This is a genomic window from Deinococcus planocerae (genome assembly GCF_002869765.1).
GTDB classification, from domain to species: Bacteria; Deinococcota; Deinococci; order Deinococcales; family Deinococcaceae; genus Deinococcus; species Deinococcus planocerae.
In genome coordinates, this window is the sequence record NZ_PNOR01000029.1 from 1 (window position 1) to 55382 (window position 55382).

The following is a 55382-nucleotide window of genomic DNA, read 5'->3' on the forward strand; positions in this document are numbered from 1 at the left end:
AGGAGGGGGGCCTGCGCGGGTGGCGGGCCCCTCCTCCGTTCGGTGGCCTCACCCCGGTGTGAGGCTGCGGGCTCCCCGGCCCAAGCGCGGAGGCGCGCCCCCTCCTCACGGGCCCCTTTGCAGCCCCTCGGCGGTGAGCACGCCCGCCCCCCGCTGCGACTGCGCCACCGCCAGTTGCCGGGCGGTCAGGTTGGCCTGCGCGTCCGCCAGCGCGAGGCCCGCCGCGGCGTTGCGGGCCGCGAGGTACGCCTGCACCGCGTTCACGGTGGCACTCAGCCGGGCGGCGCGCAGGTCGGCCCCGGCCCGCGCCAGCCCCCGCTCCGCGCCCCGCACGGCCTCCAGCGCCGGGGACCACGGCAGCACGCTCGCCGAGACCTGCGCCGTCACGGTGGTATTCAGCGTCAGATCACCCGAGGAGAGGGGAACTTTCACCGCGCTCGCGTCCGCGCCGACGGTGACGTTGAGCCCCGCGCGCGCCCGGGCGCTCTCCAGGGCGAGTTCGGCGGCCCGGTATTGCAGGTCCGCGCTGCGCCACCCCGGGCTCTGGCGCAGCCGGGCGAGGGTCTCTGGCAGGGTCAGCGGCGCGGCCACGCTCTGAACGGCGGGCGCCGGGGGGGAGGCGGGGGGGGGCGGCGCCGGCTGCGCGAGCGCACCCCCAAGGGCGAGGGACGCGAGCAGCAGCCAGAGGCGAGGAGTCAGGAGGGGCGGGGAACGCATGCAAACCTCGGAGGACGGGAAAGGGGGAGGGTTAGTGAGTGCGAACTTGCTTACCGTGGCCGGGAACCGTACGGACCCCATACGCCGAGGAGCAGGCTAGGGTTCCAGGCCGGGCCACAGCACGTCGAAGAGGCCGCGCACGAAGCGCCCGGCGTCGAGCGGCTCGCGGGCTGGGTCGGGGGTCATGTGCTCGCGGTGCACGTAGTGGGTCAGGGTGCCCATCAGGGTGAGGGCGGTGACGTCGGCGTCCACCGGGCGCACCCGCCCGAGCGCCACCTCGGCGCGCAGGTAGGCGGCCACGGCGTCGGCGTCGTGGCGGATGGGATTGCCGAGGCGTTCGAGCATGGGGTTGTGCGCCGGAGCGTGCCCGCGCGAGAAGATCAGCATCAACCCCGGCAGGATGCGCCCCGCCGTCTCGATGAAGCCCAGCGCCGCCCGCTCCAGGTTGCGCCGCACGTCGCCGACCCCCACGAGCCCGGCGAGTTCCTCGCGCCACGCCGCGTAGTTCCGCAGTCCCACGACCTCCTCGAAGATGTCCTCCTTGGAGGCGAAGCGCTTGAACAGGGTGCCCTCGGAGACCCCGGCGCGCCGGGCGATCTCGGCGGTCGTGGCCGAGAAGCCCTGCTCCAAAAACACCTCGCGGGCCGCCTCCACGATTCGCTCGTCGGTGATCACGCGGGGGCGGGGCATAAGTGAGTATCTACTTCCTTACGGGCGCGCAGGTCTGTGGTGCGGGTCACACCCCGCCGTCAGCGCACGGGCTGGGCGGGCCGCGTCACCCGGACCCGGACCTGCGCGCCCTCGGGGTACACCGCGCCGCCCGCGTCGTGGACGAGGAGTTCCTGGCCCCCCAGCCGCACGGTGTAGGTCACGTCGTGGCCCTTGTACTCGCGGGCGAGGATGGTGACGGGCGTGCCGCTTTCTCCCTCGGGCGCGAAGGCGAGGTGTTCGGGCCGCACGCTGACGAGCACGGGGCCGTGCGCCTCCTCGGTGAGCGCGAGGGTCCCCAGGGCGGTGCGGGCGCTGGGGCCGCTCGCCGTGCCGCTCAGCAGGTTGCTGCGGCCCAGGAAGTTCGCCACGAAGGCGGTCTGCGGGCGCGCGTAGACCTCGTGGGGGGGCCCGACCTGCTCGACCTGCCCGGCCCGCATGACCAGGAGGCGGTCACTGAAGGCCAGCGCCTCTTCCTGGTCGTGGGTGACGAGGACGGCGGTGGCGCCGCTGCGGCGCAGAATCGCGCGCACCTCCTGGCGGGTCGAGTGCCGCAGCCCGGTGTCGAGGTTCGAGAAGGGCTCGTCGAGCAGCAGCAGGGCGGGCCGGGGCGCGAGCGCGCGGGCGAGCGCGACCCGCTGCTGTTGCCCGCCCGAGAGCTGGTGCGGCAGCCGCGCCTCGAAGACGGTCAGCCCCACGAGGGCGAGCGTCTCGCGGGCGCGGGCCAGCCGCTGCGCGCGGGGCAGCCCGTGCAGGCCGAACAAGACGTTGCCGAGCACCGTCAGGTGCGGAAAGAGGGCGTAGTCCTGAAAGACCAGCCCCACCCCCCGGCGTTCGGGCGGCACGAAGGGGGAGGTCACGTCGCGCCCCATGATCCGCACGCGGCCCCCCTCGGGCGCCTCCAGCCCCGCGACGAGCCGCAGGGTGGTCGTCTTGCCGCACCCGCTGGGGCCCAGCAGCGTGACGAGTTCGCCGGCCTCCACGCGCAGGTTCAGGCCGCCCAGCACGGGGGGCAGCCCCGGCGCGTAGCGTTTCGTGAGGTCTTGCAGTTCGAGGACCGTGGCCCGCTCGGTCTTCCCGGCACCCGTCGGCGGCGGGGTCGTCGCGGCGAGCGTCATCTCTCCCTCCTCAGGATCAGGCCCGTCAGCAGGGCCCCGCCCGCGGCGAGGGCGAGCGCGTAGGGCGCGGCGGCGGCGTACTGCGCCTCCTCGGTGGCGGTCCACACGCCCCGCGCCAGCGTGTCGAAGCCGGTCGGCGCGAGCAGCAGGGTCAGGGGCAATTCCTTGAGCACGCTCAGGAACACGAGGGCCGCGCTCGTCAGCAGCCCGGGGCGCATGATCGGCAGCGTGACCCGCCACAGGGTCCGCCCGGGCCGGGCGCCGAGCACGCGGGCGGCCTCCTCCAGCCGGGGGGTCGCGCGGGTCAGCGCCGTGCGGATCGGCCCGACCGCCTCGGCGGCGAAGTGCAGGCTGTACGCCACGATCAGGAGGGTGAAGGTCTGGTACAGGGGAGGCACGGCCCGCAGCACGAAGAACACCAGGGCCAGCGCGAACGCGAGGGGCGGCGTGGCGTAGCCCAGGTAGGCCACCCGCTCGGTGAGGCGCGCGGCCCGGCCCCGGTAGCGGCTCCCGATGTACGCGAGCGGAAACGCGAGGGCGGTCGTCGTGACGGCGGCGACCCCGGCGGCGCTCAGGGTGCTGCGGGCCGCGTTCCAGAGCCCCGCCAGCGCGTCCGGGTTTTGTTCCAGCCGCAGCCAGTACAGCATGGTGCCCAGCGGCACGACGAGCGCCGCCCCGCCGAGCGCCAGGACGAGGGCCCAGGCCAGGGGCGCCCAGCCGCGCAGGGGAATCCGGGCGGGCGGGCGCGTCCCCCCCGGCGACACCCGCGCGAGGAACACGCCGCGCATCAGCCTGGATTCCAGCCACAGGGTCAGCGCCGTGACCGCGAGGAGCATCAGGGCCAGCCACGCGGAGTACACCCGGTCGTAGGCGGCGGTGTACTGCCCGTAGATCGCCGCGCTGAAGGTGGGGTAGCGCATCAGGCTGACCACGCCGAAGTCACCCAGCACGTGCAGCGTGACGAGCAGCCCGCCCGCGAGCCACGCCGGGCGCAGGTGCGGCAACGTCACGAGGCGAAACGTCTGCCCGGGCGTGCGGCCCAGCAGCCGGGAGGCGTCCTCCAGCGCGGGGTCTTGCGAGCGCAGCGCCGCGTGCAGGTTCAGGAAAAGGTACGGAAAGGTGAAGAGGGTCAGCACGCCGAGCGCCCCCCAGAAGCCGCTCGGGCCGGGCCAGCTCAGGCCCGTCAGCGCGTCGACGGCGCCGCCCGGCCCGCTCGCGGCGATCAGGGTATAGGCCCCCACGTACCCCGGAATGGCGAGGGGCAGCACCCCCAGCAGGGTCGGCACCCAGCGGGGCCGGAAGGTCGTCCGCGCCGCGAGGTAGGCGAGCGGCAGCGCCAGCGCCGTGCCCGCGGAGAGGACCCCCAGCGCGAGGAGCAGCGTGTTCCCCAGCAGCTCCAGGTTGCGCACCCGGAAGACGATCTCGCGCAGTTCCTCCCCCTGCGCTCCGAAGGCCCGCAGCACGAGGTAAGCGAGCGGCAGCAACACGCCCAGCCCGGCGAGCAGCGCGGGCAGCGTCAGGGCCAGGGGAGGGCGGCGGGGGGTCGTCATGAGGGGAAGGGGCGGCCCGGCGGGCGGCAGGGCCCACGCAGGCTGAGCCAAACTAGCAAAGCCGTTGGGTCAGGGGTGGAGGCGGGAGTCCCGGTCCCGCACCGCCGCGAAGAAGGCTTTCTTTCCTGCTTTCCTGCGGAAGGGAGCCCCTTGCGGTCGGGCGGCGACCACCCCCTACAGCAGCCCCGCGTCGCGCAGCAGCTTCTGCGCCCGCTCGATGTTCTTCGGCAGCGCGGCGGGATCTAAGCGGGGGCTGCGCTTGGTCACGTCGCTGTAGGGCAGCATGGTGGTGGGCTGGAGAATGTTGCCGATCACCGGGTACTCGAAGTTCACGCTCAGGAAAAACGTCTGGGCGTCCTTGCCGGCGAGCGCGTTCAGGAAGCGGGCCGCGGCGGCCTGGTTCCGGCTCGTCTTCAGGATGCCCGCGCCCGTCGCGTTCCCCAGGTTGCCGATGTCGCCCTGCCGGAAGAAGTAGGTCTCGATGGGATAGTTCAGCCGCGCCACGCGCTGGATGTAGTAGTGGTTCGTGAGCGCCACGTCGATCTCACCCGCGCGCATCGCCTCCAGCATCCCTACGTTGCTCGTCTTGTAGTCCTTGGGTTCCAGCGCCTTCATGCCTTCGATCCACCCCCGGGTCGCCGCCTCGCCGTGCCGGGCGATCATCCCCGCCAGAAAGTCCTGGAAGGAGGGGTACGCGACCGTCCACCCGATGCGGCCCTTGAGACTGGTCATCTTCGGCAGGTCCAGCACGCTGGCGGGCAACTGCTCGGGCTTGATCTTGTCCTTGTTGTACGCCAGCACCCGGAAGCGCACCGTCGTGGGCAGCCACGAGCGGTCGTCGGGCACGTAGTCGGCAGACACCTTGCGCGTCAGCGCCGGGCCGAGCCGCGTGAAGCTGCCCTCCGAGGCCAGTTCGCCGAGCGCTCCCACGCTGTTGCCCCAGTACACGTCGGCGGGGCTGCGGCTCCCCTCCTCGCGGATCGCCGCGACGAGCTGGCTGTCCGTGCCGTAGCGGACGTTCACCCGAATCCCGGTCGCGCGCTCGAACTGCTGCACGATGGGGTCCACGAAGGTCTTTGCCCGGCCCGAGTAGACCGTCAGGGTCTGATTCGTCTGAGCGAGCGTCGTGCCCCCCAGCAGGAGAGCGGAAGTGGCAAGCAGAAAGCGTGACATGGCTGGAATCCTAAGTAGGTTGATCGGGATTGTCAACTCAGATGTGGGGGACGGCGGGTGATGGGGTGTGCCTTCTGTCCGCGCCCACCCGCACGGCCCCGCTCAGCGCCGTTCGAGCGCCAGCTCCACCAGGCGGGTCACGAGTTCGCTGTAGGTCAGGCCCGCCGCCTCGAAGAGTTTGGGGTACATGCTCGTGGTCGTGAAGCCGGGGATGGTGTTGACCTCGTTGAGAAACAGCTCGCCCGTCTCCTCGACGTAGAAGAAGTCCACCCGCGCGAGCCCGGCACAGTCGAGGGCCCGGAAGGCACTCAGGGCGAGGGACCGGACCCGCTCGGCGACCTCTGCGGGCAACGGCGCCGGGATGTGCATGGTCGCGCGCCCCTCGGTGTACTTCGTCACGTAGTCGTAGAACTCGGCGCTAAAGTGCAGCTCGCCCACCGGGCTGGCGACCGGCGCGTCGTTGCCGAGGATGCCGACCTCCACCTCCCGCGGTTTGTGGGCGGTCATCGCCTCCAGGATCACCCGGCGGTCGAGGCCGAAGGCGAGGTCGAGGGCGGCCTGAAGCTCCTCGGCGCGGGTGACCTTGGAGATGCCCACGCTCGACCCCAGGTTGGCGGGCTTCACGAAGAGGGGGAAGCCGAGGTCATGGGCGCGGGCCTCCACCTCGGCGGGGTGCTCCTGCCACTCGCGGCGCACGGCGAGCCGCCACGCGACCTGCGGGATGCTCACCGAGGCGAGCACCTGCTTGGTCATCACCTTGTCCATGCTCACCGCCGAGCCCAGCACCCCCGACCCCACGAAGGGGATTCCGGCGAGCGTCAGCAGGCCCTGGATGGTGCCGTCCTCGCCCATCGGGCCGTGGAGGAGGGGAAACACGGCGTCGTAGCCCTCGGCGCTCGCGGCGCGGTGCAGCACAAGGTCGCCGCCGCCTTGGGCGCGGCCCGTCTCCAGCGCCCGCGCGGTCTCGGTGGGCGGGAGCCAGCGGCCCTGGGGACTGATCACCACCGGGGTCACGTCGAACTGGTCGCGGGGCAGCGCCGCGAGGACGCTGCGGGCACTCATCAGGCTCACTTCATGCTCGCCGGACTGGCCGCCCGCCAGCAGCAGGATGCGTCGTTTCACGCGCGGTAGTATGGCACTCCCCATACTCAAGCGCCTCAGACTGAGTACAGAACGCCGAGAAAAGCGTGTGTGGCACGGGGGAGGCCTCTTTGGAAATTCTCACATCCGCCGCTCAGCCTACGCTATGATGCTCACCGTCCATCCACACAGGTGCCTCTCCTCACATCCCAGGCTGTGATGCGGCAGGCACCGAATTCTCGGGAGGCTCAATGAAGAAATTCGCTCTGCTCAGCACCCTCTTGCTCGTCGGCTCGGCTTTTGCCGCCGCGCCCCGTGACACGCTGGTCGTCCAGCAGGCCGCCGACATTCCCACGCTCGACCCGGGCGTGACGTACGACACGGCCTCGGGCGCCATCGTGGAGAACATGTACGAGACGCTGCTGACCTACCGGGGCAACAGCGTGCGTGACCTGGAGCCGCTGCTCGCCACGAGGGTGCCGACGGCCACCAACGGGGGCCGGACGTACACCTTCGACCTGCGCCGTAACGTCAAGTTCCACACCGGCAACACGATGACCTGCCGTGACGCCGAGTACTCCTTCGAGCGCAACCTGGTCACCAACAGCGCCGAGAGCGGCAACTGGTTTATCTCCGAGTCGCTGCTGGGCACCGGCAGCAACGCGAACGACGACAAGACGATCACCTGGGCGCGGATCGACCGGGCGGTCGAGTGCAACAACGCAGGCCAGCTCGTCTTCACGCTGCCGAAGGTGGACCCGGCGTTTCTCGCCAAGCTCGCCTACACCGGGCAGAGCATCGTGGACAGCAAGCACGCGATTGCCATCGGCGAGTGGAAGGGTACCGAGGCCGACTGGAAGAGCTTCGTCGGCAAGGACCTGACCGACTCGGCCCTGAACAAGCAGCCCAGCGGCACGGGCGCGTACCGCTTGGTGCGCCGTGACGCCAACGCCACGCTGCTTCAGGCGTTCGACGGCTACTGGGGCAAGAAGCCCGCGATCCGCAACGTGATCATTCAGAAGGTGCCCGAGATCGCCGCGCGCCAGCAGGCCTTCCTCCGCGGCGACGCCGACCTGATCGAGGGCGGCGGGCGCAGCGTGGACGAGCAGCAGATCAAGGGCAAGCCGGGCGTGGTGTGGCTCGACAACCTGCCCAACACCGTGGGAACCGCGATCTTCATGAACCAGCGGATTCAGGACCCCGGCCTGCTGGGCAGCGGCAAGCTCGACGGGCGCGGCATCCCCGCGAACTTCTTCAGCGACGTGAACGTGCGCCGGGCCTTCAGCCACGCCTTCAACTACCAGCAGTACATCCGCGACGTGCAGCAGGGCAAGGGCAAGCAGCGCACCATGCTGCTGCCGGACTCCTTCCCGGGCTACGATCCCGAGGTCAAGACCTACACCTTCGACGCCGCGAAGGCCCGCCAGTACTTCCAGCGCGCGTGGGGCGGCAACGTGTGGAAGAACGGCTTCACCCTGACCGCGAACTACCGCGCGGGCAGCGTGCCGGCGCAGACCGCGATGGAGATCCTGAAGCGGAACATCGAGTCCCTGAACCCCAAGTTCAAGGTCAACGTTCAGCAAAAGCAGTGGAGCGAGATGCTGGCCGACTCCAAGAACGGCAAGGAGGCCATGATCGTGCTGGGCTGGGCGCCTGACTACGCCGACCCGGACAACTTCATCCACACCTTCTACCACTCCAGCGGCTACTACGCGCCCCGCAGCAACTTCAAGGACGCCTCGGTGGACAAGTGGATCGACCAGGCCCGCGCGACCGTGAACACCGCCCAGCGCAACCGCCTGTACAGCCTCGTGGGCAACCGCGCCTACGAGCAGGCGCCGTACATCCTCGTCCCGGCGGGCGTGAACTACACTTTCCACCGCAACAACCTCCAGGGCGTGAGCGCGGCCACGTATAACCCGATGACGAGCTTCGAGGACACCGGGACTCTCTGGAAGGACCTCAGCAAGCGCTGACCCGCATTCCCGGCGGGCGGGACGGCCAGGTGCGGCTGTCCCCCCGCTTCGGCGTTTATCCCTCGCCCCACCGTAGAGGACCCTATGCTCAACTTCATCGTCAGGCGGCTGATTCAGGTTCCGCTGGTGATGCTCGTGCTCTCGCTCTTCATCGTCGGGCTGACCCAGCTCCTGACCCCCGAGCAGCGCGCCGCCGGGTTTATCCGCAGCGATCAGCAGGCCGCCCGACTGGAACAGATCATCGAGGAACGCGGCCTGCGCGATCCCTTCGTCGTGCAGTACGGCAACTGGCTCGGCAGCACCCTGCGCGGTGACCTGGGCTTCTCGCGCGCCAGCGGCCAGGACGTGCTCCAGACGATCCGCGAGCGGCTGCCGAACACCGTGGAACTCACGCTGCTCACCGCGCTGCCGATCCTGCTGCTCGGCGTGTGGCTGGGCACACTGAGCGCACTACACAAAGACAAGCTGATTGATCAGGTCCTGCGTGTCCTGACTATCCTAGGCTACAGTCTGCCCAGCTTCGTCTTAGGGATCGTGCTACTCGCCGTATTCTACGGCTACTTGGGCTGGCTACCGGGAGCCGGACAGGTCAGCATCGTCAACCAATTCGCCCTCGGGGACCTGCGACGCTATACCGGGCTGCTCAGTCTCGACGCGGCGCTCAATGGGCGTTGGGACATCGCCTGGGATGTGCTACAGCACTTGATCCTGCCCGCAGCAACCCTGACGGTTATTAATGCTGCGACCATCGTGAAGGTGATGCGCAACAACATGCTGGAGGCGCTGACGAGCGACTACGTGCGCACGGCACGGGCCAAGGGGCTCTCCAGCCGGGTGGTGAATAACAAGCACGCCCGACGTAACGCACTGCTTACCATCGTGACGCTGGGGGGCTTCCTGATCATCAACCTGCTCAGCGGGTCGCTGATCACCGAGTTCATCTTCGGGTACCCTGGGGTGGGCCTGTGGATGGTGGAGGCCGGGCTGCGGCTCGACATTCCCGCCGTGCTGGGCTTCGGGTTGCTGTCGGCGCTGATCGTGGTCATCGTGAGCACGGTCGTGGACATCCTGTATGGGGTCGTGGACCCCCGCGTGAGGTTCGACTGATGACGGTGACTGCCCCCCTTCCCACCCGCGAGCGCAGCCGCTGGAACCTCTTCTGGACGAGCCCCGCCATGCGCAAGCTGCGGCGCAACAAGCTCGCCGTCTCGGGACTGATCATCACGCTGCTCTTCGGCCTGGTCGCGCTGTTCGCGCCCCTGATCGCCAAGCCGAGCGGCAACTGCCTGCGCGACCTAAACATCGCTTCCCCCAACGAGGTGTACAACCCGCTGGGCGGCGCCTTCTGGCGGGCCACCCTCGCGCCGCCCGAGAGCTGCTACGCCATCGAGCGCCTGAGCTTTGCCTCGACCCCGACGCCACCCAGCCAGGAGGCCTTCTTCGGGACCTCCAACGGCTACAACATCTTCTACGGCCTAGTCTGGGGCACGCGCACGACCTTCAAGATGTCTTTCATCATCGTGGGCATCACGCTGCTCGCGGGAGTGATCATTGGAGCGCTCAGCGGATTTTACGGAGGTTGGGCAGACAACATGATCCAGCGCTTCATCGACGTGCTGTTCGCCCTACCGCCCCTGATCCTGACGGTCGTGCTGCTGACGATCCTGCGAGCCCAAAATCCTGGCGGCAATCCTACTGGGCCGATTATTTTGGCCTTCTGTATTGCAGGCTGGGCTCCATACGCCCGCGTGGTACGCGGCGACGTGCTCAGAACCCGGCAGCTCGAATACGTGGACGCGGCCCGCTCGCTGGGGGCGCGCGACTGGCGGCTGGTGCTCAAGCACGTCGTGCCCAACAGCCTCGCCAGCGTCCTCACCCTCGCGGTGCTCGACCTCGCCACCATTCCGCTCAGCGTGGCGGCCCTCTCCTTCCTGGGTCTAGGCTTCGAGAGTGGGTACGCCGAGTGGGGCCAGCTCGTGGAGTTTGCGCGGCCCTGGCTCAAGCCCGATTACTGGTACGTGCTGGTCTTCCCGGCTCTGTTCATCGTGACCTTCAGCCTCTCATTCAACCTCTTCGGTGATGGCCTGCGCGACGCGCTCGACCCCAAGAGCCGCTGATTCTGCTAGTAGAGAATGTGTTATGGACGTATTCTGGCCTTTAAGCGTTACTTTGACGAAAATATATTTGGTTCCTGTTGTTCGGCGGTTGATTACCCTGTTTACAAGAGAGCAAGCGTGAGGTAGGATTGCCCTGTCCAACCAGAGGATGGTCTAATTGTCTTAATTGACAACTAGGGGTCCTCAATTATTGGTGGACTTTGGAGGAAAGTGTGAACAAGCAACAAGTTAAGGGCAGCAAGAAGAAGGTTAAGCTTTCAGTCGTGAAGGCTGAAGCCGTTCGTCTCACCATGATGGATGGCGATCCTACTGGTGGAATCAGGTCCTAGGCGCAATATTCTTGCATGCCGATCTCAGACAGATCGGCATTTTTAATGCCAACAATGGACAAATATAAAGACGTTACCATCAAACCGTGGCCGCAATACAATGTAGAGGGGGGAATATATTTCCAAAGGGAAGGGGGGGCGGGATTTGAGCTACCGATCAATTTTGGTTGGCAGCGTGACATTGTTGACAAATTAACAAAAGGGGAGGTTATAGAATTCAGCTTCTTATCTTCTGAACAACTTAATTTTTTGGATGAACTAGATCGTCTAGGCCTACTAAGGAACAGGAGCGAGGATTACGCATCAATACCGGATCGTTATAAAAGCAATATAGCATTTTTCGAAGCGTTTTCAAATTTAGAGTCTCCTGCTTCAACATTTCACGAAACACTGAAGACCAAAAAAGTTGTCCTCCTTGGGGTCGGTGGGATAGGATCCACTGTTGCAATGCAGCTATGTGGATTAGGCATAGGTAGCATTACGTTAGTGGATAAGGATGACGTTGAGCTTAAGAACCTGTCGCGTCAGTTCCTTTACAGAGAGGCCGATGTAGGTCTTAGCAAATTGGAGGTCGCTTCTAGAGAGCTAAAAAATATAGATGGAACTATCATAGTTAATACCGTCGAATGTTATGTAGAAGATGTAAGTACATTGCGTTCGATAATAACAGGGGCGGACTTAGTTATATCAGTCATTGATTCTCCCGACAATATATTAAATATTGTCAACGAGGCTTGCATCTTTGAACGAATTGATTTTATAGCAGGTGGCACTAGAATTACAAGCGGGGTGTATATGAGTGTTCAGCCGGGAGTAACAGCATGTTTTGAATGCTCCCGGAGAGGACTGAGCTTCCCAAAACCGAGTATCGATTTCCCGGTTGCAAATCGGGTTATAGCTCCGGCGACAGGTATGCTGGGAAGCCTAATTGTGTGGGAGGCGCTAAAATATTTATTGAATATATCTCCTCCCGCTACAGCGGGTCGCCTGACCGAAGTGTATTTTTTGACCGGAGAAATAAAAATAACTGATTCCTGGATTATCCATGACGACTGTCCGATTTGTAAAGAAGCCCAGGAGCAAATTGAGAAGACCTATCCGGCTGATGAGCGTAGGGTTGAAATAATTTCTCACGTCGTGTTCGAAGAAATGGGAGAATATTTCGTCGGCTCTCCTGTGGCTGATAATCACATTATACTCAACGAGACAGGACTGATTCTACTTGATGTCCTCAAATCTGGAAAAACTTTTTCGCAAGCCGAACTAACAATTCTCAGGAAGACTGGGGAATATGTGGATGTCGAGGATTTTGTTGAAAAGTTAAGGGACGCAGGTTTTCTTGAGCAGAAACAAATTCAAACGTCACAACGATTATACAATGCTATACCGAAAAAACTTGCATTGTTTTTGTTTAAGTCAAGAATTTGGTGGCTTTATGCTCTTTCGGCTCTCGCTTGCCTCTATATCTGGTGGCGACTTCCATTTTTACTACCGGATGCACAAGATTTAACTGGGTGGAGACAAACGGAGTGGCTTATCCTAGCCAGTTTCATAATGAGTCGCGTGCAAATAACGGTTCATGAGCTTGCACACTTCGTCGCCGCACGGGCCGTTAGTGTACCTGGTCGTTTTCGCATTTCTCGCCGTTTATTTTTTGTAGTCTACGAGACTGATGTAAGTAGCATATGGCTAGTGCCGAAACGTGATAGATATGCCACCTTTATGGCTGGTATAGCAGTAGATTTCGTAGTACTTTTGATTGCACTACTTATCAGATACATGCACTTTGAAGGACATCTGTCTAAATCTCTAGATTCTCTTGCTTCTTTGTACATTCTAATCCTTGTAAATGGGCTTGTATTTCAGGCACTAGTCTTCCTAAGAACCGATCTCTACGCGGTTCTAGTTAATTTTTTCAATTGCAGAAATTTATATCAGACTAACATACTGAGCATAACATTATTCTGCAAAAAAATGTTTAAAATACGCCCCACAATAGAAGAATTGAGGAGGTCAGCGAACTTCCATAGTCAAGATTTGAAAGCGCTTAGATTTTTTACACCTATATACATACTAGGAATAGTCTTATTTATTTGGTTTAATACTAAAGTTACACTTCCCGCAACCTTTGTTTTCGCAGAACGCGCTTTTAGAGATATAGGTCTCGCATTATCGGGCGAAAACGCGAGCTTGATAACTATTGTTTCTAATCTGATTATTGTCTCACAGCTCGCAATTCAAATTATTATATTTTCTTTCGTGACCATCAGATCAATCTTAAGGTTTTTTGTAGCAAGAAAAGCTTCAGGATTAGAAGTGACATCGGTTCACAATACAAACAGCCGGTAATTCAAGTGGCTCCTTTTATTTTACTCAAATTTTCTATATTTAGGCCTAGTCTTCAAAAACGCATTTGTCTTCTTGAATTTTTTCAATTATCGGTATAACTCCGTAAGGCAACCCACGCCATACAAGAACGAAGGCAAGGGCCGACACCAGCCACAGCGCGGCGAGGGCGGTGGGCTGACTGAAGAAGACGCAGCCGAGCAGGAAGGGGACGGCGGGGGCAGTCCCGGCCTGCATGGCGGCGGTCAGGGTCACCTGGGGTCCCGGCCCCGTGGAATCGCGGGCGGCGAGCCGGGCGAGGTGCAGGCCGGCGGCGGCGAGCACGGCGGCGAGGAGAACGAGGGCGGTGACCCAACCCGCGGAGAGCGGCGCGGGCCGGGTGAGGAGGTAGAGCCCCCCCAGCGGCAACCCCGGCACGGCGATGACCAGGAAGGCGGCGACGAACGCCCGGCGGGCCGCGCGGGTGAGGTCGGCGGGCGTCCCGGTGCGCAGGTCGCGGGCGAGGGCCTCAAACATCGGCGGGGACGGGGCTCAGGGCCCCAACGGTGGCGGGGACGCCGCCCACTTCCACCCGGTCACCGGGAGCGAGTTCCTTGCGCAGCCGGGCGAGGCTCAGGCCGTCCGCGTGCGCGCCCGCCTGCCCGACGACCTTGCCCTCGCGGGCGACCTCGGCGTGGTCGGGGAGGTGTTGCCCCTCCAGCCGCCCCAGGTGATAGCGGGCGTTGCCGCGCGCCTCCAGCCGCGCCATGATCTCCTGCCCGACGTAGCAACCCTTGCGGTAGCTCATGACGGGGAGGGGACCGCCCACGTCGAGCCCCACCTCCTGCGGCAGGGTCCCGATGAAGCCGTCGCGCACCACGTCGGGGATGCCCGCCCGCACGCGCGCCGCCTCCAGCACGGCCAGCGGCGTCTCCCCCGCCTCGAGCGCCGCCCGCACCGCGTCCTCATGCCGGGCGAGGAAGTGCAGGTCCACCCCCGGCGTGCCCGTGCGGTTCACCCGCCCGCCGAGCACGGTCCCGCCCCCCAGCTCGAAGCTCTGCGCGTCCGGTCCCTCGGAATTCCAGCCGGGCACAGCCTGAGCCCAGACGTGAACGGTGCGCAATTCGTCGGTCACGTCCTGGATCTCGACCTGATCGAAGATGATGTAACGCCGCAGCCGGGCCGTCAGCCCCTCCGCCTGCCCGGCGTCGAGGTGGAGGTACACGTCTCCTTCGCGCCTGTAGGCCCGCGCGAAGAACTCGATCTGGCCGCGCACGTTCAGAAAGCAGCAGGCGACCGTGCCGGGCGCCCGGACCCCGCGCAGGTCGTTCGTCATCTGCCCCTGCACGAAGTCCACCCGGTCGGCGCCGGTCAGCCGCAGCGCGCTCGAAGGAAGGGGGGTCCACATGGGGGCAGGGTACGGGAAAAGGGGGGGGCGGTTCGTGGCACGCCGCACGCGGGAGGGGCCGGGACCCGCGCCCCGCCCCGTCCGTCAACTCACCAGCGCCCGCCCCCGCCGCTGCCGCTCCTGTTGCGCCTCGCGGGTGAGGTGCCAGCGGGCGAGGTCGGCCACGCCCTCGCGGATGATCGCCTCGGCGTGGGGAAGGGCCTCGCGGCGGCTTTGCAGGTTGCGGCTCACGATGGCGGTGAGGTCGTCGAGGTTGTAGAGGTGGGCGCCCGGCACGGCGGCGATGTCGGGGTCGAGGATGCGCGGCACGCTGATGTCGATCAGGAACAGGGGGCGCTCCGGGCGGCCTTGCAGCGCGGCGCGCGCCCCCTCGCCGTGCAGGACGTAATGGGGGGCCGCGCTCGACGCGATCACGACGTCGGCTTCCGGCAGGACCTCGTGGAGGTACTGGGCGGCGCAGACGCGGCCCCCCACCCGCTCGGCGAGCTGCCGGGCGCGGGCCTCGGTGCGGTTGACCACGATCACGTCGCGCACCCCCGCCGCGCGCAGGTGGGTCAGCGTCAGCTCGGCGGTCTCGCCCGCCCCGATGATCAGGGCGGTGCGGCTCGTGAGGTCGCCCAGCGCCGCCTGCGCCAGCTCGACGGCGGCGCTCGACACGCTGACCACCTTGTCGCTCAGGCCGGTTTCCGAGCGCACCCGCTTCCCGGCGGCGAGGGCCCCCTGGACGACCTTGTTGAGGAGCTTGGCGCCGGGGGTACGCTCCTGCATCGCCTGCCACGCCCGTTTGACCTGCCCCTGAATCTGCGTCTCGCCGATCACGAGGCTGTCGAGGCCCGAGGCGACCCGGTACAGGTGGGTAACGGCGGCGTCCCCGCGGTACACGTACAGGGACTCGCCCAGACCGTCCCCCCAGGCGTCCGCGAAGGCGCGCACGGGGTCGCCGCGCAGCCCGGCGAGGTAGACCTCGGTGCGGTTGCAGGTGGCGAGGAGCATGACCTCGGAGGCGTGGCGGGAAAGGGTGCTCAGGATGGCGGCCTCGTCGCCTGCGCGCACGGCGGCCCGCTCACGCACCTCGACAGGGGCGGTCTGGTGGTTGAGCCCCACCACCGCGAAGTCGAGGGGGGCGGGATGCGACGCTTTCGGCTGGGCGAGGAAGGCGCGGGCGGTCGGGCAGGCGAGCGTCACACGGCTCCCCCGGCACTCAGGCCGAACGCCGAGCGGATGTCGGCGCGCAGGGCGTCGAGCGCCCCCTCGCGGGCGGCCCCGGGCAACCGGACGGCCTCCTCGCGCCGCGCGGCCCAGGCGTCCACCGTCCCCGGCTCGGGGAGGAGGGCGGCGATGCGCTCGCGCAGGGCCTGCGCCAGCATGGGCAGCTCGCGCCCGGTGCTCACCGCCACCTGCACGCCGCCGCGCTCCACGGCGGCGGGAAAGCGCAGGGTGCCCCTCGTGGCGTCGCCCGCGTGGTTGACGAGCGCCCCCGCGGCGCGGGCCCCGGCGGTCACGGCGTCGTTCACGGCCTCGCTGTCCGTGGCGGCCACGACCACGCGCTGCCCATTCAGGTCGGCGGGAAGGTAGGGACGGCGCTCGGCGCGCACGGGCAGCGCCGCGAAGTCGGGGTGGAGGTCGGGTGCGACGACCGTGACGCGCAGCCCGGCGCCTAGCAGGGTCCGCGCGCGGCGCAGGGCGACGGCCCCGCCCCCCACCACCAGGGCCGGTTCACCGCGCAAATCGAGGAGGGCCGCCAAACTCACGAGGCGCAGCATAGCGCCTGGGCCCAGGGGCGCACGTCCCCGACCGAACGGTAAGAAATGCGGCGTGGACGGGATTTCCGTCCGTTTGGAGCCTCAGTCCGCCCCGCGTGTCCCGACCGCCGGACCCCCGCTGACCGCCCGCTCGGCGGCGTCGGCCAGGGCCTCCAGGGTGGGGGCCTCGGCGACGGTGACGCGGGTGAACCCGGCGCGGCGCGCGGCGTCGGCGGTCTGCGGGCCCATCGCGGCGACGGCGAAGTCGGTTCCGGCGAGGGCGGCGAGATGCCGGGCCGCGCTTCCCGAGGCGAGCGTCACCACGTCGGCGGCCCTCAGGCGGTTCATCGCGTGCTCGCCGGGCCGGGCGGGTTCGGTGCGGTAGAGTTCCGCGCGCTCGTAGCGCAGGCCGCGCGCCTCCAATCCACGCTCCAGGTCGTCCTCCGCGACCTGGCTCGTGAGGTGCAGGGTGACCTCGCCGGGCTGACCGGGCAGCTCGGCACCCAGGTGCAGGGCGCCGGGGGTGGAGGGCAAGAAGTCGGCGCGCACCCCGCGCTCCGCCAATGAGCGGGCGGTGCTGGGGCCCACCGCCGCCACCCGCACGCCCGCGAGGTGCCGGGCGTCGAGCCCCAGGCGGTCCAGGTGGGTGAAGAGAGCCATTGCCCCCTGGTTGCTCGTGAGCAGCAGCCAGCTCACCCCCGTCAGGTCGCGCAATCGGGCGTGCAGCTCGGCCTCGCGGGCGGTCTCCGCGAAGCGGATCAGGGGCACCTCCAGCACCGAGGCGCCGCGGGCGCGCAGGAGGTCCGACAGGGCGCTCGCCCCGTCGCGGGTGCGGGTCACGGCGACGCTGCGGCCCGCGAGGGGTCCCCCGAAGCCCGGCCCCACGTCGAACCAGCGCAGATGGTCCCGCAGCCGGGCGACCTCGCCGACCACGGTGACGGCGGGGGCCTCCAGCCCGGCCTCCCTGACCGCCCGCGAGATGGTCGCCAGCGTGCCCGTCGCCACCCGCTGCTGGGGCGTGGTGCCCCACTGGACGGTGGCGGCGGGGGTCTGCGGGTCACGCCCGGCGGCGATCAGGTCGGCGCTGATCTCGCCCAGGTTGCGCACCCCCATCAAGAGCACGAGCGTGTCCACCCCGGAGAGCCGCTCGTAGTGGGCGCCTCCCTCCTTCGTGTTGCCGGTGAGGACGGCGAAAGAGCGGGCCGCCTCGCGGTGGGTGACCGGAATGCCCGCGTAGGCGGGCGCGGCGATGGCGCTCGTCACGCCGGGGACGACCTCGAAGGCGATGCCCGCGAGGACACACGCCTCGGCCTCCTCGCCGCCGCGCCCGAAGACGAACACGTCCCCGCCCTTGAGCCGGGCGACCCGCCTGCCGCCCCCCTCCAGCGCCTTTTCCACGATCAGGGCGTTGATCTGCTCCTGGCCGATGTACTCGGAAAAGCCCTTCTTGCCCACGTAGATCGTCTCGGCCTCCGGGCAGTGCCGCAGCAACTCGGGGTTGGCGAGGTAGTCGAAGAGCACCACGTCCGCCCGCCGCAGGGCCTCCACCCCGCGCACGGTGATCAGCCCCGGATCGCCCGGCCCCGCCCCGATCAGGGACACGAACGCGCGGGAGCCGGGAGCAGGAGCAGCGGAATCGGTCATGCCGACAGGCTAGCGGCCCGGGGGAGGGACAAATGCGGCGGGGAACAAAAAACCCGCCCTCTCGGGCGGTGATAGGAAAAAGATAGCGTGGGATGCAGAGGCTGTCAACTTATGCAGCCGGGTTCTGGCTGTCTACCCGTCCAGCGACGGCAACAGGGTGGACGTGACGCGCAGCGGCAGGGTGGGGGCGAACCACACGCGGCCCGTGCCGCGGTAGACCTGCACGAAGCCCTCGCCGGTCCGCCCGCTGCCGAGCAGGCCCCTCGCACTCTTCTCGACGCTGAAGGTCAGGCCCCCCGTGTACGCGAGGACGAGATTGCCGTCCACCTTCAGGGTCTCGCCCCGCAGGTCGAGAACCTGGAACTCGTCGGGGTGAACGGGGCTTTGCAGGGCGAAGACGCCCGTGCCCGAGAGCTTGGGCTGGACCCGGCCCTCCCCGCTGCCCAGGGCGGCGGCAAGCCCTCGGTTGACGTGCCGTCCGACCGTCACGTCCCCCACGCAGGCGACGAAGGCGCCGTCGTCCACGATCACGTCCTCGCCGCGCAGCTCGCCCAGCAGCAGGTGCAGCCGGGTGGGCTCGGTGTGGATCACGCCCGCGCCGCGGTAGACGGTCTTGTACAGGCCCTCCCCGGTCGCCGCCGCCGTGACCGCCCCGCGCAGGAAGCCGCCCAGCCCGCCGCCGCCCCCGCCCGTCATGCTCGCGCCCATCTCGATCTCGCCGCGCAGCGACTGGAGGGCGCCGGGTTCGAGCACCGCCGTGCCGTCCCCCACGTGCAGGGTGAGTTGCCGCCAGGGGGCCGGGCGGGTCACGGGCTGGAGGTAGCCCTCCAGGGGGGTCTCGGCGGGGTGGGCGGTGTGCTCGACGACCTCCAGCCGCGCGCCCTCGCCGCCGATCTCGCGGACCGTCCGGGCCTTCCAGATGAATTCCATACCGGGAGTACGCGCCGCGGGGGCGCCGGGTTCCTACCGCCGGGCGCGGCCATACACCAGGGCGCGGGTCAGCGCCTCCAGCGGCCCCGTGCCGAAGCGGCGCAGCACCCACGCGCTCAGCGGCACCTGGGCGAGCCCGACCGCGAGGGCGAGGAGCAGCGTGGCGGCGGCCCCCCAGCGTCCGTACTGGGCTCCGGCGTAGGGGTAGAACACCGCCGTCATGATCAGGCTCTGGGCGATGTAGTTGCTCATGGCGAGCCGCCCGCTCGCCGCGAAGGCCCGCAGGGGCCCCAGGCTCCCCCGCGCGGCGAGGAGCCCCAGCACCCCGGCGTACCCCAGCGCCGAGGCGAGCCCGCCCCCCATGCGGACGGGGATGGCGAGGAGCCCGGCGGTCTGGGTGCCCCAGGTGTTCAGCCACGCGAGGAGCACCCCCAGCGGCAGGCCGACCATCAGACCATACGCGGCGAGGCGGCGCAGCAGCGGCAGGTGCTCGTGCGGGCGGGTGAGCACGCCCGTGCGGTGGGCGGCGGCCCCCAGGCAGAAGAGCGCGACCAGCCACAGGCCGTTGTACACGCTGCCCCCGATCAGGTTGGACTGGAACTCCGCCGCCCGCCCGGCCACGACCTGCGCGTACGTCATCCCCGGGGTGAGGTCGGGCAGGCCGTCGAACCGGGGTCTGACCGGGCCCGCGAGGCTGCCGAAGCCCGCCAGCACCCCCAGCAGCAGCCACCACGCCCCCAGCGCCGCCGCGAGGGTGACGAGTTCGCGCGCCGTCATCCGCACGGTGAGGAGCAGCGCGACCGCCAGCAGCGCGTAGTTGGAGATGATGTCCCCGTGCCACACGAACACGAAGTGCGCCGTGCCGATCACGAGGAGCACGGCGAGGCGCCGCAGCAGCGTTCCCCCCCCGTGCCGCGCGAGCAGCCCCGCCGCCCCCCACCCGAACAGCATGGCGAAGAGGCTGATCGCCCGCCCGTTCACGAACACGTCGGTCAGGACCTGCACGGCCCCGTCCGCGCCCCGCTGCTCCCACTCCCGGAAGCCCGCGAAGGTCTGCGCGTTCACAATCAGGATGCCCAGCAGCGCCAGCCCCCGCAGCACGTCGGGCAGCGCCGCGCGTTCCCCCGCCCCCACCGGACGCTGAGGGCCGGTCTCAGGGGCGGGGGCCTGGTCCGGCGGGGAGGCGAGGCTCATGGATGCAGGCTAGCGCGCGGGCGTCTTCCGGGGATGGGCAACAAAACCGCCTCTCGGGCGGTGATGGGTCAATGCCAGCGCCCTATGGGCCTCCGCGCGCGCGAGGCCCATCTGGCAAGCCCTCTTCCAGTCTCGTGCCGGCTTCCCGTCGGGAGAACCCCGAGCAGCGCGGGCGTCGCCTCCCGACGACGAGGCCCGTCTGAAGTTCAATCTGGCCTAGGCCGCCCTGGGGAAAGGGAGCGTCAGTTGACCTGCACGCACCCCCGCAACGCGAACCGCCCGCTGCGGGTCTCCTTCATGGAGGCAACCTCACCGTTGCTCACCCAGGCGAAGCCGCCGCCCTGGTAGAGCACGCCCCCGGCACCGTCCGCCTGATTCAGGACGCGCGTCTGCCCCGCGAACTGCACGCGGGCGCGGTTGGGCAGGAGGGTCACCTGCACGCGGATGCCGCCCTGGCAGCGGAAGGTGGCCCGGCCCAGCACCCGCTCCCCGCCCGCCGAGGGGGACGAGGCGGCTGGGAGGCCGTCGGCGAGCGCCGTTCCGCCGAAGGGCAGCAGGACCACCGAACACAGACCGACCCGGACCACCGCGGTGAAGGGCTTCATTCGTTGAGTCTTTCACATGGGATGAGCTTCTCTCAAGAGAAGAGCTGGCACTCAGGCTCGTGAAGCCCGGCGGCCCGGACGGGGGCGTGAGGCTCCCTTTCTCTCAGTTGACGCGCACGCAGCCGCTGACCGGCAACTCGCCGCTGCGGGTGTTTCGCATGTAGGCGACCTTGCCGTCGTTGACCCAGGCGAAGCCGCCGCTGCGGTAGCGCACGCCCCCCACCCCGTCGGCGAGGTCGAGGGTCCGGGTCTGCCCCGCGAACTCGACCTGCGCCCGGTCGGGCATCCGCGTCACCTGCACGCGAATCCCGCCCTGGCAGCGGAAGACCACCCGCTCGATCACCCGGTCCCGGTTCGCCGGGAAGGTCGCGGAGGCGAGGGAGGGCGCCCCGTCGGCGAGCACCCTGCCGCCCAGGGAGAGCAGCGCCATCAGACAGAGGCCGACACGCGAGGCCGCAGCGAAGGGGTTCACGTGAGGAGTATTTCACACTGGGGAGGCGGCGGTGGTGTGCCTCCGGCCCCTGTCCAGCCCACCCGGCAGCCGGGGCGGGTACGCTGGCGGCGTGGTGCTCCCACCGTTCCCCGACCCCCTGCCGCGCCTCGCCCACGCGGAGGCGGCGGGGCATGTCCGGTACGGGGAGGCGGGGGCCGCCGCCCGCTTCGGTCCCCTCGTCGCCGTGCACGCCGGACCCGGCCTGCCCGTCAACACGGCGTGGCACGACGGGAGCGGGGGGCTGACGGAAAGCCACCTGGACGCCTTCGAGACCTTCAGCGCCGAGCATGGGCAGCCTGCGAAGCTGCACGTCCTCTCGCACGCCGTCCCGCCGCTGCTCCCGCTCCTGAGGGCGAGGGGGTACGTGCTGGACTCCGTGCTGCACGTCTACACGCACGACCTGAGCACCCTGCCGCCCGCTCCTCCCCTCACCGTCCGCGAGGAACCGGACCCGGAGGTCTGGGCCGACCTCTCCGCACGCGGGTTCGGGCCGGGCACGGCGGCGATCATGCGCCTCGTGGCCCAGGCCGCTGGGACCCGGCGGCTGGTGGCCGAGGCAGACGGGCAACCCGCCGGAACCGCCGCCCTGAGCGTGACGGAAGGCGTGGCCGCGTTCTACGGGACCTCTACCCTCCCCGAGTTCCGGGGCCGGGGCGTGCAGACGGCCCTCCTCGCCGCGCGGCTCCGGCTCGCCGCCGACCTTGGGGCCGACCTCGCCAGCGTGTTCGTCACGCCGGGGAGCGGCAGCGAACGCAACGTGCGCCGCGCCGGGTTCGTGGTGGCGGGCACGCGGCTGACCTTCACGTGGGAGCGTCCGGAGGCAGGTCGAGCCGTGCCCTGAGCCGGGTCGCGTCCTCGGCCCGCTTCTCCGTCGGCATCACGGAGCCATACGTGAGGTAGAGGTCGTCCCCGGCCCAGCGCGGAAAGACGTGCAGGTGGTAGTGCCACACGTCCTGGTTTCCGGCGGGCTCGTTGTGCTGGCGGGTGCTCACGCCCTCGCAGCCGTACGCCGCCTTCATGGCGAGGGACACCCGGCAGGGCAGGGCGTGAATCCGGGCGCCGAGGGGGTCGGGGAGGGCGTAGAGGTTCTCGAAATGCTCCGCGGGGATGATCAGGACGTGCCCCGGGGTCCCCGGCCACTGCTTCGCCGCGATCAGGGCGATGACCTCCCCGTCCCGGTACACCACGTCGCTCTCCCGGCTCCAGACGTGTTCGTTCACCACCCCCGCCGCGAGGAGGCAGAAGGGGCAGACATAGCCCGGGGGAGCGTGGGTCACCCCCGCGCCATCCGCACCGCGTCACGCACCGAGGCGCACACGGCCTCCTGCACGAGGGCGCCCAGCAGCATGGGGTCGGCGGGCGGCAGCGTGCAGGCGCTCAGCACGAAGGCGCTGTCCCCGTCCCAGAAGGTGTGGCTGGGGTGGATGACCCGGCCCAGCGCGGTCTGCGCGGCGTCGGCGAGGCGGCGGGCGTCGTTCTTGGTCAGCGTGTGCTCGGTGACGACCGCGACGAGGGTGGTGCTCTCCACGTCGCCGGGCGTAAAGGCCACCGCCCCCGGCCCCACACCCGGCCCGGCGAGCACGCCGCCCCGCTCGTCGAGCACATCGCCGATGGGATTGACGACCGCGAGCGCCCCGACCCGGACCCCGTGCCGCTCTACGCACACGCTGCCGAGTCCGCCCGGCACAGTGAACTCCTGCCCCAGGTACTTGCCCGCCGTCGCGCCCGTGCCCGCGCCCACCCGTCCGCGCTCGACCGGAGCGTCCGACGCCGCTCGGGCCGCCATCTCTCCCTCCCGCTCGCCGGGGCGGGCCCGGGGGTCCCCCACCCCCAGGTCGTAGACCACCGCCGCCGGGACGAGGGGCACCCGCGCCCAGGGCGTCTCGTGGCCCACCCCGCGTTCTTCGAGCACCCGCACCACGCCGCTCGCCGCCGCGAGGCCGAAGGCGCTGCCGCCCGTCAGCAGCAGGGCGTGGACCCGCTCGACCTTCTTCTCGGGCGAGAGCAGCACCCCCTCGCGCGTGCCCGGACTCGGCCCCAGGAAGCTCGCCGAGGCGACCGCGCCCGCGTCCGGGCAGAGGACCACCGTGCAGCCGGTGAGGCCCACGGGGTCGGTCCAGTGGCCCACGCGGAAGCCGGGAACGGCGGTGAGGGTGGAGTTGGGCGGGTTCATTCCTGCATTGCAGCACGCCGGGCCTGGGTCGGGCGCACCGCCGGGTAACTCTGGGTGCCGCCCCGCGATCTCCACGCCGAGATTGTCCTCAACCGCCGATCACAGATGAAAGCGCCCCGAGCATCCCAGGGCGCTCCTGCTGATCGCTGACGGCGGAAAGCTGACCGCTCCCTACGGCGTCTTCAGCGCGTACCCGATTCCCCGCACCGTGCGGATGATCCCGTACCCGTCGAGGTCGCGCAGCTTGGCGCGCATGTTCGCCATATGCACGTCCACGACGTTGGAGTTGCTGGGCAGCTCGCCGTTCCACACCTCGCGCTCGATCTCGGCGCGCGAGTACACGCGGCCCGGCTGCCGGGCGAGGAAGGTCAGCAGATCGAACTCCTTGGGAGAAAGCCGGACCTCGTGCCCGTTGTAGTGGCACAGCCGCTTTTGCGGGTGGATTTCGAGCGCCCCGATGGAGATCACTTCCCCGTGCTGCTGGTGGCGAAGCTGCACCTTGACCCGGGCGACGAGTTCCTCCGGGTGGAAGGGTTTGGTCATGTAGTCGTCGGCGCCCGCCTCCAGGAGGTTGACCTTGCGGTCCACGGCGTCCATCGCGGTCAGGATGATGATGGGCACGCTGCTCGTCTTGCGAAGTCTCCGGGCGATCTCGGCCCCGTCGAAGTCGGGCAGGCCGAGGTCGAGGATGACGAGTTCGGGACTGTTCTCGCGGGCGCTCGTCAGGCCCGTCACCCCGTCGGGGGCCGTCAGCACCTTGTACCCGGCCTGCTCCAGCTCGTACTGGACGACGCGGGTGATATCGGGGTTGTCTTCGATCAGCAGGATGCGTTGGTCCATGAGGTGTGCTTCTCCCGGCGATGAGCCTGTTTCCCGCCATCGTAGGGGCCGGGGGAAGGCCTGCGGGAATTACCTCAGTTTATGCTCTCTTAACACCGAGGCATTGAAAAAGGCCGGTGGGCACGACACTTTTCCGGGTGAGGCTGCAAATATTCCCGCACTCGGGTGGCTCACGGACCCTGGGCCCGGCCTCCCGCAACCGGCTATGCTCTCCCCATGCGCTCTATCGGCGAGGTGCGAGCGGAGGCGGCGACCCTCCCCCACTCGCGGGAGACCTTCCCCTTTGGCGAAACGACCCTAGTGTTCAAGGTGGCTGGCCGGATGTACGCCCTGACCGACATTCAGGCCGATCCGCCGAGCCTGTCCGTGAAAGTGACTCCCGAAGGTGGCGAGGCGTTGCGCGCCGAGTACGCCGCCGTTCAGCCCGGCTACCACCTCAACAAACGCCACTGGATCACGGTCACCCTCGACGGCACCGTGCCCGACGCTCTGCTGCGGGAACTGCTGGCGGCCAGCCACGCGCTCGTCGTGCGCGGCATGACGCGGGCCGAACGCGTGGAGCTGGGGTTGGGGTGAGCGGGATGGTGTGGAAGATGACGATCTGCTTCTCTGCCACGTCGCCCGGCGAAAGTCAGAGGCCGGAGCCTCTGCCCCGGCCTCCGTTCCTGTGTTCAACGGGCTAGAACGCCGTCTCCAGCGCCCCCAGCGCCGCTTCGGGGTTCTGAATCCCCGCCTGGGCCATGTCGGGCCTGCCCCCGCCCTTGCCCCCGGCGGCGGCGGCCAGCTTGCCCACGAGGTGCCCCGCGTGCGCCCCCCGCCCCACCGCGTCCTTCGTCGCCTTGACCACGAGTCCCCGGTCGCTGGCGATCACGGCGAGGTCGGCCCCGCTCCCGTCGAGGAGCTTGTCGGCGGCACCGCGCAATTCGTTCCCCTCGATGCCGGAGAGCCGCAGCGCCGCAACCTTGAAGCCGCCCAGCTCGCGCACCTGGGAGCCCGCGCCGCTGCCCCCGCCCATCTGCGCCTCGGCAAGCTGGCGGCGGGCCTGGGCCGCTTCCTGCCCGGCGGCTTTGAGCGCGGCCTGCAAGCCGGAGATGCGCCCCTCCAGCCCATCGAGGTTGGTGTTCAGCAGACCGGCCACCCGGCCCGCCGTGTTCAGCCGTTCGCGGACCCAGGTGCTCGCCGCCTCGCCCGCCAGCGCCTCCACGCGGCGCACGCCCGCCGCCACGTTCTCGTCGGACACGATCACGAGGGCGCCGATGTCCCCGGTGCGGGCCACGTGCGCGCCGCCGCACAGCTCCTTGCTCGTCACCGTCCGCCCCTCGAAGGGCACGCCGCCCTCGACGCTCACCACCCGCACCCGGTCGCCGTACTTCTCGCCGAAGAGGGCCGTGGCCCCCGCCGCCTTCGCCTCCTCGATGGGCATTTCCCGCCACGTCACCGGGAAGTTGGCCGTCACCCAACGGTTCACCAGCCGCTCGACCGCCGCGATCTCGTCCGCGCTGAGGGCCGAGCCGTGGGAGAAGTCGAAGCGCAATCGGTCCGGGGCGACGAGGGAGCCCGCCTGCCGGACGCCCGAACCCAGCACCGCGCGCAGGGCCGCGTGCAGGAGGTGGGTGGCCGTGTGGTGCCGCTGGATGGCCTGCCGCTCGGGGGCGACGAGGGCGCGCACCGTCAGGCCGGGGGTCAGGGTCCCCTCCTCCACCAGCACGTCGTGGAGGAACACGCCGCCCGGCGTCTTGCGGGTGTCGCGCACGGCGGCCCGGCCCCCCTCCCACTCCAGCACACCCGTGTCGCCGACCTCACCGCCGCCCTCTGCGTAGAAGGGCGTGCGCGAGAGCACGACGGTCGCCTCGCTGCCCGCCTCTAGGTGGTCGAAGCGTTCTCCGGCGCCGACGAGGGCAAGCACTTCGCCGTTAGTATCGAGATCGTCGTAGCCGACGAACTGGGTGGGGGGTAGTCCCTCCAGCACCTCCTGCCCGCCACCGAACAGCTCGGATTTGCCGTACTTGCTCCCGGCCCGCGCGAGTTCCTGCGCCTTTTCCAGGCTCTCGGCGTACCCGGCCTCGTCCACGCTGACGCCGTACTCCTCGGCGATCTCCTTGGTCAGGTCGAGGGGGAAGCCGTAGGTGTCGTAGAGGACGAAGGCTTCCTCGCCGGAGAGGACAAGGTCTTTTGGCTGGAAGTCGGTATGTTGGGGGATATGTGCAGGGAAGGTAGCCCTTCCAATAGTCATCATTCCGTCTGGGCTCATCACGTCAGCGCGGTCGTAAATCTCTCGCCCAAACTTCGTGTAAACCCAATCATGGTACTGACGATGCTCTGGGTTAATCTTATAGACAATTCCCTCGTTCGTCTGTTCTTTGGTGTATATGCGACCAAGTCTCGCGAGTGAAAGTTGAAGGCGACCCATCCCGCTTTCCAGCGTCTTGAGGAACCGCTCCTCCTCCGCCCGGATCGCCGCCGTCACCCGCGCCTCCTCCTGCACGAGTTCGGGATACGCGCCGCCCATCCCCCGCACGACGAGGGGCACGAGCTGGTAGAGCGTCGGCTCGCGCAGGCCGAGGAGGTAGGCGTGGCGGCTCGCGCGGCGCAGAATCTTGCGGATGACGTACCCACGCCTGGTGTTGCTCAGCGCCACCCCGTCCGCCACCGTCATGCTCACGCTGCGGATGTGCTCGGCGACGACGCGGTGGGACACGCTGACCTCGCCCTCGTAGGGCTTGCCGCTGAGTTCGGCCACCCGCTCCACGATGGGCCGGAACACGTCGTTGGAATAGAAGTCGGGCACGTCCTGCACGACGCTTGCCACGCGCTCCAGACCCATGCCGGTGTCGATGTTCTTGAAGGGCAGGTCGGTGAGGACGGGCGTGCCGTCGGGCCGGGGGTCCTGGCGGTCGTACTGCGGGAAGACGAGGTTCCAGACCTCCAGAAAGCGGGCGCTCTCGCGGGTCTGGGCGTAGTCGGGCCAGGTGTCGTCGCCGTACGCGGGGCCGCGGTCGTAGTAAATCTCCGAGCACGGCCCGCACGGCCCGTTGGGTCCCTTGAGGGGCGCGTCGGCGGGCCAGAAGTTCTCGTCGGCGCCAAAACGGTGGATGTGGCTCTCGGGCAGGCCGACTTCCTGCGTCCAGTACCCGAACGCCTCGTCGTCGTCCTCGTAGATGGTGACGTACATGCGGGACGCATCCATGCCCATCCACTCGGGGCCCGTCAGGAACTCCCACGCCCAGAGGATCGCCTCGCGTTTGAAGTAGTCCCCGAAGGAGAAGTTCCCCATCATCTCGAACAGGCTGAGGTGCCGCCGCGTGCGCCCCACGTTCTCAATGTCGCCCACCCGGATGCACTTCTGCGCGGTCGTGACCCGCCTGCTCTCGCCGTAGCCCGGGAACTTGGCCGGGGCGCCCATGAACTGCGGCTTGAAGGGCTGCATCCCCGCCACGGTGAAGAGGGTGGTGGGGTCGGGGGCGATCAGCGAGTGGCTGGGCAGGCGCAGGTGCCCCTTGCTCTGGAAAAATTGCAGGTACTTCTCCCGAATTTCAAAGGTGGTGAGGGGCGCGGTCATGGCGGAGAGTATATCGGCGGGGGTGGGGAGCGAATCCGCCACGAACACGCTTGGGGGTGCGCCGGATGGCCGATGTGCCTTCCCCGTTCATCCCAGCAAGGGCCCCCGGATTCCAACGAAAGGAGGCGAAGCCGCAAGCTCCGCCCCCACTTAAAAACCGCCCCTCAGACGAACTGGCCCCCATGCCGAGTTGCCGCCGCCGCCACCGCGTCCGCCGGAACCGAATCCTCGACGGCGACGGCGCGGCCACCACCCGACAGGCCGCTGCTGAGGCGGTCGTGCTGCTCGCCGCTCACGTCATAGGAGCCGGTCGTGTCGCCGACCCCCTCGGTGCCCTCCGCCGTCCCCCGGCCCGCCACGGCCCCCGCCACCGCGCCGAAGCCGGTGCCGACCGCCGCCATCCCCAGGATGATGGGCAGGGCCAGGCCGCCCGTCGCCACCGCCGCCACCGACCCGACCACCCCGGCCACCGCCCCGGTCGCCGCGCCCAGGCCCGCGCCCGCCAGGGCCCCTATCCCGGCCTCGTGGGCAGTGCTCACCTCGCCCGTTGCCGCAGGGGTCGTGGAGGTTGTCTCCGGCTGACGCGCGGCATCGGCCCCCCGGCGACCCACCGTGACCTGGCCGACCTCGGGCTGGATGAGCCCCTGCGCGCGGAGATCGGCGACGAAGGCGTCTGCCGCTTCTTTGCTGGGGAAAAGAAGATGCTTCATGGGAGGCAGTCTGAGGTCGGGTCCCCGAGATGGGGTGAGAGAGCCGCCAAACCGGATTGGGGCATCGAAACAGCCGGGCCCAACATGAGGGGGCGGGCCGGTCACGAGACCAGACCCGCCCGCCGTTTGTCCCCGCCGTCAGTCCAGATCGACCGCCCACCACGCCTCCCTCTGCGCGGCGAGGCGGGAGCGCGGGTCGCCGATGGTGCTCAGCGCCTGGGTCAACCCCTGCCAGTCGGGCTCGCTCATGGGGTCGATGGCGAGCGCGCGTTGGTGGAACTGCGCGGCGTCCTTGGCGCGTCCGGCGGCGGCGGCGGCCTTCGCGGCGAGGCCGAGGACGCTGAACTGCTTTTGCTCCAGCCGGGCGCGCACGTCGTCCACCCAGGGGCTGTCGGCGCCGGGGAGGAAGTTGCCGTACATGCCGACGAGTTCGCGCAGTTCCTCCAGCCCCAGGGCGCCCTGCTCGGCCTGCGCGGCGAGGAGCTCGAAACGCGACACGTCGTAGGTGGGGCTGAGGTCGGCGGCGAGGGCGTAGCGGCGGTTGGTGCTCACCACCGCCTCGTTGCTCAGGCTGCGGCGCAACCGGTGCAGGGTGGTGTGGAAGAGGCTGCTCGCCCGCGCCTCGTCCTTCTCGGGCCACAGCGCCTCGGCGGCCTCCCAGGACGTGACCTCCTTGTGCTCCAGCAGGTAGAAGAAGAGTTCGAGCGCCTTGCGCGACACCCAGGAGACGGCGGCACCCTGCCACACGACCTGCGCGGTGCCGAGCCCCTTGGCCTCCATCGCGCTCTCGCTTTGCAGGCTCAGGCCCGCGCGGCGCAACCGGGCGTCCACGGCGGTCGTCAGGTCCTGCGGGGTGAAGGGCTTGGGCAGGTAGTCGTCGGCGCCGAGGTTCATGCCCCGTCTGACGTCACCGCGCTCGGCGTGGCTGGAGAGCAGCACAAAGGGCAGGGCGTTCAGTTGGGCGTGGGCGCGCACCTGCTCCAGGAACTCCAGGCCGGTCATGTACGGCATCACCACGTCGCTGATGACGAGTTCGGGGGTGAAGACCTTCAGCAGGTCGAGGGCCTCGACAGGGTGGCGGCTGGTGCGGACTTCGTGCCCCGCACGGGTGAGAATCACGCTGATGAGTTTGAGGATGGCGGCGTCGTCATCCACCACGAGGATGCGCGGCATGAAAGACAGTCTAGTCATTCCGTGAGAATTGTGGGTGGAAAACCCGTCATTTTTGAGCGGATCTTTGCCTCGCCGCCCGACTCGTCTAGGCTGGGGACATGAGCGAACGTCCCGCCCCCGACCTGACGATCATTCACGTCCGAACACTGACCCTCGACGAGACTCAGCCGCAGGTCGAGGCGATCCTGGTCGGCGGCAGTCGGGTCCTCGCGGTGGGCACGCGGGAGGAGGTTTCGGCCCTCGCCCCGCGCGCCCGGGTGCTCGACCACCGCGACCTGATCCTGACGCCGGGTTTGAGCGACGCGCACATCCACCTCGTCTCCTACGGCTTCTCGCTCTCCGAACTGGGGCTCCACGGGGCGAGGAGCGTGTCGGAGGTGCAGGCCCGGGTGCTGCAACGGGTGCTGAACACGCCCGCCGGGACGTGGATTCGCGGCGGCGGCTTCCTGCTGTCCGACCTGGGCCTGGGCGAGTACCCCACGGTGCGGGCCCTCGACGAGGTGAGCCCCCACCACCCCGTCTTGCTGTACTCGCGTGACCTGCACCTCGCCTGGGCGAACTCGCTCGCACTGCGGCTGGCGGGCATCTCCGAGACGACGCCGGACCCGGAGGGCGGGGTGATCGTGCGGCCCCTCGGCACCCTGCTGGAGGGCGCGACCGAACTCGTCGCGCACGCCATGCCCACCCCCAGCGAGGCGGAGTACCTGCGGGCGGCGAAGGCGGGGGTGGACGACCTCGCCTCACGCGGGTACGTCAGCGCCCACACGATGGCCTTCGAGGCGCCGGAGGCACCCCGCGCCCTGCAAACGCTCGCCGCGCGGGGGGAACTGCCGCTGCGGGTCTGGGCTTCCCTTCCCCACGAGCGGCTGCATCTCGCGCGGGACCTCGGGGTGGGTCACAGTGTTCCCAGGGAAGGGCCCGGCGGTCTCTTCCAGTGGGGCGGGGTCAAGTTCTTCGCGGACGGGGCGCTCGGCAGCCGCACCGCGTGGCTGCACGCCCCCGGCTTCGCGGACCGGAGCGGCACGGGCATTCCCCTCGACTCGCCGGACCTCATCCGCGAGCTGGGAACCGAGGCGCTGCGGCTGGGCCTCGCCCCCGTCACCCACGCCATCGGCGACCGGGCGAATACGGAGGTGCTGGACGCCTACGACACCTTGCGAGACCTCGCGGCCCGGAAGAACATCCCCCTGCGGATCGAGCACGCCCAGCACCTGCGGCCCGAGGACATTCCCCGCTTCCGGGGCATCGCGGCGGGGGTGCAGCCTATCCACCTGCACGCGGACGGGCCCCTCATTCGAACCCTGCTGCCGCACCTCACGGGGACGAGCTACCCCTTCCGCAGCCTGCGGGAGGCCGGGGCCATCCTCGCCTTCGGGTCGGACGCTCCGGTCGCGCCGCCCGAGTACCGCGCCAACTTCGCCGCCGCCATCACCCGCCGCGACGACGAGGGCCACCCCCTCGCCCCGCACGAGGCGCTGACGGAGATGGACGTGTTGTGGGCCCACACGCGCGGCCCGGCCCTCGCCGCCGGGTGGGACGACGAGGGGATCATCCGGCCCGGGGCGCGGGCGGCCTTCACCCTCTGGGATCGGCTCGGGGGGAACGCGCGGGCGCTGGTGCTGTAGGAGGCGGATGGCAGAAGGCCGGGAATGCTGAAGCTCTCCCGGCCTTCTGCCATCCGCCTCTTCCCTTAAGCCTCCACGCCCTCCGGCAATTCGGCGTTCGAGTACACGTTCTGCACGTCGTCGAGGTCTTCGAGCGAGTCGATCAGGGTCATGAGCTTGCGCACGTCGCCCTCGCTGACCGCGACCGTGTTGGTGGGGATCATGGTGACCACGCCGCTCTCGGCCCGGAAGCCCGCCGCCGCCAGGGCGTCCTGCACGGCATAGAGGTCGTTCGGCGCGGTGCTGATCTCCAGCCCGTCCTCGGACTCCTGGAGGTCCTCGGCGCCGTTCTCGATGGCGGCCTCCTGGGCGGCCTCGGAGGCGTCGGGCAGGAGGATCACGCCTTTTTTCTCGAACTGCCACGCGACTGAGCCGCTCGTGCCCAAGGAGCCGCCGCGCTTGTTGAAGACCGCACGGATGTCGGCGACGGTGCGGTTCACATTGTCGGTCAGCGTCTCGATGAAGATCGCCGTGCCGCCGGGGCCGTAGCCCTCGTAGGTGACCTCCTTGTACTCCGCCGCGCCTTCCGCCGCACCCGCCGCGCGCTTGATCGCGTTCTCGATGTTGTCGGCGGGCACGGTATCCGCCTTCGCCGCCGCGATGGCGTTCTTGAGGCTGAGGTTGGCCGCCGGGTCGCCGCTGCCGCCCGACCGTACCGCCGCCTGGATCGCGCGGATGTGCTTGGAATACATCGCGCTGCGCTTCTTGTCGTTCGCGCCCTTCTTGCGCTTGATCTGTGCCCACTTGCTGTGACCGGCCATGTTCAGTGTCTCCTTGCTGTGTCCCTCACGGGAAACGCGCTCTCCCAAGACGGTGGGGGCGCGTAACGTCCAGCAGTCTACCGCGCCTGTCCGCTACACTCGGGGAGTCCGGTGACGGGCGGGAAGCATGACAGCGCGGGAAACGACCGGGGCGACACGTCAGCCCACGACCTCACCTCTCACAAGGAAAGCCAGTACCTACCAAGAGGAGGCCGGACGCCCTGGTTCAGAGGGTATGTCCGGCCCGGTGTACTTATGGCGCAACCTAAGTCTACCAGAACGCACGCCCAGAAGAAACGCAAGGCTAAGAAACGACAGAAGCGCCCCCAGGCGTGGAAGGAGTGGATCGGCCTCGCGTCCCTCCTCTGGAATGTCTTCCGGTTCTTATGGGAGCAGGTCCACAGGGGTCACTAACAACCTCTGACTGGGTGAAAGCCCCTCGTTCACCCCGCTGAAGTGCCACCGCCCCCGCCGGGCGGTTTTTTCTTGGTCCCGGCGCCCTCAGCCGTCCTCGTCCTCGGGCTCCTTGTAGGGATCGGGGGCGGGCTGGAAGCGGGCGTGATCCTCCGTCGGCGTCAGGTTCTCGCGCTCGCCCTCCCCCGGCCCGGTGTCCACGCCGCTGATGACGACCTCGCCCTGCGTCCCCTCGCCGTGCGCGCCGCCCTGAGTCTGGGTCATGCTCCCCAGCGTACGGCAGGCGCAGGCACGGGTGCCGTCGCGCCCCAGCCTCAGCGCGTCAACGCCTCCTCCAGCGCCTCGGCGAAGGCGTCCTCGTCGTCGAGCCAGGGGTAATGCCCGGCGTCGAGGACCGTTACGTCGGCGTCCGCGAGGTCGGCGAGCCACTGGACCTGCTCGGGATAGCTCGTGCGGTCGTGGACCCCGGCGATCACGAAGACCGGGCGGCGCAGCTCTTGCAGGAAAGGCGGGTACTCGAACTCCCACAGGCCCTGGTTGACGAGGGCCTCCTGCACCTCGCCTCCGCCCACGAGCTGCCCCTCGGCGTCGGCGAACTCCTGGCGCATCCGGCTGGCCGAGTCGCGGAATTGCAGCCGGTTGAGGAGGTCGCGGGCGTTGAGAAGACGGAAGGCCGCCTCCACCCGCGCCTCTCCCACCGGGGCATACTGCCCTTCCGGCGTGCGGGCGCGTACCTCCCCCGCCGGGTCATCGAGGGGCACGCCGCGTAGGGCGCTCGCCTCGCTCAGGAGCGTCAGGGCGAGTTCGGGGAAATGCACCCAGGGATTGACGACGACCACCCGCGCCGTGCGGGTCGGCCAGCGCCGGGCGTACTCCAGCGCGACGAGGGCCCCGAAGCCGTGCCCGAGCGGCACGATTCTCTCGGCCCCCAGGTACTCCCGCACCGCCTCCACGTCGGCCACCAACGTGTCGAGGTCGAGGGTGTCTCCGCCCTGGTCGGTGTCCGCCAGAGCGCCGCTGCGCCCCGAGCCGCGCTGGTCGAGGTAGACGACGCGGCGGTCTTCGAGCCGCTCGCCGAAGAGGGTGCGGAAGGCGTAGGCGTTGTAGCCGGGCCCGCCGTGCAGGAAGACGATGGTCGGTTCGTCGGGGGGCGGGTCTTCCGGGCCGGTCACCTCGAAGTACAGGTCCGCGCCGTTGAGGCGCAAGGAGTTCGGCTCGTCCTGCCAGGTCATGCGGGCATTGTAGGAGGGGAGGCTCAAGGGAGCGAAAGGAGGCCTCGTCCCGGACCGGGAAGGGGCTCTGTACTACCCTGCCGCCATGACCGACGCCCCACCCGACGCCCCGCAGGGGATCGCCTTCACGCTCGACGGGGTGGACGAGATCACCTTCGCCCGCATCCTGCGCGACGTGATGCGGGACGACGCTTTCCGCCGCCCGCTCCAGATTCAGGCCCAGGAACCGCGCCCCGGCAGCCCCGCCCGCCTCACGCTGGTCTTCCGCCCCGACGAACGCACGCGGGCCGTCGAGGCCATGCAGCGCCTCAAGACTGTGCTGTTGCGCCACGGCGTGCAGGTGGACTCGGTGCGGGTGCCGGGCGGGGACTGACGGCGGGCTCAGCTTTCGGTGTCGGGGTTCAGGCCCTCGGCGCGGTCGAGGGCAACGTTGGTGTCGGTTCTCGTCTCCTCCACGTCCCCGAGCAGGGCGGTCACCTGATTCGCGCTCAACCCCTCGCCGGAGGGAAGAGGCACGCCGGAAGCCGGGCGGGCGGCGAAGTCGACGGGCGCGTCCCCCTGTTCGGCGGGGGAATCCGTGTCGGACACGCTCAGGCGGACGGCCAGGGTCGGGTTGACGGGGAGCGTGTTCTGATCGTCGTCTTGCGTCATGCCCCAGCCTGCGCCCCACGTGTCAGGGGAGCTTGACCCTTCGCCCAAGGTTTCGTGATGGAGTGAAGGAGATGCGCCACCTCCTGCCCCTTCTCCTCGTCCCGCTGCTCGTCGGCGCCGCGCCTGCCCCGGCCTCTCCCCTCCGCATCGTGATCCTCAGCGACTTCAACGGCTCCTACGGCAGCACCACATACCCGGCGGCCTTGAGACGCAGTGTGGACCGCATCGTGCGCGAGTGGAGACCGGACCTCATGCTCTCGGCGGGGGACCTGATTGCCGGGCAGAAGGTTTCGCTGACCGACGCGCGGGTGCGGGCGATGTGGGCGGCCTTCGACCGGGACGTGCGCGCGCCGCTCGGTGAAGCGGGCATCCCCTTTGCCTTCACCCTCGGGAACCACGACGCCTCTCTCCAGCGGGACCGGAAGTTGGCCGCCGATTACTGGCGGGGACACGCGCCGAAGTTGGACTACGTAGAGCGGGCGCACTTCCCCTTCCGGTACACCTTCACCTTCGGCAACGGCAGGCTGTTCGTGGCCGTCCTGGACGCCAGCGGGCCGAACGTGGGGGCGGATCAGCGCTTATGGCTGGTCCGGCAACTCGCCACCCCGGAGGCGCGGCGGGCGGGCATCCGGCTCGTGCTGGGCCACCTCCCCCTCGCGGGCGTGAGCGGGGGAAAGAACAAGCCGGGCGAGGTCATCCGCGATCCCCTCCCGCTCCGAAAGGTCATGGAGGAGGGCCGGGTCCTCGCCTACGTCAGCGGGCACCACGCGGCCTTCTACCCAGGGCGGCTCGGCGGGCTGAACATCCTCGCCAGCGGGGGCATCGGTGGGCGGGATTACGTGGGGCATCCGGGCACGGCGCGCAGCACGGTCACGCTGCTTAACCTCGACACCGCTGAAGGAACGGCCATCTTCAAGACCTTCGACGCGGACACGGGGGCGGAGGTCAAGACCGCATCACTTCCCGAGCAGTTGAATGGGCTGGGCGGTCCGCTCGTGCGGGTGGACGAGCTGAAATAGGGGAAGGCCGGGAACGCCACCTGCCCGCGTTCCCGGCCCCTCCCTTTGGCTTACGCCTCGCTGTACGTCTTCTCGATGGGCATTCCGACCGCATTGCCCCACTCGGTCCAGCTTCCGTCGTAGTTGCGGACCTTGGGGTAGCCCAGCAGTTCGCGCAGGACGAACCACGAGTGGCTGCTCCGCTCGGCGATGCGGCAGTAGGCGATCACGTCCTTGTCGGGGGTGACGCCCTCACCCTCGTAGAGCGCCTTGAGTTCGTCCGCCGTCTTGAAGGTGCCGTCCTCGTTGGTGGCGCGGGCCCAGGGGATGTTCGCCGCGCCGGGGATGTGGCCGCCGCGCAGCACGCCCTCCTGCGGATAGTTGGGCATGTGGGTGACCTTGCCCGAGAACTCGTCGGGGCTGCGGACGTCCACCATCGCGCCCTGCCCGCTGCGCACGGTCTCGATGTGCGCCTTCACCTCGTCGCGGTAGGCGCGCAGGCTCTCGTCGCGGCGCAGGGTGGGGTACTCGGTGGCTTCAAAGCTCGGCGCGTCGGTCGTCAGCTCGCGGCCCTCGGCGACCCACTTCTGACGGCCACCGTTCATCAGCCGGAGGTTCTGCACCCCGTTGTAGCTCAGGAACCAGTAGGCGTAGGCGGCCCACCAGTTGCTCTTGTCGCCGTAGAGGATGATCTGATCGCCCGGGTTGAGGCCGAGACGACCGAGCAGGGCCTGAAGTTCCTCCGGCCCGATGAACTCGCGCATCACGGGGTCCCAGAAGTCCTGCTGCCAGTCCACCTTCACGGCTCCGGGGATGTGGCCGGTGTCGTAGAGCAGGATGTCCTCGTCCACCTCGATCAGGCGGATGCCGGGGGTGTTGAGGTTCTGGGCCACCCAGTCGGTGCTCACGAGCACGTCTTTCACGTAATCCATCGCTTTGTGCCTCCTTTGACCTCGGGAATTCTCACGGGCCGGGTAAGTCGTTGACCTTTTCGGTCAACTGGACAGGGCTCACCATACCGTCTGCGGGGGCGGGGGTACAGTTGACGGTATGACCCAGCCCTCCCCACTCCCCGAACGGCTCCAGAGCATCGTGAGTCTGTTCAAGTCCGCACCCAAGCCTCTGCGGCTCCAGGCCCTGCTCGAATACAGCCGCAAGCTGCCGCCCCTTCCCGAGAAATACGTCGAGCACCCCGAGTTCCTGCAAGCGGTCCCCGAGTGCGCCAGCCCCTTTTTCCTGGTGACGGAACAGACCGAGCAGGGCGGCGTGAACATGTATTTCAAGGTGCCCGAGGAGGCCCCCACCGTGCGCGGCTACGCGGGCATCCTGCACGAGGCGCTGCAAGGCGAGTCGCCCGAGACGATCCTCAACATCCCGGATCAGTTCTACATGGACATGGGCCTGTCCGAACTCATCACGCCGATGCGTCTGCGCGGCATGGGCGCCATCCTGATGCGCCTGAAAAACGACGTGCGCGAGCACGCGGCGCAGGGTTGAGGGAAGCTAAGTGAGGGAGGCCGAGGCACCCCAACCGCCCCGGCCTCTTTCCTTGGATGGAGAAGGGGGTGTCTTTCTCCCTCTCCCCTTGCGGGTGACTCGCAGAGCCGCAAAGCGGAGGGCCGGGGTGAGGGGGTGACCAACTTGCCATGGAAGCGAGGGCCAAAAGCTTTCTTACTGGCCTCCTGACGCCCCGCCCGCGCACCCCCTCTCAACCTCCCCCCTCTGCAAGCAGCTCTACGAGTCAAGGGGGAGGGGCTAAAAGCACACTTTCCTACAACCCCACCCCCGCCCCATGCGCCGCCATCAACGCCGCCAGCGCCCGGCCCCGGTGGCTGATCGCCTGCTTCTCCTCCAGGGTCATCTCCGCCAGGGTGCGGGTCTCGCCGTCGGGGACGAAGAGGGGGTCGTAGCCGAAGCCGCTCTCGCCGCGGGGGCCTTCAAGGAGGGTGCCGGTCAGTTCTCCCCGATACGTCTCCAGCTTGCCGTCGGGATAAGCGAGGATCACCACGGAGACGAACTTCGCGCGGCGGTCTTTCACCCCGCGCAGCTTTTCGAGGAGGTAGAGATTGCGCTCGTTGTCGTTGTCGCGGTTGCCGAAGCGGGCGCTGTAGACGCCGGGCTGGCCGCCGAGGGCCGCGACCTCCAGCCCCGAGTCGTCGGCCAGCGCAGGCACGCTACGCATCAGGGCTGCCGCGCACGCCTTGAGGGCGGCATTTTCCTCGTAGGTCGTGCCCGTCTCCTCGGGGAGAGGGAGGCCGCTCAGGCCCTCCAACTGCCAGCTCAGGCCGCCCAGCGCCCCCGCGATCTCGCGCACCTTGCCCGCGTTTCCGGTCGCCACCACCACCCGCATCCCGTCGCTCGTCACGCCCACGAGTGTAGGCCCTGGGCCGTCACGCTTCCCTTTCACCGGGCGGGAGCACATCGGCCCGCACCCGCCACCTCTCCTCGCCCTCCCGCTTCTCGAAGAGGGACACGGAGCGGTAGGTCTGGGCATGGTGGGGCGCGGTCAACGCCTCCAGCCGTTCGCGCAGTCCCGCCGGGTCCCCTCCCCCGTACGGCTGCACCAGCGTGAAGTGGGGCCGCCACGAGTCCAGGCCGCGCGGTGTGTGCAGGAGCCGCATCCGCGCCTGCTCGAAGGGCCGGTTGTACTTCCCCACCGCCACCTGACGCTCGAAGGGCGAGGCGGTCACGAAGCGGGCGAGCCGCGCCAGGAGCAGGGTGTGCAGCACGACGAGGGGGAGGTTCGCGTCGAAGCGGTGCACCCAGGTCGTGCCATCGTCCCAGGCTTCCACCCGTCCGCCCGTCAGCGTGAGGGCCGCATCCGGCGAGAGGCAGGCGACGCACGCGCGCACCTCCGCCTCGATCTCGGGCCAGAGGGCGGGGTCGGTGAAAAAGCCCTCCACCACCGTCAGGTGCAGGCCGTACGGTCCCGCGTCCGCCTGATCCTCCGGGCGCAGGAAGTCCGGCAGCGGTACCTCCCGCCCCGCCCGCACGTCAAAGCCCAGGAGGTCGCTGCCCAGGCGTTCATACGGGCTGTCCGCCGGGGGGCAGAGGTAGACGGCGAAGCGGGTGCCGGAACGGGGATCAGTCATATTCGGGCCTGTGGCTTGTCGCTTGTGGCAGGTGGCAAAAGAGGACGGAAGCGGGGACCCGGGCCGTGGCCTCTACAAGCCACACGCTACACGCCACGCGCCTCCTCAAAACACCCGCCAGCGGTAGAACAGGAAGGCCAGCGTCCCCGCCAGCATCGAGGCGATGCCGAGCACGATCCACAGGGCCTCGGGGCTCTCGGAGAAGGGCAGCGGGATGTTCATGCCGAAGATGCTCGTCACCAGCGTGGGGATCGCCACCAGAATGGTCGTCACCGTCAGCACCTTCACGACCTGATTGACGTTGTTGCTGATGACCGAGGCGAACGCACCCGCCATGCTCGTGAGGATGTTGCTGGCTATCGAAGCCATCTCGATGGCCTGAAGGTTCTCGATGAGCACGTCATCGAGGAGGTCCGAATCCTCCTCGTACATCTCGAAGATGCGGTCGCGCTTGACCCGCTCCATCATCGCCTCGTTCGCCTTGAGGCCGGTGATGAAGTACACCAGGCTCTTTTCGAGCTTCAGGAGGTCCATCAGCTCCTTGTTGCGGGTGGCGGTCTCCATCCGGTCCTCGATGGTGTCCACCCGCTTGTTGATCTGCCGCACGTCGATGAGAAAGCGCTGGGCGTTGCGGAGGAACAGTTGCAGGGTCAGCCTGTTCTTCTTGGCGGTGCTCACCCGCCGCACGAGGCCGCCCACCACGTCCTTGACGACCGGGTTTTCCAGCGCGCAGACGGTAACGAGGCAGTGGTCGGTGTGCAGGATACCGAGCGGCACGGTGTCGTAGGGAATGTCGCTGTCCTCGCCCAGGCGGTAGCTCGTCTGCATGATGATCAGGAGCTGGCCGTCCTCGCGCTCGAAGCGGCTTCTCTCGTCGGGATCGAGGGGGTAGCTGAGGTAGTCGAGGGGGAGGCCCGTCTCGCGGCTCACGCGGGCGAGTTCCTCGGCGGTGGGAGCGGTGGCGTTGATCCAGCAGCCGTCGATGTAGCCGTCGATGGTCTGGAGCTTGCCGCCGACGCTGCGGTAGTACGTCAGCACGGGCGCCCCCCGGGCAGTTCAGTGTGGTGCATGGCGCGTCCTCCGGTCGGGGTGGGATGGCGTGGGGGGCGGACTGGGCGGCTCGTGCTCGGCCTCATGAACGGTGGTCACGTCATCACCTCCTTTCCCTGGAAAAGGCGCGCGCTCGCGCGGGAGCCATCCTAGCGGGGCGGGGTCGGGCGGGGCAAGCGAGGACTTCCCCCCGGTTGGGGGCGCCGCCTCTCTGAGCTGGAGGAGTCGCCAGCCACCGCACCCAGCCGCCAGGAATAGACGGGGGGGGGCCCGACGAAAAACCCCGGCGCGGGGCCGGGGCGGTGGGGGCGCTCTGTGTTACAGGCCGAAGTAGGCGCGGTTCTTGACGATGAACTCGGTCTCCCCGCCGGGCACGTCCTCCTCGGGGAAGATGGCGCTGACCGGGCAGGCGGGAACGCAGGCCCCGCAGTCGATGCACTCGTCGGGGTGGATGAGGAACTGGTCGCCGCCGTCGTAGATGCACTCGACCGGGCACACCTCGGTGCAGGCCTGGTCCTTGACGCCGATGCAGGAGCTGACAATCACGTGAGGCATGGCCGACAGTATGCACAAGCCCCCGGGGCCTGACAAGGACACTCCTCCACCGGGCTAGTCAGGGTTTTTGTGCGCCCGGACGCGAAAAAACCCGAGCGTCAGGCTCGGGATTGGGGCGGCGCCGGGGGCCGTGACCCGTCCTGCACGGCCCGCAGGTGGGCCTCGGCCAGCCGCAGGTCGGCCTCCTGATCCACGTCGTTGCCGATGGCGGCGTGCGGGGTGATCAGCGCGCGGGCGGTCACGCCGAGGATGGCGCTGACCCGCGTCTCCAGCTCCCGGACGGTGAGGCGGCCCGTGAGCAGCCGCACCAGCACGCCGGGGCCGATCAGCCGGGCGAGTTTAAGGGGGGCCTTGCGGGCGGCGAGCACCTCGCGCAGCCGGGGGAGGAACCTGCCGACGAGCCGGGGGTCGAGCAGGAAGACGTTCCCGCCCGTGAAGGTGCCGCCCCGCAGCCGGGCGTAGGTGCGGCGCACCCCGGGAAAGGCCCGCTCGCAGTCCTCGCGCCGGACGACCGGGTAGACGAGGGCGGCGTCCCCCGGCGCCCCCGCGAGCACCTGCGCGAGTTGCTCCGGGGTGAGGAGCGGGATGTCGGCGGTGGCGACGAGGACGCGCTCGCCGGGGCTCAGCCCCAGGGCCGAGAGCGCCTCCACCCCGGCTTCCAGATTGCTCAGGAGGGTGCCGTGGTCGGTGACGCGCTCGTCGATCCAGGGGTCGAGGTCGGGGGTGGTCGGGCCCACGTAGGCGACCCGGGACACTCGCCCGCTCCCGCGCAGGGCCCGCAGCACGTGCAGGGCCATCGGCTCGCCCCCCACCGGAATCAGGGCCTTGACCGCGACCCCGTGGGCCGCCGCGAAGGGGTCGCCGGGATCGCCGCCGCCGAGCACCACGGCGCTCCAGCGCGGCGCGGACGGTGGGAGGGAGACGGTGACCGGGGAAGCGACCTCTGGCCCGGCGGAACGGGAACTCATGTCTGTGAGCGTAGCACCCGCTCCTCTCGCCCCGTGCTGCCTGCGGCGGGAGAGGCGGGCAGGCGCAGGGTGGCCGTGAAGCCCTTCCCCGGCCCGCTCTCCAGCGTCAGCGTGCCGCCGTGCAACCCCGCCGCCCGCCGCACGAGTGCGAGGCCCAGGCCGTGCCCGCCCGCGCTGCGGCTCGCGTCCGGACGGTAGAAGGGCTCGCCGAGCCGCGCGAGCACGTCGGGGGGAACGCCGGGGCCGTCGTCGCGCACCTCCACGGTGGCCCCGCCGGAGCCGTCCGCCACGGTCACCGTCACCGTCGCCCCCGGCGCGTGCCGCACGGCGTTCACGGTCAGGTTCCAGATCGCCTGCCCGAGCAGCACCCGGTCGCCCGCCACGGTCACAGGCTGCGGGGCCACGAGGTCCACGTCCGCCTCGGGGTCGAGTTCGCGGGCCCGGTCCACGGCGCCCGCGGCGAGGTCGCGCAGGGGCACGTTCTCCCGCCCCATCGCCGAGGGGTCACGGGCGAGGAGCAGGAGGTGGTCGGCGAGGGTGGCGAGGCGGGTGAGGTCGGTGCCGATCTCGCGGAGTTCCGAGCGGTAGCGCCCGGGGTCACGGTCGCGGGCGAGGGTGGCGTCCACCCGGGCGGTCAGGGCGGCGAGGGGGCTGCGCAGGTCGTGGGCCGCCGCCCGCACGAAGTCCTGCTCGCGCTCACGGGCGTCGGCGAGGCGATGGAAGGTCCCCTGGAGGGTCAGCGCCAGCCGCGAGAGTTCGTCGCCCGGCCCCGCTCCCGGCACGGGCCGCCGCAGGTCCCCCCCCGCCCCGATCTCGCGCGCCGCGCCCTCCAATGCCCGCACGGGAGCGAGGAGCCGCCCGGCGACCGTCCAGCCCACGAGCAGGGACAGCCCCAGGGCGAGCGGCACGAGAATCCACAGCGCCCGCGCGAAGGCCGTCCTCGCCTCCCCGAGCGCCCGCGCGTCGCTCACCACGGTCAGGGCGGCGCGGCCCCCCGCTACGATCCGCACAGCGATCAGTCGGTCCCCTGCCCGGTAGGTGCCGGGGCGCTGGTTGAGGGGAATTCCCTGTGGAAAACGCCGGGTCGCCACCGCCCGCACCTCTCCCCGGCCCACCGTCACCAGGCGCGCGTCGAGGCTGCGGGTCTGGGGGTCGGCGTCGAGGATGCCCTCCAGGTCCGCCGGGCCCAGCGTCTCGCCGAGCAGCGCCCCGAAGAGGTCCTCGCCGCGCCCCAACGCCGATTCCACCCGCGCCTGCACGGTCGCCACCGCCCCGGTCAGGCGGTCGCGCTGCGCCGCGAAGAGAAAATTGTTCACCGTGAAAAACAGCCCCGCCGCGACGAGGGCCACCGCCAGCCCCGTCGCCAGCGCCGCCCACAGCGCGAGCCGGGCGCGCAGGGTCAGGTGCGGGTTAAAGGACACGTCCGGCCCGCCCCTCTTTCCACTCCGCCCGCGTCAGGGCGTACTCGACGTCGCCCGCCTCCGAGCCCTCGATGACCTCCGGCCAGTCCACGAAGAAAGTCCGCACGTACCGCAGCCCGACCTTCTCCATCACTCGCCGGGAGGCCAGGTTGACGGTCATCGTGAAGGCGACGACGCGCTCGACCTCGGGTTGGGCGAAGGCCCGGCACACCAGGGCGCGTGCCCCCTCCGCCCCGTAGCCCCGTCCCCAGGCCGACCGCTTCAGCCGGTAGCCGAGTTCGACCGAAGCGGGCTGCTCCGCGACGGGTCGCAGGGCGAACCAGCCCAGGAACGCCCCGGTCGCGCGCTCCTCGGCGGCCCAGCGGCCATAGGTCTCCCAGCGCCCGTACTCCGCCAGAATCCCGGGCAGCACCTCCTCCCGGACGACCTCGCGCGGGGTGGGCCGTCCGCCGGTCAGGAAGCGCATGACGGCGGGGTCGCGGTCGAGGTTCCACAGCAGGTTCTCGTCGGCCTCCGTGAAGCGCCGCAGGATCAACCGCTCCGTTTCCAACACCATCTCACCGCTCCACCCGGTAGCCGCGGCCCCGCTCGCTCGTCACCGCCCCCGGCGCGAGTTTGCGGCGCAGGTAGCGCACGTAGACGTCCACGATGCGCGCCTCGCCGCCGAACTCGGGGCCCCACACCCGGTCGAGCAGTTCCTCGCGGGTGAACCAGCGTTCGGGCGAGAGGGCCAGCGTCTCGATCAGGGCGTACTCGCGGCCCGTCACGGCGACTTCCGTCCCGTCCCAGGTCACGGTGCGCGCCACCGTGTCGAGGGTGCCGTGACCGTCCGCGAACGACACGCGCGGCGCTCCCTGCCCCCGCTCGCGGCGCGACAGGGCCCGCAGGGTGGCGAGGAGTTCGGGCACCGCGAAGGGCTTGACGAGGTAGGCGTCTCCCCCCAGGTCGAGGCCCTGCACCCGGTCGGCGAGTTCGCCCCGCGCCGTCAGGAAGAGGATGGGCGCGTCCACCTCCGCCGCGCGGAGCTCCCGCGCCACCGCGAAGCCGTCCATGCCCGGCAGCATCACGTCGAGCACGATCAGCCCAAAGTCGCCGAGCAGGGCGGCCTCCAGGCCCTCGGTCCCCGTCTGGGCCCAGGTGACCGTGTAGCCCGACTCGCGCAGGGCCCCCAGCGTGGGCTCGGCGATGCGGGGGTCGTCCTCGACGAGCAGCAGACGCATGGGCGTCAGTGTAGGCGCGGCGGTGAAGGGGGTGTTAACCGTTCAAGCCGCGCAGCAGGGCCCAGCCGAGCAGCCCCATCCCAGCGAGCAGCCCGACGCCGAGCAGCGGCAGCAGCCACGGCAGCCTCCTTTGGAGCGTCATGCTCCGCCGCCGGGCGTCCGTCAACACGGGGGCAGGAAGGCCGCGCGCCGCCAGCGCCAGAATCGTCGGCACCACGACGAGATCGTCTCCCACCCCCAGGATCGGCGTCAGATCGGGGATCAGGTCCACCGGGCTCAGCGCGTAGGCGAGGGCGAGGAGGGCCGCCAGCCGCGCCCGTCCCGGCGTCCGGCGGTCTCCCACCGCGAACAGCAGCGCCAGCGCGTCCCGCCAGAACAGCCGAAGTCGAGAGGTCACGGGGACAGATACGGTGCGGGGCAGGTGGGGGTTCCGGCGGGAGCAGAACGTGAGCGGAGCGTCCCAGGCGGGGCCCTCCGTTTTCCTCCGGACAGGCGTCGAGCTCCCCCGTAAGGTAAGCCGGGTGGGAAGAGTGACCGCCGCCCTCTGCTAGACTCCTTCCCGGTTCGGGGCACCCTCGCCCCGCCTGGAGGTCAACCGGGAAGAAGGCTCACCCGCGGGTGAGCGGGCGTGTACCGCGAGGACACGCGGAAGACAGCGGACGGCACATCACCGAGAAAAACGTCCCCTAGTGGGGCGGGTGGTGCCCTTGCCCGCTGCCGGTGTCTCCCCTCCCGGTTCGGGCGCCGTCCGCGTTTGGCCTGCCCGCTGGCCGTGTGCTAGGATTTTCCACTGGTGACTCGCCCCCGCGGCGGGGCTGACTCGGGTTTTCAAGGCCCATGAGCGCGTGTCCGGAGCAGCGTTTTCCGGGCGGGCGCGGCAGGAGGAAAGATGTTTGCGATCATTGAGACGGGCGGCAAGCAGTACCGCGTGCAGGAAGGCGACGTCTTGCGCGTCGAGAATCTCCAGGGCGCGGCGGGCGAGCAGCTCACCCTGACTCCCCTCTTCGTGGGCGGCGAGCAGACGGTGTTCGGGCAGGACGCCGGGCGCTTCACGGTGCAGGCCGAGGTCGTGGAGCATGGCCGGGGCAAGAAGATCTACATCCGCAAGTACAAGAGCGGCATCCAGTACCGCCGCCGCACCGGGCACCGCCAGGGCTACACGGCGATCCGGATTCTGGGTATCCAGGGCTGAGCGCTCAGAGTTAAGGAGAGACTGACATGGCACACAAGAAAGGCGTGGGTTCGTCCAAGAACGGACGCGACAGCAACCCCAAGTACCTGGGCGTCAAGAAGTTCGGCGGCGAGCAGGTCCTCGCGGGCAACATCCTCGTGCGCCAGCGCGGCACGAAGTTCAAGGCCGGGCCGAACGTGGGCATGGGCCGTGACCACACCCTCTTCGCCCTCTCGGACGGGCAGGTCGTGTTCACCAACCGCGGCGAGAAGGGGCGCTTCATCAGCGTCCAGGCCCCCAGCGCGACGGTCGCCGCCGACTGAGCACGGCGCTCTCAGGCACGCCCTGCCCATCACGCGGCGGGGCGTGTTTTTTTGCAGAAAGTTCTGGGGCATCGACGTGAGGCTGTCATGCTGAGCGGAGCGAAGCAGCTCGTCTTGAATGCGGGGGACCCAACGCTCGCGCTCAGGGTGACAACTTCACTCTCGTCGAATGCTCGGAAGAGGAACAGAGGTGAAGCTATGGCTTTTCGAGACGTGCTGGACATCGAGGTCCAGGCCGGGAAGGGCGGCGACGGGAGCATGAGCTTCCACCGCGCCAAGTACATGGAAAAGGGCGGCCCCGACGGCGGCCACGGCGGGCGCGGCGGCAGCGTGGTCCTGCGCGCCATCGAGGGCGTCGAGAGTCTGGAACGGCTCGTCGGGCGGCGCAAGTTCAAGGCCGAGAACGGCGCGTACGGCGAAGGACGGCTGCGCCAGGGCTCCGACGGGCAGGACGTGGTGATCGAGGTGCCCGTGGGCACGACCGCCTTCGACAGCGACACCGGGCGGGTCATCGCCGACCTCGTGCGGGTGGGGCAGGAGAAGGTGATCGCCCGGGGGGGCTTCGGCGGACGCGGCAACTCCACCTTCGTGTCGAGCACCCGGCAGGCGCCGCGCTTCGCCGAACTCGGCACGCCGGGTGACAAGCGGCGGGTGAGGCTGGAACTGCGCCTGATCGCGGACGTGGGCCTCGTCGGCTACCCCAACGCGGGCAAGAGCAGCCTGCTGGCGGCCCTCTCCCGGGCGAACCCGGCCATCGCCGACTACCCCTTCACCACCCTCTCCCCCATCCTGGGCGTCGTCGAGCGTCAGGGCGGGGAGGAACGGCTCACGATGGCGGACATCCCCGGCATCATCGAGGGGGCCTCCGAGGGCAAGGGGCTGGGGCTGGAGTTCCTGCGGCACATCAGCCGCACCCGCCTGCTCGTGTACGTCCTCGACGTGACGCGCGACCCGGTCAGCGAGATGCGCCAGCTTCAGGCCGAGTTGCAGGCGTACGACCCCTCTCTCCTGGAGAACGTGGCGTGCGTGGCGCTGAACAAGGTCGAGCTCGTGGACGCCGACCTCGCCGCCTTCGCGGAGGACGAGCTGGCGGGCTTCGGCCTGCCCGTCTTCCGGGTGAGCGCGAAGGAGGGCCTGGGCCTGGACGGGTTGCGCGAAGCTCTTTTCCAGCTTCTCCCCGACCGCGAGCTGTGGGCGCAGACGCACGCGCTGGAGGTCGAGGCGGAGGAGGTGCGGGAAGAACCCCTCACGGTCACCTTCCGCGAGGACGCGCCCGAGAAGCCCGGCGGGGAGCCCGAGCGCGTGTGGGAGGTGCGCGGCGGGGGCTTCGAGGAGCGGATCGTGCGCTTCGCCCGACACCTGGAGGACGCCGCCGAGTACCTGTCGGGCCTCTTCAAGCGGCAGGGGCTCTACAACGCGCTCAAGCGGGTCGGGGCGCGTGAGGGCGACACCGTGGAGATCGGCACCTTCCGCTTCGAGTATTTCGAGGAAAAGGACTGAGGACGAAGGGGGAGGGGCCCGGGTGGTGGTCGAAAGACTCCCCAGGCCCCTCCTCCTTTTCGTCCGTCGCGCGCGCGTCGTCCACTTTCCCGCTCTGAACCGCGCGGTGCGAAACGGGAGGTCAGGGCGTCTCTGTTCCCTGGGAGGGCGGACCCGACCACCGCCCTCCGACGCCCAGCCGGGCCGCTCGAAGCTGGAGGCTGGCCGTTTCCCTCACGGCTGGTACGTCTTGAGCACGCCGCCGAAGCCCGGCGGCCTCTGGGTGCGGTAGAAGATCAGGCTGACGGGGAGGTTGCTCCCGCTGGCGGGCACGAAGTCGATGTTCAGGCGGTCGGTCTGCGAGCGCCACAGCAAGACGGGCTGGTCCGGGGTCAGGGCGTTGCCGCTGCGGGGCAGCTTGATCGTTTGAGACAGCGGTCCGTCCTGCACGTTCATCGCGCCGCGGTACAGACCCCCGCGCGGGCTGAGGGCGACCGCCGTGCCCGCCGCGCCGTTCACCTCCAGGTCGTACAGGACGCCGTAGTTGCCGAGCAGGCGCTGGGGCTGGCCGGTGAGCACGTCCACCCCGGTGACGGCGGGGTCGAGCTGCCCGTCCCCGATCACGATGCGGGCGGGGAGGGCGGTCAGGTTCACCCGCAGGGACCGCACCGCGTTCGGAAAGGTGCCGCGCTGGTGGCGCCCGTCGGGCTGGAGGTAGGGAAGCTGCTGGGCGACCTGCGCGGTGGGGGGCAGGCTCTCTTCGAGCATCAGGAAGGTGAGTTCCACCCGGCCCGAGGTGGTGAGGTCCTGGAGGAGATTCACGCCCGTGCCCGGCCCGAGGGTGGGGCTGGCGTACACCGGCACGCTGCCACCGGACGGGACGGTCAGGGTGCTCGCCCCCGCCCCCGCGAAGTAGTCGAGCAGGGTGACCTGCCCGAGCAGGCCCTCGATGCGGGTGGGGGCCGTCTCGCCCAGCCGCTCGGTGCGGACCTCGACCGCGCGGGGCTCCAGGTTGCGCGCGAGGACGTAGAGCCGCGCGGGCCGCCCGAGCGCGTTGAGGTGATAGGCGAGCAGCCGTGAGCGCCCCGCCACCGTGTCCTGGTACAGGATGCCGCTCTGGGTCGGCGCCTCCGGGCTGTCGCTGAAGAGGAGGGGGTAGCTCGGGCCGGAGACGGCCTGGACGGGCGCGGCGGGGTAGCTCAGCACCCCGGGGTCGGGGAAACGGTCGCCGGGTTCGGCGTACTTCAGGGCGTAGCTCAGCGGCGTGTCCAGGGGGGTGCCCTCCACCCGGATCGTGCGGGAGAAGGGCGGGCTCTGGAGGCCGCGGCTGTTCGCCACCTGGAGGGTGACGGTGTAGGTGCCCGGCTGGAAGTACACGTCCTGGCGCCCGCTCCACTTGCGGCTCACGATGTCGGCCCCGTCGGGGTCGAAGGGGTAGTCGGTGAAGATCACCCGCTCGCCGGGCGCGTAGACGCCCTTGTCGGTCGAGAAGCGGGCCTGCGGGGCGAGGGGATTGCCGCCCTCGCGCAGCGCCGTGAGGGTCAGGGTCCGGCCCCCCTCCTCGACGCTGAGGTTCGCCCCCAGCGCGTCCGCGAGGAGCCGCGCACTCACGTAGAGGGTGGTGCCCACGGTGGCGACGCTGCCCTCGGGCTGGCGGGCGCCCGCGAGGAAGGCGGCCCCCTGCGAGGGATCGACCGTCAGGCGTCCGACCTGCACCTGCCCCGCGCCGGTCCCGAGGGTCTGCCCGAGCAGGGCCGCCGTCTCGCGCAGCGGCAGCATGGCGCGGCCCCCGATCAACCGCGGCGGGGCGGCGAAGGTGGCGGCCTCCCCGTTCAGGAAGGCGGCGGGCTGGTCGGCGGTGACGGTGAGTTGCACGGCGCCCAGCGCGGCGGCGGACGTGGGCAGGCCCAGCGCGAGTGCGGTGAGCAGGGCGCGGGCCGGGGAGAGGGAGTGACGCTTCGGGGTGCGGGGGGCGGAGGGGGTGTGGAAAACGCGCACGGGCACCCGCGAAGTATGCGGGGTGAAGCTGACTCCGGTCTGGGCATTCCCGACCCTTTCTTGCCCCGGTCTACACCGGAACGGCCCTCGCCGGTCGCCGCGCCCGCCACCGAAAACGACGTCTGGCCCGCCGAAATCACCTTCCCCGCGTCGGCCACGCGGAGGCGACCCTCCAGAAGGTGAAGGAAAGGTGAGCACACCGGTCGGTCACTGTTCCCGCCCCCGCCGCGCGTGCCCCACCTCCGCCGCGACGAAGGCAGCGAGGTTCAGGGCGTACGTGCCCGCCAGCAGGGCCAGGAGCGCGGTGCGGACTGAGGGCTGGGCGGGGTCGAGGAATGTGGGGGGGCGGAGGGCACCCGTCAGGGGGGCGAGGCCCGCGAGCGCCACCCCCCACGCGAGCAGGAGCACGCCGCCCCAGGCCCCCTCCAGCAGGCCCGAGCCGGGCAGGAGCAGCGCGGCGAGGCGGTAGGGGCCCGGCCTCCCCATCCGCGCGGCCCCGGGCGGGCGGGGCAAGAGGAGCAGCAGCGCCAGGGCGAGCAGCCCCGCGAGGGCGGCGAGGAGCGCCCAGCCCAGCCGCGCGCTCTGCCCCGGTCCCGGCGCCAGCAGCGAGAGGGGACGGCGCAGGTCGCGCATCAGGGTCACGCTGAGGTCGCCGCCCAGGGCGCGGGCGAGGCTGCGGTCGTCGGGGTAGCACAGCCGCGGCTCGCCCGGGCGGTAGGTGCGCTGGAAGACGGTGCCCGGCGTGCCCGGCGGCAGGCCCAGGTTGTAGGCGGCGGCGGCGAGGTCGGGTCGGGCGGCGAAGGCGGCGCGGTAACCCTCGCGGGCCCCCGGCAGGTCGCCCCTCTCCTGCGCGATCACCCCCAGGTTGTTCAGGGCGCAGGCGTTGCCGGGCGCGCGGGCGAGGCGGGCGCGGGCCGCGGCGGCGTCGCCGTCGAGCTGCGCGGCGAGCCCCGTCAGGAGCGCCGTGTCGGGCACGGGGCGCAGGTCGAGGTCGTTCAGGCGGGCGGCGAACCAGCCCCCCCCGTACGTGCCGATGTTCAGGGCGGGGGCGCGCAACCGGGCGGCGGTCGTGTTCGCCCACTGCCACCCGGCGAGGCTGGTCAGCAGCCCCGCGGCGAGCGCCAGGAGCCCCAGCCGCTCCCCGAACGAGGCGTAGGTGACGACCGAGCGCCGCGCCCGCGAGAGGGGATGGCGCGCCCACGAGGCCCAGCGGCCCCCCAGCGGGCGGGTGTCCTCGCCCTGCGCCCGCCACGCCCGCAGGGTCAGGGTCAGGAGGGCCGCCCCCAGCGAGACGAGCAGCGCGAGGGTCACCAGCCGCAGGGCGTCCCGCACCACCCGGGGGCCCTCCGCCCCGAGGTTGTAGAGGGTCCCCGCCCGCAGCGAGCGGGTGAACTGCCGCCACTCCTCGGCCTCGCCGCCGCGGCCCTGCGCGTCGAGGAGCGCGGCGTAGCGGGCGTACAGGGCGGGCCCGCCCTCGAAGCGGGGGTGGAGGTCGCGCAGGTAACGCAGCCACGCCTCGGCCCGGCCCAGCCGCCCCTGAGAGAGCAGGGTGCCCACGTACCCGCTGGGGTTGCCGTAGGCGAAAAGAGAAGCGCGGCTCACGCTGACCTCGGGGTCGATGCCGCGGGCGGCGGCGTCCCGGCGGGCGCGGTCGAGCGCGAGGTCGGCGGCGGCGGGAAACCCGGCGGCGTCCAGCCCCGCGGCGAGGCTCACCCACGCGGGAAAGGGCAGCTCCCCTCCCAGGCTGCGGCGCACCGCATTCAGGCTGGCGAAGGTGTCTCCCCGCCGGGCCGCCTCGAGTGCCTCGCGCAGCGCCAGGAAGGCGTTGGTGGGGTCCTCCTGCGCGGCCCGCGCGAGGTCTCCGGGGAGCACCAGCTCCGCCGCCCGGGCGAGCCAGCCGGTGACCTCCGGGTCGGGCGGGAAGACCACCCGTTCCTGCACCCGGCCTCCCCCGCGCGGGTCACCCAGGGTGAAGCGTTCGGTGTAGTCCTCGCCGCGGGTGCTCACCCGCAGGGTCCCGCCGCTCGCGTCGAGCCCCGTCACCTCCCCGGGCAGGTCGTAACGGGCCTGGACCCGTCCCTCCCCGTCCAGCGCGTAGACGACCGGGCCCACGCCGAGGTAGGTGCTTCCCTCCAGCGTCACGGGTCCGGTCAGCTCGCCGAGCGCCCCCGGGTAGGTGCGCGACCCCAGCAGCCGGGACCCGTCCTCGAAGCGCAGGGTGCGGCCCTCCAGCACGGCGTCGGCCCCCGCCGCGCCCGCCGAGAGGGCGAGCAGGGAGAGGACCGTCAGAGCCTGGACTCCGCACCTCACGCCGCGCGCCGCTCCGGGAAGGCGAGCAGATGCACGGCGCGCACCGCCATCGCCGCCCCCCCCGCGAGCAGGTCGGGCAGGCCCCCGAAGCGCGCGGCGAGGAGCAGCCCCACGGGCACGGCGAGCGCGGTGGCAAACGGCACGGCGTTCAGGCCCAGCCGCCCTTGCAGCGTCTTCTTGTAGAGCGGCATCACCACCAGCCCGAAGGCCAGCATCCCCAGGAGGGTGAGCGGCCCCGTCACGAGGAGCGCCCCCATCAGCGGCGCGATGCCCCCGCCCCCCCGGAAGCCGAAGAAGGCCGGGTAGCAGTGCCCGAGCACCACGAAGAGGGTCGCCACCCAGGTGTGCTCGGGCGTGAGCGCGCGGGCGAGGAGCACGGCGGCGGCGCCCTTGCTCACGTCGAAGGCCATGACGCCCAGCGCCACCGCGAGCCCGTGCTGGCGGAAGGTGCCGCTCGCCCCGGGAAGGTCGCGGTCGCGGATGTCGGTGCCCCGCGCGCGCGAGTACAGCACGCCCGCCACGAGCGAGCCGAGCAGGAAGGAGGCCAGGGCGACGATCAGGAGCATCTCAGCGCGCATTCTAGGGCGCGAAGGTTCCCCGCGCGGCGGTGCGGGAAGGCCCCTTCCCCTAGACTCCCCCCATGCCCGACCTCCCCCTCTCCCGCCCGGAACTCCGGCGGTACTCGCGCCCGCTCCTCGTGCCCGAGTGGTTGGACTCGGGCGCCCAGGAGCGGGTCCGGGCCGCCTCCGTGCTCGTGGTGGGGGCGGGCGGGCTGGGCGGGCCGGTGATCGGCCAGCTCGCCGGGGCCGGGGTCGGACGCCTCGTGATCGCCGACGGAGACAGCGTGGACCTCAGCAACCTGCACCGCCAGACCCTGTTCACGGCGGCGGACGTGGGGCGGCCCAAGGCGCAGGTCGCGGCGGCCCGCGCGCAGGCGATCAACCCCTTCGTGCGGGTGGAGACGGCCCCCTTCCTCACGGAGGAGAACGCGGCCCCTCTGGTCGGGGAGGCGGCGCTCGTCGTGGACGCCACCGACAACTTCGCGGCCCGCTACGCCCTCGCGGACGCCTGCACCCGCCTGGCGCGCGAGTGGGTCTGGGGCGCGGCGAGCGGCACGAGCGGCATGGTGAGCGTGTTCGGCCCCGCCCTCGGCCTGCGCGACGTGTTTCCCGACCCCGGGGGGGCCGAGTCCTGCGAGGAGGCGGGCGTGCTCGGCCCGCTGCCCAACGTGGTCGGCAGCGTCATGGCCCTGGAGGTGCTCAAGGTCCTCGGCGGCGTGGGCGAGCCCCTGCGCGGGCGGCTGTGGACCTTCGACGCGCTCTCGGGCGGGGTGCGGGTGATCCGGCTCGGTGCCCGGGCGGCCCCGGCCCTCTGAGCCCCTCTTGTCCCGCCGGGAACAGCAGCCTGGGGGGAAAAGGGGCGCCCAGCGCGGGTTTTCGGGCTTGCACATCTGGGGAGGTGTGTTACTGTGCCCCTGGGCCGACCTGGCCGCTCAACTCCACCGTTCGGGAGGGTGAAAATGACGAGAAACCGCAAGGAAGGCGTGGGCGAGGCGCGGGGCGCCGGGGACGAGACGGGGGGCGGCAAGATCGCCAAGACGCAGCTCGTCGACCTGGTGGCCGACCAGACCAGCCTGAGCAAGAAGCAGGCGGGCGAGGCGGTCGCCTCATTCCTCGACGTGGTGGTGGGCGCCCTGCGCGAGGGCCGGAGCGTCGGGCTGCCCGGGCTGGGAACCCTCAGCGTCACCCCGACCGCCGCCCGCCAGGGGGTGCGCCCCGGCACGAGCGAGCGCGTCGACATCCCGGCGGGGCGCAAGGTCCGCTTCAAGATCGCCTCGACCCTCAAGGGTTCGTTGTAGGCGGGGCCGACCCCACCGGGCGGGCGGACGGTCGCGCTTTGTGAGCCGACTCACGCGCCCGGCCCCGGGGGGGGTCTACGGTGGGCTCCACCGGAGGCTCACCCATGAAGACCGTTCTCTCGCTGACCCTGGCCGCGCTCCTCGGAAGCGCCGCCGCCCGGCCCATCGTGGTGGGGAGCAAGCTCGACCCCGAGGCGCAGCTCCTCGGGCAGATGATCGTGCTCACCCTGCGGGGCGCCGGGCTGGAGGTCACCGACCGCACCACCCTCGGCGATACGGGCGTGAACCGCAAGGCGATCCTGGCGGGCGAGATCGACGTGTACCCCGAGTACACCGGCAACGCCGTCTACCTCTTCCCGCAGGCGAAGATCACCCCCAGGCAGGCGGGCGACCCCGCCGTGATCTTTAACCTCGCCCGCCAGCTCGACGCGAAAAACGGCGTCACGTGGCTGCGGCCCGCCAACGTCAACAACACCTGGGTGATCGCCGTGCCGCAATCCCTGGCCAGGGCGCAGAACCTCGGCAGCGTGGCGGACCTCGCGCGCTACCTGAAGGGAGGCGGCAGGTTCAAGATCGCGGGCAGCCCCGAGTTCTTTGGCCGCCCGGACACCATGCCCGCCTTCGAGCAGGCGTACGGCTTCCGGCTGCGGGCCGACCAGAAGCTCGTGCTGGCGGGGGCCACCCCTCCCCAGACCCAGCAGGCGGCGGCGCAGGGCACGAGCGGCGTCAACGCGGCGATGGCCTACGGCACCGACGGCACCCTCGCCGCGCTGGGGCTCGTCGCGCTGAAGGACCCCAGGGGCGCCCAGGCCGTCTACCAGCCCGCGCCCATCCTCCGCACCGCGACCCTGAAGGCGAACCCGGGGATCGAGGCGCTCCTGAACAAGACCTTCGCCACCCTGACCCAGGCCACCCTCCAGCGCCTGAACGCCCAGGTGGCCCTCGAAGGCCGCCCGGCCCAGGAGGTCGCGCGGACGTACCTCCGGGGCCAGGGGCTGATCAAGTAACGTGAGAGACCGCGTGAACCTCCCCGGCTTCTTCCCGCGGTGGGACAAGCCCGGGGTGAGCGCGTGAGGGTCCCGGGACGGCGGGGGGCGGAGGCCAGCGCGGCTTTCGCCCCCCGCGCCGTCCCGCCTCCCGGGCGCCGCGTGCCGGGCGACGTGCTCGCGGTGTTCGTCCTCGCCGCCCTCCCGATGGTGGCGGGCGCCTGGCTCCCCTGGGTGCTGCTGCGGCCCAACCGCCTCGCGCCGGGGGAATACCTGCGCCTGCCGCCCGCGCTCGCCCTGGGGATGCTGGCCCTGGCCGCGCTGCCCCTCGTGAGCACCCTGTGGCGCCCGCGCCTGACCGGGCTGGCCGCCTCCCTCGCGCCCGTGGCCGCCGTCTGGGTGCTTGGCGAGCAGACCCGCGCGGCGCTCGCCGGGCAGGCCGAGTTCGCGCGGGCGAGCGCGGCGGGCGGGGTGTGGCTCTCCCTGCTCGGGGCGGGGGGCGCCGTGTACGGGGCGCGGCTGGTCACCCCGGGGCCCGGCGCGCGCCTCCTCGCGTGGGCGTGGCTGCCTGCCGTCCTTGCCCTGGGGCTGGGGGGGCACCTCTGGGCGTGGTCGGTGGTGGTCGAGGGCCGGAGCGAGGGGCCGCGCTGGGGGCAAGAACTCCTGGCGCACCTGCGGCTGGTGGGGGGCGCCCTCGTCCTCGCCGTGGGGCTGGGGGCGCCGCTGGCCGTGTGGGCGAGCGGGCGCGAGCGGGCGGCGGGGGTGGTCCTGGGGCTGGCCTCGGGGGTGCAGACCCTTCCCAGCCTCGCCCTGCTGGGGCTGTTGATCGCGCCGCTCGCGGCCCTGTCAAACGCCCTGCCCGCCCTGCGCGACCTCGGGGTGCGGGGCATCGGGGCGGCGCCCGCCCTGACGGCGATGACCCTCTACGCGCTGCTCCCCGTGCTGCGGGGCGGGGTGGTGGGGCTGCGGGGCGTCTCCCCCGGCGTGGTGGACGCCGCGCGCGGCATGGGGATGAGTCCCCGGCAGGTCTTCTGGCGGGTGAGGCTGCCCCTGGCGCTGCCCGTGTGGCTCAGCGGCGTGCGGCAGGCGGCGGTGCTCCTCGTGGGGGTGGCCGCCGTCGCGGCCCTGATCGGGGCGGGGGGGTTGGGAAGTTACATCTTCCGGGGGCTCCAGAGCGGCGCCGCCGACCTGATCCTGCTCGGGGCGGTGCCCGCCGCGCTTCTCTCCCTGCTCGTGGACGCGGCCCTGCGCGGGCTGGAGGCGCTGCTGGGCCGCCGCCTCGGGCGGGTCGCCCCGGGAGACGGCGCGTGATCGAGCTGCGCGGGCTGGAGAAGAGGTACGGCTCCGCCGACGCCGTGCGCGACCTGTCGCTCACCTTCCCGGAGGGCGAGGTCACCGCGCTCCTCGGTCCCTCGGGCTGCGGCAAGACCACCACCCTGCGGATGATCAACCGCCTCACCGAGCCCAGTGGAGGCCAGGTGCTCCTCGGCGGGCGCGACACCCGCGAGCTGCGCCCGGAAGAGTTGCGCCGCGGGATCGGCTACGTCATCCAGCAGGTCGGCCTCTTCCCGCACCTCACCGTGGCGGGGAACGTGGCGACCGTGCCCGAGCTGCTGGGCTGGGAGCGGCGGCGGGTGAGAGAACGGGTGGACGAGCTGCTCGCGCTC

General features: G+C 70.0%; 56 protein-coding genes (1 of these 56 running past the window's edge). 18 read left to right on the top strand and 38 right to left on the bottom strand.

Annotation, left to right across the window (positions count from 1 at the left end):
- Positions 1-105: 105 nt before the first annotated feature.
- From A7B18_RS15440 to A7B18_RS15465, 6 genes are all read right to left on the bottom strand, one after another.
- Complete coding sequence (locus A7B18_RS15440; RefSeq protein ID WP_102127597.1) at positions 106-717, bottom strand: outer membrane factor lipoprotein domain-containing protein; 612 nt, start codon at positions 715-717, stop codon at positions 106-108.
- Between the two features lie 96 nt (positions 718-813).
- Positions 814-1407 (bottom strand): TetR/AcrR family transcriptional regulator, encoded by a 594-nt coding sequence (locus A7B18_RS15445; RefSeq protein ID WP_102127598.1) that lies wholly within the window; start codon positions 1405-1407, stop codon positions 814-816.
- A gap of 59 nt (positions 1408-1466) precedes the next feature.
- Positions 1467-2543: an ABC transporter ATP-binding protein gene (locus A7B18_RS15450; protein WP_102127599.1), complete on the bottom strand. Its 1077-nt coding sequence runs from the start codon at positions 2541-2543 to the stop codon at positions 1467-1469.
- A complete protein-coding gene (locus A7B18_RS15455; protein WP_102127600.1) occupies positions 2540-4093 on the bottom strand; it encodes an ABC transporter permease in 1554 nt (517 codons plus the stop codon). Before A7B18_RS15455 ends, A7B18_RS15450 begins: the two co-directional genes overlap by 4 nt.
- 174 nt (positions 4094-4267) lie before the next feature.
- Complete coding sequence (locus tag A7B18_RS15460) at positions 4268-5266, bottom strand: extracellular solute-binding protein (RefSeq protein ID WP_102127601.1); 999 nt, start codon at positions 5264-5266, stop codon at positions 4268-4270.
- 102 nt (positions 5267-5368) lie between these two features.
- On the bottom strand, positions 5369-6388 hold the full coding sequence (locus tag A7B18_RS15465) for a D-alanine--D-alanine ligase family protein (RefSeq protein ID WP_102127602.1): 1020 nt from the start codon (positions 6386-6388) through the stop codon (positions 5369-5371).
- Positions 6389-6597: 209 nt separating this feature from the next.
- Here A7B18_RS15465 and A7B18_RS15470 point away from each other — a divergent pair, with 209 nt between their 5' ends.
- The 4 genes from A7B18_RS15470 to A7B18_RS15485 all read left to right on the top strand — a co-directional run bounded on the left by A7B18_RS15470 (position 6598) and on the right by A7B18_RS15485 (position 13117).
- Positions 6598-8322 (top strand): ABC transporter substrate-binding protein, encoded by a 1725-nt coding sequence (locus A7B18_RS15470; protein ID WP_102127603.1) that lies wholly within the window; start codon positions 6598-6600, stop codon positions 8320-8322.
- Positions 8323-8406: 84 nt separating this feature from the next.
- Positions 8407-9429, top strand: coding sequence for an ABC transporter permease (locus tag A7B18_RS15475; RefSeq protein WP_102127604.1), 1023 nt, complete (start codon positions 8407-8409; stop codon positions 9427-9429).
- Complete coding sequence (locus A7B18_RS15480) at positions 9429-10439, top strand: ABC transporter permease (protein WP_102127605.1); 1011 nt, start codon at positions 9429-9431, stop codon at positions 10437-10439. Before A7B18_RS15475 ends, A7B18_RS15480 begins: the two co-directional genes overlap by 1 nt.
- A gap of 344 nt (positions 10440-10783) precedes the next feature.
- Positions 10784-13117, top strand: coding sequence for a ThiF family adenylyltransferase (locus A7B18_RS15485; protein WP_102127646.1), 2334 nt, complete (start codon positions 10784-10786; stop codon positions 13115-13117).
- Between the two features lie 45 nt (positions 13118-13162).
- Here the strand turns inward: A7B18_RS15485 and A7B18_RS15490 are convergent, their stop codons facing one another.
- The 9 genes from A7B18_RS15490 to A7B18_RS15530 all read right to left on the bottom strand — a co-directional run bounded on the left by A7B18_RS15490 (position 13163) and on the right by A7B18_RS15530 (position 21088).
- Positions 13163-13630 carry a hypothetical protein gene (locus tag A7B18_RS15490; RefSeq protein WP_102127606.1) on the bottom strand — a complete coding sequence of 156 codons (468 nt, stop codon included), beginning with the start codon at positions 13628-13630 and terminating at the stop codon, positions 13163-13165.
- Positions 13623-14501: a CAF17-like 4Fe-4S cluster assembly/insertion protein YgfZ gene (gene ygfZ, locus A7B18_RS15495; protein WP_102127607.1), complete on the bottom strand. Its 879-nt coding sequence runs from the start codon at positions 14499-14501 to the stop codon at positions 13623-13625. The genes A7B18_RS15490 and ygfZ overlap by 8 nt, the downstream gene beginning before the upstream one ends.
- Positions 14502-14585: 84 nt before the next feature.
- A complete protein-coding gene (gene hemA, locus A7B18_RS15500) occupies positions 14586-15686 on the bottom strand; it encodes a glutamyl-tRNA reductase (RefSeq protein WP_102127608.1) in 1101 nt (366 codons plus the stop codon).
- Positions 15683-16252, bottom strand: coding sequence for a precorrin-2 dehydrogenase/sirohydrochlorin ferrochelatase family protein (locus A7B18_RS15505; protein ID WP_245872916.1), 570 nt, complete (start codon positions 16250-16252; stop codon positions 15683-15685). Before A7B18_RS15505 ends, hemA begins: the two co-directional genes overlap by 4 nt.
- Before the next feature lie 93 nt (positions 16253-16345).
- Positions 16346-17887, bottom strand: coding sequence for a uroporphyrinogen-III C-methyltransferase (gene cobA, locus A7B18_RS15510; RefSeq protein WP_102127610.1), 1542 nt, complete (start codon positions 17885-17887; stop codon positions 16346-16348).
- 132 nt (positions 17888-18019) lie between these two features.
- Positions 18020-18817, bottom strand: coding sequence for an AIM24 family protein (locus A7B18_RS15515; RefSeq protein ID WP_102127611.1), 798 nt, complete (start codon positions 18815-18817; stop codon positions 18020-18022).
- 33 nt (positions 18818-18850) lie between these two features.
- A complete protein-coding gene (locus A7B18_RS15520) occupies positions 18851-20011 on the bottom strand; it encodes a DUF418 domain-containing protein (protein ID WP_102127612.1) in 1161 nt (386 codons plus the stop codon).
- Between the two features lie 242 nt (positions 20012-20253).
- Positions 20254-20616 carry an MliC family protein gene (locus A7B18_RS15525; RefSeq protein ID WP_102127613.1) on the bottom strand — a complete coding sequence of 121 codons (363 nt, stop codon included), beginning with the start codon at positions 20614-20616 and terminating at the stop codon, positions 20254-20256.
- A gap of 103 nt (positions 20617-20719) precedes the next feature.
- The gene (locus A7B18_RS15530; protein ID WP_102127614.1) at positions 20720-21088 is read right to left on the bottom strand and encodes a hypothetical protein; all 369 of its coding nucleotides are present in this window, start codon (positions 21086-21088) and stop codon (positions 20720-20722) included.
- Between the two features lie 91 nt (positions 21089-21179).
- On the opposite strand from A7B18_RS15530, the gene A7B18_RS15535 reads away from it, so the two are divergent.
- Positions 21180-21950, top strand: a complete 771-nt coding sequence (locus A7B18_RS15535; protein ID WP_245872917.1) for a GNAT family N-acetyltransferase — start codon at positions 21180-21182, stop codon at positions 21948-21950.
- Here A7B18_RS15535 and A7B18_RS15540 read toward each other — a convergent pair.
- From A7B18_RS15540 to A7B18_RS15550, 3 genes are all read right to left on the bottom strand, one after another.
- A complete protein-coding gene (locus A7B18_RS15540; RefSeq protein ID WP_102127615.1) occupies positions 21910-22386 on the bottom strand; it encodes an HIT family protein in 477 nt (158 codons plus the stop codon). The genes A7B18_RS15535 and A7B18_RS15540 overlap by 41 nt on opposite strands.
- Positions 22383-23282: a P1 family peptidase gene (locus A7B18_RS15545; protein ID WP_102127616.1), complete on the bottom strand. Its 900-nt coding sequence runs from the start codon at positions 23280-23282 to the stop codon at positions 22383-22385. Before A7B18_RS15545 ends, A7B18_RS15540 begins: the two co-directional genes overlap by 4 nt.
- A 171-nt stretch (positions 23283-23453) precedes the next feature.
- On the bottom strand, positions 23454-24122 hold the full coding sequence (locus tag A7B18_RS15550) for a response regulator transcription factor (protein WP_102127617.1): 669 nt from the start codon (positions 24120-24122) through the stop codon (positions 23454-23456).
- A gap of 216 nt (positions 24123-24338) precedes the next feature.
- Between A7B18_RS15550 and A7B18_RS15555 the strand changes: the two genes are divergently transcribed.
- Positions 24339-24698 carry an MmcQ/YjbR family DNA-binding protein gene (locus A7B18_RS15555; protein ID WP_102127618.1) on the top strand — a complete coding sequence of 120 codons (360 nt, stop codon included), beginning with the start codon at positions 24339-24341 and terminating at the stop codon, positions 24696-24698.
- Between the two features lie 103 nt (positions 24699-24801).
- Here A7B18_RS15555 and alaS read toward each other — a convergent pair whose 3' ends face one another.
- The 3 genes from alaS to A7B18_RS15570 form a co-directional block, all read right to left on the bottom strand.
- A complete protein-coding gene (gene alaS / locus A7B18_RS15560; protein WP_102127619.1) occupies positions 24802-27681 on the bottom strand; it encodes an alanine--tRNA ligase in 2880 nt (959 codons plus the stop codon).
- Between the two features lie 164 nt (positions 27682-27845).
- On the bottom strand, positions 27846-28391 hold the full coding sequence (locus A7B18_RS15565; protein ID WP_102127620.1) for a hypothetical protein: 546 nt from the start codon (positions 28389-28391) through the stop codon (positions 27846-27848).
- A gap of 138 nt (positions 28392-28529) precedes the next feature.
- Positions 28530-29564: an AfsR/SARP family transcriptional regulator gene (locus A7B18_RS15570; RefSeq protein WP_102127621.1), complete on the bottom strand. Its 1035-nt coding sequence runs from the start codon at positions 29562-29564 to the stop codon at positions 28530-28532.
- 98 nt (positions 29565-29662) lie between these two features.
- Between A7B18_RS15570 and A7B18_RS15575 the strand changes: the two genes are divergently transcribed.
- Positions 29663-31189, top strand: a complete 1527-nt coding sequence (locus A7B18_RS15575; protein WP_102127622.1) for an amidohydrolase — start codon at positions 29663-29665, stop codon at positions 31187-31189.
- 65 nt (positions 31190-31254) lie between these two features.
- Here A7B18_RS15575 and A7B18_RS15580 read toward each other — a convergent pair whose 3' ends face one another.
- From A7B18_RS15580 to A7B18_RS15585, 3 genes are all read right to left on the bottom strand, one after another.
- A complete protein-coding gene (locus A7B18_RS15580) occupies positions 31255-31989 on the bottom strand; it encodes a YebC/PmpR family DNA-binding transcriptional regulator (protein ID WP_102127623.1) in 735 nt (244 codons plus the stop codon).
- A gap of 501 nt (positions 31990-32490) precedes the next feature.
- Complete coding sequence (locus tag A7B18_RS22050) at positions 32491-32667, bottom strand: hypothetical protein (RefSeq protein ID WP_180970190.1); 177 nt, start codon at positions 32665-32667, stop codon at positions 32491-32493.
- Between the two features lie 50 nt (positions 32668-32717).
- On the bottom strand, positions 32718-33635 hold the full coding sequence (locus A7B18_RS15585; RefSeq protein WP_102127624.1) for an alpha/beta fold hydrolase: 918 nt from the start codon (positions 33633-33635) through the stop codon (positions 32718-32720).
- 85 nt (positions 33636-33720) lie between these two features.
- Here A7B18_RS15585 and A7B18_RS15590 point away from each other — a divergent pair, with 85 nt between their 5' ends.
- Entirely contained in the window at positions 33721-34008 is a 288-nt protein-coding gene (locus A7B18_RS15590; RefSeq protein WP_102127625.1) for a hypothetical protein, read from the top strand.
- 8 nt (positions 34009-34016) lie between these two features.
- Here A7B18_RS15590 and A7B18_RS15595 read toward each other — a convergent pair whose 3' ends face one another.
- Positions 34017-34286, bottom strand: a complete 270-nt coding sequence (locus A7B18_RS15595; protein ID WP_102127626.1) for a hypothetical protein — start codon at positions 34284-34286, stop codon at positions 34017-34019.
- 71 nt (positions 34287-34357) lie between these two features.
- Here A7B18_RS15595 and A7B18_RS15600 point away from each other — a divergent pair, with 71 nt between their 5' ends.
- A complete protein-coding gene (locus tag A7B18_RS15600) occupies positions 34358-35305 on the top strand; it encodes a metallophosphoesterase family protein (RefSeq protein WP_102127648.1) in 948 nt (315 codons plus the stop codon).
- A gap of 50 nt (positions 35306-35355) precedes the next feature.
- Here the strand turns inward: A7B18_RS15600 and A7B18_RS15605 are convergent, their stop codons facing one another.
- Complete coding sequence (locus A7B18_RS15605; protein ID WP_102127627.1) at positions 35356-36216, bottom strand: sulfurtransferase; 861 nt, start codon at positions 36214-36216, stop codon at positions 35356-35358.
- Between the two features lie 118 nt (positions 36217-36334).
- Here A7B18_RS15605 and A7B18_RS15610 point away from each other — a divergent pair, with 118 nt between their 5' ends.
- Positions 36335-36781: a SufE family protein gene (locus A7B18_RS15610; RefSeq protein WP_102127628.1), complete on the top strand. Its 447-nt coding sequence runs from the start codon at positions 36335-36337 to the stop codon at positions 36779-36781.
- 274 nt (positions 36782-37055) lie between these two features.
- On the opposite strand, the gene rdgB is transcribed toward A7B18_RS15610, so the two are convergent.
- From rdgB to A7B18_RS15655, 9 genes are all read right to left on the bottom strand, one after another.
- Positions 37056-37634, bottom strand: coding sequence for an RdgB/HAM1 family non-canonical purine NTP pyrophosphatase (gene rdgB, locus A7B18_RS15615; RefSeq protein WP_102127649.1), 579 nt, complete (start codon positions 37632-37634; stop codon positions 37056-37058).
- Positions 37635-37674: 40 nt separating this feature from the next.
- A complete protein-coding gene (locus A7B18_RS15620; protein WP_102127629.1) occupies positions 37675-38376 on the bottom strand; it encodes a hypothetical protein in 702 nt (233 codons plus the stop codon).
- Between the two features lie 105 nt (positions 38377-38481).
- A complete protein-coding gene (locus A7B18_RS15625) occupies positions 38482-39414 on the bottom strand; it encodes a magnesium transporter CorA family protein (RefSeq protein ID WP_102127630.1) in 933 nt (310 codons plus the stop codon).
- A 330-nt stretch (positions 39415-39744) separates the two neighbouring features.
- On the bottom strand, positions 39745-39981 hold the full coding sequence (locus A7B18_RS15630) for a ferredoxin (RefSeq protein WP_102127631.1): 237 nt from the start codon (positions 39979-39981) through the stop codon (positions 39745-39747).
- Positions 39982-40079: 98 nt separating this feature from the next.
- Positions 40080-40949, bottom strand: coding sequence for a molybdenum cofactor guanylyltransferase (mobA, locus tag A7B18_RS15635; RefSeq protein ID WP_102127632.1), 870 nt, complete (start codon positions 40947-40949; stop codon positions 40080-40082).
- On the bottom strand, positions 40946-42370 hold the full coding sequence (locus tag A7B18_RS15640) for a sensor histidine kinase (protein ID WP_102127633.1): 1425 nt from the start codon (positions 42368-42370) through the stop codon (positions 40946-40948). Before A7B18_RS15640 ends, mobA begins: the two co-directional genes overlap by 4 nt.
- On the bottom strand, positions 42360-42926 hold the full coding sequence (locus A7B18_RS15645) for a GNAT family N-acetyltransferase (RefSeq protein WP_102127634.1): 567 nt from the start codon (positions 42924-42926) through the stop codon (positions 42360-42362). The genes A7B18_RS15640 and A7B18_RS15645 overlap by 11 nt, the downstream gene beginning before the upstream one ends.
- A gap of 1 nt (position 42927) precedes the next feature.
- Positions 42928-43590, bottom strand: coding sequence for a response regulator transcription factor (locus tag A7B18_RS15650; protein ID WP_102127635.1), 663 nt, complete (start codon positions 43588-43590; stop codon positions 42928-42930).
- Positions 43591-43624: 34 nt separating this feature from the next.
- Entirely contained in the window at positions 43625-43987 is a 363-nt protein-coding gene (locus A7B18_RS15655) for a YkvA family protein (protein WP_102127636.1), read from the bottom strand.
- 492 nt (positions 43988-44479) lie between these two features.
- Here A7B18_RS15655 and rplU point away from each other — a divergent pair, with 492 nt between their 5' ends.
- The 3 genes from rplU to obgE all read left to right on the top strand — a co-directional run bounded on the left by rplU (position 44480) and on the right by obgE (position 46584).
- Positions 44480-44782: a 50S ribosomal protein L21 gene (gene rplU, locus A7B18_RS15660; protein ID WP_102127637.1), complete on the top strand. Its 303-nt coding sequence runs from the start codon at positions 44480-44482 to the stop codon at positions 44780-44782.
- Positions 44783-44808: 26 nt separating this feature from the next.
- Positions 44809-45084 carry a 50S ribosomal protein L27 gene (rpmA, locus tag A7B18_RS15665; protein ID WP_102127638.1) on the top strand — a complete coding sequence of 92 codons (276 nt, stop codon included), beginning with the start codon at positions 44809-44811 and terminating at the stop codon, positions 45082-45084.
- 198 nt (positions 45085-45282) lie between these two features.
- Positions 45283-46584, top strand: a complete 1302-nt coding sequence (obgE, locus tag A7B18_RS15670; RefSeq protein ID WP_102127639.1) for a GTPase ObgE — start codon at positions 45283-45285, stop codon at positions 46582-46584.
- Between the two features lie 213 nt (positions 46585-46797).
- On the opposite strand, the gene A7B18_RS15675 is transcribed toward obgE, so the two are convergent.
- From A7B18_RS15675 to A7B18_RS15685, 3 genes are all read right to left on the bottom strand, one after another.
- Positions 46798-48492, bottom strand: coding sequence for a copper amine oxidase (locus tag A7B18_RS15675; RefSeq protein ID WP_102127650.1), 1695 nt, complete (start codon positions 48490-48492; stop codon positions 46798-46800).
- Between the two features lie 276 nt (positions 48493-48768).
- Positions 48769-50871, bottom strand: coding sequence for a hypothetical protein (locus tag A7B18_RS15680; RefSeq protein WP_245872918.1), 2103 nt, complete (start codon positions 50869-50871; stop codon positions 48769-48771).
- A complete protein-coding gene (locus A7B18_RS15685; protein ID WP_102127640.1) occupies positions 50868-51437 on the bottom strand; it encodes a glycerol-3-phosphate acyltransferase in 570 nt (189 codons plus the stop codon). The genes A7B18_RS15680 and A7B18_RS15685 overlap by 4 nt, the downstream gene beginning before the upstream one ends.
- A gap of 74 nt (positions 51438-51511) precedes the next feature.
- Here A7B18_RS15685 and A7B18_RS15690 point away from each other — a divergent pair, with 74 nt between their 5' ends.
- The 5 genes from A7B18_RS15690 to A7B18_RS15710 form a co-directional block, all read left to right on the top strand.
- Complete coding sequence (locus A7B18_RS15690) at positions 51512-52246, top strand: HesA/MoeB/ThiF family protein (RefSeq protein WP_102127641.1); 735 nt, start codon at positions 51512-51514, stop codon at positions 52244-52246.
- Between the two features lie 144 nt (positions 52247-52390).
- The gene (locus A7B18_RS15695; RefSeq protein WP_102127642.1) at positions 52391-52729 is read left to right on the top strand and encodes an HU family DNA-binding protein; all 339 of its coding nucleotides are present in this window, start codon (positions 52391-52393) and stop codon (positions 52727-52729) included.
- 104 nt (positions 52730-52833) lie between these two features.
- On the top strand, positions 52834-53736 hold the full coding sequence (locus tag A7B18_RS15700) for an ABC transporter substrate-binding protein (RefSeq protein WP_102127643.1): 903 nt from the start codon (positions 52834-52836) through the stop codon (positions 53734-53736).
- Between the two features lie 63 nt (positions 53737-53799).
- Positions 53800-55026 carry an ABC transporter permease gene (locus A7B18_RS15705; protein WP_245872919.1) on the top strand — a complete coding sequence of 409 codons (1227 nt, stop codon included), beginning with the start codon at positions 53800-53802 and terminating at the stop codon, positions 55024-55026.
- A protein-coding gene (locus tag A7B18_RS15710; protein ID WP_102127644.1) for an ABC transporter ATP-binding protein crosses the window boundary here: on the top strand, positions 55023-55382 show its start. Its footprint extends 570 nt past the window's final position; the window shows 360 of its 930 coding nt (coding positions 1-360); its start codon is at positions 55023-55025; its stop codon lies beyond the right edge, outside the window. The genes A7B18_RS15705 and A7B18_RS15710 overlap by 4 nt, the downstream gene beginning before the upstream one ends.

What these genes read in the sequence shown, in the direction of transcription:
- A7B18_RS15440 (WP_102127597.1), bottom strand. Translation starts at nt 717, where the DNA reads ATGCGTTCCCCGCCCCTCCTGACTCCTCGCCTCTGGCTGCTGCTCGCG.
- A7B18_RS15445 (WP_102127598.1), bottom strand. Translation starts at nt 1,407, where the DNA reads ATGCCCCGCCCCCGCGTGATCACCGACGAGCGAATCGTGGAGGCGGCC.
- A7B18_RS15450 (WP_102127599.1), bottom strand. Translation starts at nt 2,543, where the DNA reads ATGACGCTCGCCGCGACGACCCCGCCGCCGACGGGTGCCGGGAAGACC.
- A7B18_RS15455 (WP_102127600.1), bottom strand. Translation starts at nt 4,093, where the DNA reads ATGACGACCCCCCGCCGCCCTCCCCTGGCCCTGACGCTGCCCGCGCTG.
- A7B18_RS15460 (WP_102127601.1), bottom strand. Translation starts at nt 5,266, where the DNA reads ATGTCACGCTTTCTGCTTGCCACTTCCGCTCTCCTGCTGGGGGGCACG.
- A7B18_RS15470 (WP_102127603.1), top strand. Translation starts at nt 6,598, where the DNA reads ATGAAGAAATTCGCTCTGCTCAGCACCCTCTTGCTCGTCGGCTCGGCT.
- A7B18_RS15475 (WP_102127604.1), top strand. Translation starts at nt 8,407, where the DNA reads ATGCTCAACTTCATCGTCAGGCGGCTGATTCAGGTTCCGCTGGTGATG.
- A7B18_RS15480 (WP_102127605.1), top strand. Translation starts at nt 9,429, where the DNA reads ATGACGGTGACTGCCCCCCTTCCCACCCGCGAGCGCAGCCGCTGGAAC.
- A7B18_RS15485 (WP_102127646.1), top strand. Translation starts at nt 10,784, where the DNA reads ATGCCGATCTCAGACAGATCGGCATTTTTAATGCCAACAATGGACAAA.
- A7B18_RS15490 (WP_102127606.1), bottom strand. Translation starts at nt 13,630, where the DNA reads ATGTTTGAGGCCCTCGCCCGCGACCTGCGCACCGGGACGCCCGCCGAC.
- ygfZ (WP_102127607.1), bottom strand. Translation starts at nt 14,501, where the DNA reads ATGTGGACCCCCCTTCCTTCGAGCGCGCTGCGGCTGACCGGCGCCGAC.
- cobA (WP_102127610.1), bottom strand. Translation starts at nt 17,887, where the DNA reads ATGACCGATTCCGCTGCTCCTGCTCCCGGCTCCCGCGCGTTCGTGTCC.
- A7B18_RS15515 (WP_102127611.1), bottom strand. Translation starts at nt 18,817, where the DNA reads ATGGAATTCATCTGGAAGGCCCGGACGGTCCGCGAGATCGGCGGCGAG.
- A7B18_RS15520 (WP_102127612.1), bottom strand. Translation starts at nt 20,011, where the DNA reads ATGAGCCTCGCCTCCCCGCCGGACCAGGCCCCCGCCCCTGAGACCGGC.
- A7B18_RS15525 (WP_102127613.1), bottom strand. Translation starts at nt 20,616, where the DNA reads ATGAAGCCCTTCACCGCGGTGGTCCGGGTCGGTCTGTGTTCGGTGGTC.
- A7B18_RS15545 (WP_102127616.1), bottom strand. Translation starts at nt 23,282, where the DNA reads ATGAACCCGCCCAACTCCACCCTCACCGCCGTTCCCGGCTTCCGCGTG.
- A7B18_RS15550 (WP_102127617.1), bottom strand. Translation starts at nt 24,122, where the DNA reads ATGGACCAACGCATCCTGCTGATCGAAGACAACCCCGATATCACCCGC.
- A7B18_RS15555 (WP_102127618.1), top strand. Translation starts at nt 24,339, where the DNA reads ATGCGCTCTATCGGCGAGGTGCGAGCGGAGGCGGCGACCCTCCCCCAC.
- alaS (WP_102127619.1), bottom strand. Translation starts at nt 27,681, where the DNA reads ATGACCGCGCCCCTCACCACCTTTGAAATTCGGGAGAAGTACCTGCAA.
- A7B18_RS15565 (WP_102127620.1), bottom strand. Translation starts at nt 28,391, where the DNA reads ATGAAGCATCTTCTTTTCCCCAGCAAAGAAGCGGCAGACGCCTTCGTC.
- A7B18_RS15570 (WP_102127621.1), bottom strand. Translation starts at nt 29,564, where the DNA reads ATGCCGCGCATCCTCGTGGTGGATGACGACGCCGCCATCCTCAAACTC.
- A7B18_RS15575 (WP_102127622.1), top strand. Translation starts at nt 29,663, where the DNA reads ATGAGCGAACGTCCCGCCCCCGACCTGACGATCATTCACGTCCGAACA.
- A7B18_RS15580 (WP_102127623.1), bottom strand. Translation starts at nt 31,989, where the DNA reads ATGGCCGGTCACAGCAAGTGGGCACAGATCAAGCGCAAGAAGGGCGCG.
- A7B18_RS22050 (WP_180970190.1), bottom strand. Translation starts at nt 32,667, where the DNA reads ATGACCCAGACTCAGGGCGGCGCGCACGGCGAGGGGACGCAGGGCGAG.
- A7B18_RS15585 (WP_102127624.1), bottom strand. Translation starts at nt 33,635, where the DNA reads ATGACCTGGCAGGACGAGCCGAACTCCTTGCGCCTCAACGGCGCGGAC.
- A7B18_RS15590 (WP_102127625.1), top strand. Translation starts at nt 33,721, where the DNA reads ATGACCGACGCCCCACCCGACGCCCCGCAGGGGATCGCCTTCACGCTC.
- A7B18_RS15595 (WP_102127626.1), bottom strand. Translation starts at nt 34,286, where the DNA reads ATGACGCAAGACGACGATCAGAACACGCTCCCCGTCAACCCGACCCTG.
- A7B18_RS15600 (WP_102127648.1), top strand. Translation starts at nt 34,358, where the DNA reads ATGCGCCACCTCCTGCCCCTTCTCCTCGTCCCGCTGCTCGTCGGCGCC.
- A7B18_RS15605 (WP_102127627.1), bottom strand. Translation starts at nt 36,216, where the DNA reads ATGGATTACGTGAAAGACGTGCTCGTGAGCACCGACTGGGTGGCCCAG.
- A7B18_RS15610 (WP_102127628.1), top strand. Translation starts at nt 36,335, where the DNA reads ATGACCCAGCCCTCCCCACTCCCCGAACGGCTCCAGAGCATCGTGAGT.
- rdgB (WP_102127649.1), bottom strand. Translation starts at nt 37,634, where the DNA reads ATGCGGGTGGTGGTGGCGACCGGAAACGCGGGCAAGGTGCGCGAGATC.
- A7B18_RS15620 (WP_102127629.1), bottom strand. Translation starts at nt 38,376, where the DNA reads ATGACTGATCCCCGTTCCGGCACCCGCTTCGCCGTCTACCTCTGCCCC.
- A7B18_RS15630 (WP_102127631.1), bottom strand. Translation starts at nt 39,981, where the DNA reads ATGCCTCACGTGATTGTCAGCTCCTGCATCGGCGTCAAGGACCAGGCC.
- mobA (WP_102127632.1), bottom strand. Translation starts at nt 40,949, where the DNA reads ATGAGTTCCCGTTCCGCCGGGCCAGAGGTCGCTTCCCCGGTCACCGTC.
- A7B18_RS15645 (WP_102127634.1), bottom strand. Translation starts at nt 42,926, where the DNA reads ATGGTGTTGGAAACGGAGCGGTTGATCCTGCGGCGCTTCACGGAGGCC.
- A7B18_RS15650 (WP_102127635.1), bottom strand. Translation starts at nt 43,590, where the DNA reads ATGCGTCTGCTGCTCGTCGAGGACGACCCCCGCATCGCCGAGCCCACG.
- rplU (WP_102127637.1), top strand. Translation starts at nt 44,480, where the DNA reads ATGTTTGCGATCATTGAGACGGGCGGCAAGCAGTACCGCGTGCAGGAA.
- rpmA (WP_102127638.1), top strand. Translation starts at nt 44,809, where the DNA reads ATGGCACACAAGAAAGGCGTGGGTTCGTCCAAGAACGGACGCGACAGC.
- obgE (WP_102127639.1), top strand. Translation starts at nt 45,283, where the DNA reads ATGGCTTTTCGAGACGTGCTGGACATCGAGGTCCAGGCCGGGAAGGGC.
- A7B18_RS15685 (WP_102127640.1), bottom strand. Translation starts at nt 51,437, where the DNA reads ATGCTCCTGATCGTCGCCCTGGCCTCCTTCCTGCTCGGCTCGCTCGTG.
- A7B18_RS15690 (WP_102127641.1), top strand. Translation starts at nt 51,512, where the DNA reads ATGCCCGACCTCCCCCTCTCCCGCCCGGAACTCCGGCGGTACTCGCGC.
- A7B18_RS15695 (WP_102127642.1), top strand. Translation starts at nt 52,391, where the DNA reads ATGACGAGAAACCGCAAGGAAGGCGTGGGCGAGGCGCGGGGCGCCGGG.
- A7B18_RS15700 (WP_102127643.1), top strand. Translation starts at nt 52,834, where the DNA reads ATGAAGACCGTTCTCTCGCTGACCCTGGCCGCGCTCCTCGGAAGCGCC.